Source organism: Endozoicomonas sp. ALE010 (assembly GCF_049310165.1).
Classification (GTDB): domain Bacteria; phylum Pseudomonadota; class Gammaproteobacteria; order Pseudomonadales; family Endozoicomonadaceae; genus Endozoicomonas.
This window is the reverse complement of sequence record NZ_JBLYNV010000037.1, coordinates 1-54,392: the sequence shown is the minus strand read 5'-3', so window position 1 is coordinate 54,392 and position 54,392 is coordinate 1. Positions and strand designations below refer to the sequence as shown.

36 protein-coding genes are annotated in these 54,392 nt (G+C 50.8%); 9 read left to right on the top strand and 27 right to left on the bottom strand.

Annotated elements, in window-relative coordinates; translation table 11 throughout:
- Positions 1-358 precede the first annotated feature (358 nt).
- The 7 genes from ACO6UY_RS15395 to ACO6UY_RS15365 form a co-directional block, all read right to left on the bottom strand.
- Positions 359-898: a hypothetical protein gene (locus ACO6UY_RS15395; RefSeq protein WP_422490526.1), complete on the bottom strand. Its 540-nt coding sequence runs from the start codon at positions 896-898 to the stop codon at positions 359-361.
- Positions 898-1,422 carry an OmpA family protein gene (locus ACO6UY_RS15390; protein WP_422490524.1) on the bottom strand — a complete coding sequence of 175 codons (525 nt, stop codon included), beginning with the start codon at positions 1,420-1,422 and terminating at the stop codon, positions 898-900. The genes ACO6UY_RS15395 and ACO6UY_RS15390 overlap by 1 nt, the downstream gene beginning before the upstream one ends.
- The gene (locus ACO6UY_RS15385) at positions 1,419-1,871 is read right to left on the bottom strand and encodes a hypothetical protein (protein WP_422490523.1); all 453 of its coding nucleotides are present in this window, start codon (positions 1,869-1,871) and stop codon (positions 1,419-1,421) included. The genes ACO6UY_RS15390 and ACO6UY_RS15385 overlap by 4 nt, the downstream gene beginning before the upstream one ends.
- 64 nt (positions 1,872-1,935) lie before the next feature.
- Positions 1,936-2,421 (bottom strand): hypothetical protein, encoded by a 486-nt coding sequence (locus ACO6UY_RS15380; RefSeq protein WP_422490522.1) that lies wholly within the window; start codon positions 2,419-2,421, stop codon positions 1,936-1,938.
- Positions 2,422-2,807: 386 nt separating this feature from the next.
- A complete protein-coding gene (locus ACO6UY_RS15375) occupies positions 2,808-3,056 on the bottom strand; it encodes a hypothetical protein (RefSeq protein ID WP_422490521.1) in 249 nt (82 codons plus the stop codon).
- Positions 3,057-3,076: 20 nt separating this feature from the next.
- Positions 3,077-3,433 carry a hypothetical protein gene (locus ACO6UY_RS15370; protein WP_422490520.1) on the bottom strand — a complete coding sequence of 119 codons (357 nt, stop codon included), beginning with the start codon at positions 3,431-3,433 and terminating at the stop codon, positions 3,077-3,079.
- 267 nt (positions 3,434-3,700) lie between these two features.
- Positions 3,701-4,276, bottom strand: coding sequence for a hypothetical protein (locus tag ACO6UY_RS15365; protein WP_422490518.1), 576 nt, complete (start codon positions 4,274-4,276; stop codon positions 3,701-3,703).
- A 310-nt stretch (positions 4,277-4,586) separates the two neighbouring features.
- Between ACO6UY_RS15365 and ACO6UY_RS15360 the strand changes: the two genes are divergently transcribed.
- Positions 4,587-5,579, top strand: coding sequence for an IS30 family transposase (locus ACO6UY_RS15360; RefSeq protein WP_422490516.1), 993 nt, complete (start codon positions 4,587-4,589; stop codon positions 5,577-5,579).
- Positions 5,580-5,772: 193 nt separating this feature from the next.
- On the top strand, positions 5,773-7,068 hold the full coding sequence (locus ACO6UY_RS15355) for an OmpP1/FadL family transporter (RefSeq protein WP_422490514.1): 1,296 nt from the start codon (positions 5,773-5,775) through the stop codon (positions 7,066-7,068).
- Positions 7,069-7,330: 262 nt separating this feature from the next.
- Here ACO6UY_RS15355 and ACO6UY_RS15350 read toward each other — a convergent pair whose 3' ends face one another.
- From ACO6UY_RS15350 to ACO6UY_RS15335, 4 genes are all read right to left on the bottom strand, one after another.
- A complete protein-coding gene (locus tag ACO6UY_RS15350; RefSeq protein WP_269675964.1) occupies positions 7,331-8,161 on the bottom strand; it encodes an amino acid ABC transporter ATP-binding protein in 831 nt (276 codons plus the stop codon).
- A gap of 22 nt (positions 8,162-8,183) precedes the next feature.
- Positions 8,184-9,272 (bottom strand): amino acid ABC transporter permease, encoded by a 1,089-nt coding sequence (locus tag ACO6UY_RS15345; RefSeq protein WP_422460429.1) that lies wholly within the window; start codon positions 9,270-9,272, stop codon positions 8,184-8,186.
- A gap of 14 nt (positions 9,273-9,286) precedes the next feature.
- Positions 9,287-10,456, bottom strand: a complete 1,170-nt coding sequence (locus ACO6UY_RS15340) for an amino acid ABC transporter permease (protein WP_422450551.1) — start codon at positions 10,454-10,456, stop codon at positions 9,287-9,289.
- A gap of 182 nt (positions 10,457-10,638) precedes the next feature.
- Positions 10,639-11,664 (bottom strand): amino acid ABC transporter substrate-binding protein, encoded by a 1,026-nt coding sequence (locus ACO6UY_RS15335; RefSeq protein WP_422450012.1) that lies wholly within the window; start codon positions 11,662-11,664, stop codon positions 10,639-10,641.
- Between the two features lie 303 nt (positions 11,665-11,967).
- Here ACO6UY_RS15335 and folE point away from each other — a divergent pair, with 303 nt between their 5' ends.
- Positions 11,968-12,519, top strand: coding sequence for a GTP cyclohydrolase I FolE (gene folE / locus ACO6UY_RS15330; RefSeq protein ID WP_101745113.1), 552 nt, complete (start codon positions 11,968-11,970; stop codon positions 12,517-12,519).
- Between the two features lie 59 nt (positions 12,520-12,578).
- Here the strand turns inward: folE and tdh are convergent, their stop codons facing one another.
- The gene (gene tdh, locus ACO6UY_RS15325; RefSeq protein WP_422450550.1) at positions 12,579-13,604 is read right to left on the bottom strand and encodes an L-threonine 3-dehydrogenase; all 1,026 of its coding nucleotides are present in this window, start codon (positions 13,602-13,604) and stop codon (positions 12,579-12,581) included.
- A 53-nt stretch (positions 13,605-13,657) separates the two neighbouring features.
- The gene (locus tag ACO6UY_RS15320) at positions 13,658-14,866 is read right to left on the bottom strand and encodes a glycine C-acetyltransferase (RefSeq protein WP_422450011.1); all 1,209 of its coding nucleotides are present in this window, start codon (positions 14,864-14,866) and stop codon (positions 13,658-13,660) included.
- A gap of 463 nt (positions 14,867-15,329) precedes the next feature.
- On the opposite strand from ACO6UY_RS15320, the gene ACO6UY_RS15315 reads away from it, so the two are divergent.
- Positions 15,330-15,839 carry a hypothetical protein gene (locus tag ACO6UY_RS15315; RefSeq protein ID WP_422450010.1) on the top strand — a complete coding sequence of 170 codons (510 nt, stop codon included), beginning with the start codon at positions 15,330-15,332 and terminating at the stop codon, positions 15,837-15,839.
- Between the two features lie 269 nt (positions 15,840-16,108).
- On the opposite strand, the gene cysN is transcribed toward ACO6UY_RS15315, so the two are convergent.
- The 4 genes from cysN to ACO6UY_RS15295 all read right to left on the bottom strand — a co-directional run bounded on the left by cysN (position 16,109) and on the right by ACO6UY_RS15295 (position 21,251).
- A complete protein-coding gene (gene cysN, locus ACO6UY_RS15310) occupies positions 16,109-17,704 on the bottom strand; it encodes a sulfate adenylyltransferase subunit CysN (protein WP_422450009.1) in 1,596 nt (531 codons plus the stop codon).
- Positions 17,704-18,612 (bottom strand): sulfate adenylyltransferase subunit CysD, encoded by a 909-nt coding sequence (gene cysD / locus ACO6UY_RS15305; protein WP_422466652.1) that lies wholly within the window; start codon positions 18,610-18,612, stop codon positions 17,704-17,706. Before cysD ends, cysN begins: the two co-directional genes overlap by 1 nt.
- Before the next feature lie 272 nt (positions 18,613-18,884).
- On the bottom strand, positions 18,885-20,201 hold the full coding sequence (locus ACO6UY_RS15300; RefSeq protein ID WP_422460399.1) for an anaerobic C4-dicarboxylate transporter family protein: 1,317 nt from the start codon (positions 20,199-20,201) through the stop codon (positions 18,885-18,887).
- 261 nt (positions 20,202-20,462) lie between these two features.
- Complete coding sequence (locus tag ACO6UY_RS15295; protein WP_422460400.1) at positions 20,463-21,251, bottom strand: Nif3-like dinuclear metal center hexameric protein; 789 nt, start codon at positions 21,249-21,251, stop codon at positions 20,463-20,465.
- Between the two features lie 92 nt (positions 21,252-21,343).
- Between ACO6UY_RS15295 and ACO6UY_RS15290 the strand changes: the two genes are divergently transcribed.
- Entirely contained in the window at positions 21,344-22,453 is a 1,110-nt protein-coding gene (locus ACO6UY_RS15290; RefSeq protein ID WP_422490513.1) for a S1C family serine protease, read from the top strand.
- Between the two features lie 203 nt (positions 22,454-22,656).
- Here ACO6UY_RS15290 and ACO6UY_RS15285 read toward each other — a convergent pair whose 3' ends face one another.
- From ACO6UY_RS15285 to gcvA, 7 genes are all read right to left on the bottom strand, one after another.
- The gene (locus tag ACO6UY_RS15285; protein ID WP_422490511.1) at positions 22,657-23,475 is read right to left on the bottom strand and encodes a hypothetical protein; all 819 of its coding nucleotides are present in this window, start codon (positions 23,473-23,475) and stop codon (positions 22,657-22,659) included.
- Positions 23,476-23,600: 125 nt separating this feature from the next.
- A complete protein-coding gene (locus ACO6UY_RS15280) occupies positions 23,601-24,884 on the bottom strand; it encodes an ankyrin repeat domain-containing protein (protein ID WP_422490509.1) in 1,284 nt (427 codons plus the stop codon).
- Positions 24,885-24,888: 4 nt separating this feature from the next.
- A complete protein-coding gene (locus ACO6UY_RS15275; protein WP_422490507.1) occupies positions 24,889-27,372 on the bottom strand; it encodes an ankyrin repeat domain-containing protein in 2,484 nt (827 codons plus the stop codon).
- 4 nt (positions 27,373-27,376) lie between these two features.
- The gene (locus tag ACO6UY_RS15270; RefSeq protein WP_422490505.1) at positions 27,377-29,980 is read right to left on the bottom strand and encodes an ankyrin repeat domain-containing protein; all 2,604 of its coding nucleotides are present in this window, start codon (positions 29,978-29,980) and stop codon (positions 27,377-27,379) included.
- A gap of 4 nt (positions 29,981-29,984) precedes the next feature.
- Positions 29,985-32,306, bottom strand: coding sequence for an ankyrin repeat domain-containing protein (locus tag ACO6UY_RS15265; protein ID WP_422490504.1), 2,322 nt, complete (start codon positions 32,304-32,306; stop codon positions 29,985-29,987).
- Between the two features lie 343 nt (positions 32,307-32,649).
- Complete coding sequence (locus ACO6UY_RS15260) at positions 32,650-35,148, bottom strand: CoA transferase (RefSeq protein WP_422449999.1); 2,499 nt, start codon at positions 35,146-35,148, stop codon at positions 32,650-32,652.
- Positions 35,149-35,387: 239 nt separating this feature from the next.
- Positions 35,388-36,293 carry a transcriptional regulator GcvA gene (gene gcvA / locus ACO6UY_RS15255; protein WP_422460415.1) on the bottom strand — a complete coding sequence of 302 codons (906 nt, stop codon included), beginning with the start codon at positions 36,291-36,293 and terminating at the stop codon, positions 35,388-35,390.
- Between the two features lie 855 nt (positions 36,294-37,148).
- On the opposite strand from gcvA, the gene ACO6UY_RS15250 reads away from it, so the two are divergent.
- The 4 genes from ACO6UY_RS15250 to ACO6UY_RS15235 all read left to right on the top strand — a co-directional run bounded on the left by ACO6UY_RS15250 (position 37,149) and on the right by ACO6UY_RS15235 (position 42,767).
- Positions 37,149-38,801 (top strand): BCCT family transporter, encoded by a 1,653-nt coding sequence (locus tag ACO6UY_RS15250; RefSeq protein ID WP_422449997.1) that lies wholly within the window; start codon positions 37,149-37,151, stop codon positions 38,799-38,801.
- A gap of 216 nt (positions 38,802-39,017) precedes the next feature.
- Positions 39,018-40,514: a CoA-acylating methylmalonate-semialdehyde dehydrogenase gene (locus ACO6UY_RS15245; RefSeq protein ID WP_422449996.1), complete on the top strand. Its 1,497-nt coding sequence runs from the start codon at positions 39,018-39,020 to the stop codon at positions 40,512-40,514.
- 228 nt (positions 40,515-40,742) lie between these two features.
- On the top strand, positions 40,743-41,654 hold the full coding sequence (locus tag ACO6UY_RS15240; protein ID WP_422490502.1) for a BadF/BadG/BcrA/BcrD ATPase family protein: 912 nt from the start codon (positions 40,743-40,745) through the stop codon (positions 41,652-41,654).
- A gap of 138 nt (positions 41,655-41,792) precedes the next feature.
- A complete protein-coding gene (locus tag ACO6UY_RS15235; RefSeq protein WP_422460419.1) occupies positions 41,793-42,767 on the top strand; it encodes a hypothetical protein in 975 nt (324 codons plus the stop codon).
- Between the two features lie 375 nt (positions 42,768-43,142).
- Here the strand turns inward: ACO6UY_RS15235 and hisD are convergent, their stop codons facing one another.
- The 3 genes from hisD to ACO6UY_RS15220 all read right to left on the bottom strand — a co-directional run bounded on the left by hisD (position 43,143) and on the right by ACO6UY_RS15220 (position 54,321).
- Entirely contained in the window at positions 43,143-44,471 is a 1,329-nt protein-coding gene (hisD, locus tag ACO6UY_RS15230) for a histidinol dehydrogenase (protein ID WP_422490501.1), read from the bottom strand.
- Positions 44,468-45,124, bottom strand: coding sequence for an ATP phosphoribosyltransferase (gene hisG / locus ACO6UY_RS15225; protein WP_422449992.1), 657 nt, complete (start codon positions 45,122-45,124; stop codon positions 44,468-44,470). Before hisG ends, hisD begins: the two co-directional genes overlap by 4 nt.
- A 518-nt stretch (positions 45,125-45,642) precedes the next feature.
- The gene (locus ACO6UY_RS15220; protein ID WP_422490500.1) at positions 45,643-54,321 is read right to left on the bottom strand and encodes a hypothetical protein; all 8,679 of its coding nucleotides are present in this window, start codon (positions 54,319-54,321) and stop codon (positions 45,643-45,645) included.
- Positions 54,322-54,392: the final 71 nt, after the last annotated feature.

Here is a 54,392-nt window from a genome sequence, read left to right as displayed (position 1 = left end):
ACCTGACCAGGGTGGATCATTGTCAATACCCACCTGATAACCCAGGCCAGTCCAGAGAATTTGCAACTCTCTGGACTGAACCGGCGGCTCAGCATGAGCCAACGCACCTGATACGGACAACAGCAAGCACAGGGCAATTTTCCTCATCCGATTCTGGCTCCTACGGAGGCCAGCAAGGGCACCCCGAAAAGCACAAGAACCCCAAGCAGACCTTGCCAGGAATGCAGCCTGCGAACAGATTTTTTATAGTTGCACTTTGAAAACAGCCAGCACAACAGCCAAACCAGCAGATAGCTGATTAACAGCCGGCCTGCCAGATTACCCAAAACATAAGCATCCATGGTTACTACTCCGAAGTTCAGGGTTGATAGATCAGCTTAATTTCTGTCTCTCCAGGCTCACTGAACAGATCATCACTAGCTGTAGCAGGCTCCAGCCTGACATGAGGAATCGAGAGTATCTCTTTTGTTGATTCGATACGGGCAATATCTTTCCCTTTGGCCCTGGCTTTATCTACAAACAGGACTTCACCATCGCCCGCCGTGAATTTCATATACGTTGATGGCAGTTTATGTCGGTACCATTTCACCAAGTCGTTAAATGGCATGCTGGTTTGATAGACAGCGGATGGCAGCGCATCGGGGCCAAAGAAGGCGGGCGCTTTGGTCAGGTGGGTTTCTAACCTTGCGTCAGCTGGCCTGGGAAGGGTAATCACCGATTCACTGGCTTCGGGCTGAACGTGCTCCAACATTTGTTGCAATTCTTTTGGCATCATACTGATGGCCTGAAGCTCTTCGGCGCTTAGCGATTCATTAGAGTAATCTCTGGCACTGGCAGTTACGGTTACTACCATGGCCAAAGCACCAATCATTGCACGATACGTTCTTTTCTTATTCATTACTGCTCTCCCTTGAGCATGGGTTTGATTCGAAGTTCTACCCGGCGATTTAGGCGAAGCCCTTCTTCCGTCTCATTGCGAACAATGGGTGATTGTTCCCCCATTGCCCTGATATTCAGTTGTGACTGATCAATCCCGTAGGCTGCCACCAATAACTGGCTGACGTTCTTTGCCCTTCGTGCGGACAACTCATTATTGAATGTGGCATCACCGGTGCTATCTGCATGGCCTGTAATCTCTATGGCCTGTCCGGGATGATCGTCCAGATAACGAGCCAGTTTCATCAACTCGTCCGGATTTTTATTGATAACTATGTCAGAACCGGTTGCAAACTGAAAGGGTGCAGGGTCTTTCAGCAAGTGTCTGGCAATCTGCATTGCTTTGCCGCTGTCTGGCCTTGTTTGAACAATATCAACAATGCTGCGAGGTATATAACCAATGTCGTTCACATAGGCAGCAACCAGCCAGTAACCACCATTACTGGAAGGGGTGCGGCACAAAATGTAGTGCTGAGTTTCATTCATCCCGATAATGTCTGAAGACAGGTACAGTGACCAGCCTGCAGTATCACCACACGCACTGCCCTGGCATTGATAAACAGTCTCAAAATCAGCGTCTTCCACCCTCTTTTGATATGATCGATGACTGAATACGCCATATCTTCTTTCTGATAGTCGTGCACCAGCCTTCGCCATTCGCCGGATACTCTCAACGATGAGCTGAGATCATACCCCTCCTGCTCTTCATCAGACACGTCATCACGATAAATCACTGGCCCGGAAATCGCCTCGTAGTCAACAAACACTTTGTATTCATCACCAAAAGTCATTGCTCCTGCCAATGGCTTAAAGGGAATATTGTCAACTCCCCCGCCTATGCCCCCACCCTGTGCCACTGAAGTTATACACAGGGCAATCGTAGCCACTCCGCAATACTTCAACAATATTGAAACCACAGGTTTGTTTCTAAACATAAAGACTCCTTTCTACTTCCATGCTTACTGATTTTTATTAGAGAATACTGGTTACAGCGGGTTCTCATCTCAGGTTCTTACATCTTTTCCCGTTGTAGAGGTCGCCCTCACACCGAACCGGTGTTTGCATTCGAACAACGGAGTGACCAGTAACCGGAATAAATGGATTATCCCCCGGGTCAATTGCTCCTCTGCGCTCGCAGGCCAACCAGTGCTTCTGGCTAAGCCCACCAGTCAGTCTCATGGTTTGCTGAATCATTCTATTGGCAATAGGAACAATCAGTTCAATGCAGGCATGAGTTTCAATTTTTAGCAGGTTCACATCCTGAAGATTAACCGCATGGCCGCCTTTTACTCTAGAAACACCACTATTTCTGACGTTCAAGTTATCATTAGGTATTTGTCGTATTTTTTTCCTGGCCTCTCGAAATTTACCGGCGTGGGGGCATGCTCTTCCCTTGCAGGGCTCAAGGACTGTCGTTGGCTTAGAAAAATTGTCGAACATCGCTTCTGTGGGTGAAACGATTTCCAGGCTATAGCCCAATGGCACTGACTTAAGCTCACTTCTCTTGGTATTTCTTGAGTCTGCGTGCCTGCGACCTTGAATGCTGGAGCCTTTTATACAGTTTTGGACGTTTCTTAACGGCTCTTGGCTCCGACCGACCGGGTCGATTTCCAACAATATGCCGTCCTATGATGTCCAACATATTAATGATTTTCTGTTCCAGCCAGTCACCCGATGCTCCCAGCAACGTCTGAAGGAATGACACCAGCATTTCAGATACGGCGCAATGATCTCTGTCCGGGGATACTCCTCAGCATCCAATAAAGTGGTGATGATGGTGCGACGTTTGTTCTTGACAGCACGGATTACCAGCTCTGCAGGCATCTGATCATAAAGCTCCTGACTCATCCACTCAGGTCGGACTGGTCTTGTTAATTTGAATAATCCATCCTTGCTACCCAGCTTTTGATCGCATTTCCGGAAATCAATATGGCGGGCACCTTTTTTCTCGAAAACCAAGTCAGCCTGGCTTGTAACAACAAAGCCAACAGGAAGCAGTTCTCAAAATTCGCATCACCTAACAGGATGTCGCCATCCTGCAGATGGGAGAACAATTTCCTGAGCAAAGCTTGTTCTCCGGTTTCTTTCCCTTCGTAGGCAGCCACAGCAAAATCAAGCAATGCGCCACTGCCAAGACATATCAAAACAAGAATTCTGAGAATCGGGAAACCAAGCCCTTTTTTTGAGTGCCAGGCTGAGGATATTCTTTCTGATTTTTCTCGGTGTCAGGCATCAACAATCTTGAACCATCAGTAAGCAGTACACGACGTTGATGCCATAGCCATGATTCTGGTGAGGCGTGATCAAGGCTATTGCCAGATTTGCGCAGCAAACCTCTTAGGGATGCTTCACTCAACCGTTGCCTCGCTTTGCAATATGCGCTGGTGTCAGTGTTGGGCACTTTCTTCTTGTTGCCCCTGACGACCAGGTCTCTCGCTTCATCAATGAGGGCGTGGCGACATGATTTGGTGTCACTGGCCACCTGTCGCATGAACAAGGTTAATGTTTTGATGGGTGGAAAATCCCTTACCCTGCAGCCGGGGTAACAATTCTGAAAAGAGTTAAGGTCATCAGAGGTAAGGATTGATGAAAATTCATCACTTTCAGTCTGTGCAAATTGGTGAAGGCATTCATTTGCGAGGGACAGAAACTCTTGGCTACACTTGTTCATGGCTTGCTCGGAAGGGAAATATTTAGGTTTGTGACTTTTTATAGTCGCTTCTTTCCGAGTAAGCCTTGAATTATCAAGGGCTGAGGCCTTAAGTCAGTGCCATTGGACCATACTCCCCATTTTATCCGGATCAAAAACAATCAATGGCTTCGACTCAGGATACAGGCAAGCTATATACACATTAGTGACATTTCCCGCCAGAAATGCAGGCATTGCCATAAATGCATTAACTCTTGAAGAAAAATCCACACGCTGCTCAGCTGTTTCAAAAGGCAACCCTGAAAAACCTTTTTCCCACTGCTTGAGTATGTCCATCTCTTTGTGTCTATAGCGTTCAATCACGCTACCACATTGAGCTTTTTCTTCTACATAATCGCTGGTCGATAACTCCGACAGCACAGAATCAATTTCTCTCAGTTGGTGTGAGAAAGCCTCTAAAAATCTTGATTTATAATCTTTCGATGGCGCTATATGCTCAAGAATCTCTTCCTCTGTAGCATGGATGGATGGCGCATATTCATCATCCGAAGTAGAGCTTTCAATAACATCCATAAACTCATTTAATCTTCCCTCCAAACGATCAGACAGATGCCTTTCATAGCTTTCAATATCTGAAGCTAGCACCTGAAGAGAGAATAACACTGAAAAAAAAGCGATAAATCTAGACATAAAAATGCTCACCGGAAGGCAAAGCTAATAAGCTGCCAGTTCAAAACCAGCAGCTACCTATACTTCTTATACATTTTTTCATTTGTGACTCCTTTCGCCATAATCAAATATTTTATGTTGAACACCTGTCAACTATATTTGATTTATATATTCCAACTTTTTTGGTGAATACCGACTTACATAATTCCTGAATTCGTATCATAAATGCATAACCTCTGTAACCAGAGGGTTGCCACTGAATTGCCTTTGAAATGAATCAGAACTCAGGGGTACTCTGTTAAGCAACCAAACCAAACAGAGGACGCCACGGATGGCCTTTAAGCACCTGAGCTCTGAAGAGAGACATTATATCGAAATTGAACTGAAAAATGGGACCTCCCAGAACAAAATGGCAAAAAAACTTGGACGTTCACAGAGTTCTCTTTCACGAGAGTTAGGGAGAAACAAGGGGCTGCGTGGTTACAGGCACCAGCAGGCACATCGTATGGCCCAAAAGCGACACAAGGAAAAAAACAAGGCTGTTAAGCTGACAGAAGATATTAAACGACGAATTTCTAATGATATTTGTTCAGACTGGAGTCCTGGGCAAGTGGCGGGAAGGCTTAAAAAGGAAGGAGAGATCAAGCTACACCACGAAACGATTTATCAGTTTATCGCAGATGATAAGCGTAACGGTGGCAGCCTCTATAAGCACTTGCGACACCAGAAAAAGACATACCGGAAAAGATATGGCTCAGCCCATAACCGAACCGGCATACCTAACCGGGTTGGTATTGAAGAACGTCCAGCAGTAGCCAACAACAGAGAACGTGTCGGTGACTGGGAGGCTGACACCATAATAGGTAAAAACCATAAAGGGGCCATCGCAACATTGGATGAACGGAAGACCAAGCTTCGCCTTGCTGTTCCTCTGCCTGGTAAGAAGGCAAAAGCGGTTAAACAGGCGATGATCGGCGCGCTCAAGCCCCTGAAAAAGTTCGTCAAAACCATCACTTACGACAATGGTAAGGAGTTTGTTCAGCATGAGGAGATTGCCAAAGCTTTGAAATGTGACAGTTACTTTGCTGCACCATATCACTCCTGGGAGAGAGGTCAGAATGAGAACGCTAATGGCCTGCTCAGGCAGTACTTCCCCAAGTCTATGGAACTTAATAACGTCACAGAAAAAGAAGTCATGATAGCGGTCGATAAGCTGAACAGTAGGCCCAGAAAATGTCTTGGTTACAAGACTCCTTATGAGGCATTCAAGGAGTTAACCGGAATAGATGCAAGAAAAATCATGGGTTATGCATTTATGACTTGAATTCAGGTTGAAAAACTCTTTTAGAAACAAAACATAACAGAAAATTTTTTAAAATCTGAATAATATTCCTTTCAGTTTTATTCGGCACATTTTCTGCGTGCTTCTTTCTTAGCGGTATCATCCACTGACGGTCGATTTCAGGAAGTGACTGGTCAGAGTACTGCTCAATAGACTTTTGTGGAGTTTCATGTCTATGGTTTCGCGCCAAGGCCGTTTATTTGTTCTTTCCTCTCTGGCTTTTGCCGTATTCACCGGTAATGCCGTTGCAGGTGGCTTTGAAAAAGCGACCATGTGGGACGCGAAATACGCGGCCCTTGCGGGTGCCGCTGTTTCTTCCGTTAATACCTCCAGCGCCGTTTTCTACAACCCGGCGGGTCTGGCTCGTATTGAGGGCAATGATTTTGCCCTGAATGCCTCTCCTACCTTTGTTCAGACCAACGGTCCTGCTGAAGGCGATAAATCCTATGTGAAAGGTGAGAGAAACTTTGTTCCAAATGCCGGTATAACCGGAGCTTTTCGCCTGAATGAAAAGTTTGTTATGGGTTATGGTTTCTACGGTGCCGGTGGTGCTTCTGCCAGTTATGAAGATGTTACTGTCGGTAGTGTTGTACCGATCATGGGTAACATGGTTGATCTGCGCATGACTGGCGAGTATTCAACCGATATCAAGATAATGGAAGCTGGCCTGGCACTGGCTTATCAGATCAATGACAACTGGTCTATCGGGGGCACCTATCGTCTAACTTATGCCCGGGCTGATATCAATCTGGCTTCAAAGGTCGGTCCTGCTGGTGCGCTTGTGGGCTACAATGACCTTTCCGGCTTTAACACATTTGGTGTGCGTCTTGGCGCGATGTATCGCTCCGATGATAACCGCTGGGGCTGGGGCCTGAATTACCGCTCTGACGTTAATATAGAAGCAGACGGCAAAGCTAGCTTTGAATTGGGCCCTATAGATCGCCCGATTTATGCAGGCAGAGACGCTACCGCTAAAACAGCATTACCAACCCAGATTTCCACAGGTGTAGACTACAGTCTGAATGATGACTGGAAGCTGTTTGGTGAAGTTACCTGGTCGCAGTACAGCTCTATTGAAGCGATCAAGTTTGTCAGCAGTGAAGGAAATCTGGCTGTAGACAGCATTAATACTAACTGGAATGACCAGTGGAACTTCCGCTTTGCTACTGAGTACACCGGCATGGACAACTGGGCGTTGAGAGCAGGTTATATTTATACAACAGCCGTGACCCCAGAAGAATACGCCGCACCAACCTTCTCCACTCCTGCTGGTGCTCATACCTTTACCATGGGTGCAGGTACCACCTTGATGGACGACAAATTGGCACTTGATATGGGAGCAGAATATAACTTAGCTAAAAATGATACGGTAAAAGGAGGTGGTGACCTGACCGCTACTTCAAAAGCCAGCTCTGGCAAATACGACACCAATGCCTGGGCACTGCACGCCACTCTGCGCTACAAGTTCTAATTTTGATTGCCAAGTGACATAAAATACCGGCGTGAGCCATTCATGCCGGTATTTTTTTATTAACCCAAAACCGTTTTGAGTTCCCTGGTACATCATTTCGATGAGTACAATCTCCGTTCACCCTGAGCGGAGTCGAAGGGTGATTGGCACGATCTATCAGAGTCCGGAGTTTCCGCCTTTAGGCCCTATGGGTCCTTCGACAAGCTCAGGACGAACGGAGTGCGGAGACACGACAACCCGTCAAACTCATTGAAACAATGTACTAGTGATTCAACACCTGCCCAAGAAACCTGCGGGTTCGCTCTGAACGTGGGTTGCTGAAAAACGCTTCCGGCGGAGCCTGTTCAATAATCTGGCCTTCATCCATAAAGATCACCCGGTCAGCCACCGTCCGGGCAAAGCCCATTTCATGGGTAACACAGAGCATGGTCATCCCTTCCTGCGCCAGCTCGACCATAACCTCCAGCACTTCTTTAATCATCTCCGGATCAAGGGCAGAGGTGGGCTCATCAAACAGCATGACTTCCGGATTCATACACAGGCTTCGGGCAATCGCCACCCGCTGCTGCTGGCCACCAGACAGTTGTCCGGGATATTTATTGGCCTGATCCGGAATCCTCACCCGCTCCAGGTATTCCATGGCCACCTTCTCCGCTGCCTTTTTTGACTGTTTACGGACCCAGATAGGTGCCAGTGTACAGTTCTCCAGAATGGTCAGATGTGGAAACAGATTAAACTGCTGGAATACCATTCCCACTTCACGACGGATGGTTTCTATATTTTTCAGGTCATTGGTCAGTCGGGTGCCATCCACCACAATGCTGCCTTCCTGATGCTCCTCAAGGCAATTAATGCAGCGGATCAATGTCGACTTACCGGAGCCGGAAGGCCCACAGATAACGATCTTCTCCCCCTTCTTAACGTTCAGGTTAATATCTCGCAGCACATGAAATTGACCATACCATTTATTCAGGCCACTGATCTCAATCAGGCTGGCCTGCTCAACAGCGGCTTCACGCTGAATCGTCACCTCTGGCTGGCCACTTTTCGGTAATGGCTTTTGCAGACGAGGCTCGTCAAGATAATCACTCATACCATTGGCATCCCTGATTTCATTATCGCTGTAATTGTTGTTCCAATCGCTGGCTGTACTTTGATATGCCAAAACAGAAGACCCAGAAAACCAGCCCGGCAAATAGATAGCCCTCTATGGAGTTACCCAACCAGGCGGGGTCATTCAGCCCGGCCTGAATAATGGCCAGCAGATCAAACAAGCCGATAACCAGTACCAGACTGGTGTCTTTAAACAGGGCAATAAAGGTATTTACCACCCCGGGAATAACCAGTCTCATGGCCTGGGGCAGGATAATCATAATCATCCCCTGCCAGTAACTCAGGCCAAGACTGTTGAACGCTTCAAACTGCCCTTTGGGGATCGCTTGCAACCCTCCTCGCACCACTTCCGCCATATAGGCCGCCTGAAACAGAATAATGCCGATCAGCGCCCGCAGCAGTTTATCGAACACCACCTCTTCCGGCACAAACAGTGGCAGCATGACCGAGGCCATAAAGAGCACAGTGATCAGGGGAACACCGCGCCAGAGTTCAATATATCCGGTACATAAAGACCGTATGACCGGCATATTGGAACGACGGCCAAGGGCCAGCAGCACACCGAATGGCAAAGAGGCGATCATCCCGCACAGTGCCAGCAACAGTGTCAGCATCACCCCACCCCACTGATGGGTCTCCACCTTCTCAAGCCCCAACAGGTCGCCATAAAGCAAAAACCAGGAAACCACCGGCATCAGTACCAGGCTGTAGCCCAACACCCACTTTTTACCGGGTGTCACTTTAAACGACAGCCAGGCAATCAACAGGGCCAGTTGAGCAAAAAAGAGATCTGCCCGCCACTGCTGTTCTTCCGGATAAAACCCGTAAATAAACTGATCAAGCCTTGCGGTGATAAAAGCCCAGCAGGCCCCTTCACTGCTGCAGGCAGTGCTGTCGGTGCCAAACCAGGTAGCCTCAATAAATGCCCACTGCACCAGCGGTGGTACCAATAAATACAGACCGTAAGCAATCAGCAGCGTGGTCAGCGCACTCAGCGGGTTGGCAAACAGATTATTTTTTACCCATGCCAGTACACCGACGGCTGTTGCCGGTGGCTCACGGGCAGGAATCATGTTGCTATCGTAACTGATCATTTCTCTCAACCTTACCGCTCGATAAGCGCCACACGTCTGTTATAGATATTCATCAGCAGGGATACACTCAAACTGATGGTGAGATAAACGGCCATGGTCATGGCAATTACTTCCACCGCCTGCCCGGTTTGGTTCAGGGTTGTGCCGGCAAAGACACTGACCAGGTCCGGATAACCTATCGCTGTCGCCAGTGAAGAGTTTTTGGCCAGATTCAGATATTGATTGGTCAATGGTGGAATAATCACCTTCATCGCCTGGGGAATCACCACCAGGGTCAACACTTTCCCTGGCTTTAGCCCCAGTGACGCGGCAGCCTCTTTCTGCCCTTTCTGGACAGACTCAATACCGGCTCTTACCACCTCGGCAATAAAGGCAGCGGTATAAATGGTCAGGGCCAGTAACAATGCGCCCAGCTCAGGAATGATGGCAATACCACCACGGAAGTTAAAACCTTTCAGCGCTGGCGTATCCAGAACCAACGATGCACCAGAAAAGTGCCAGATAAGCGCAGGAATGCCTATTAATAGTGCAGCCATATACCAGGGCGCACCGGAAATGCCCTTACCGGTTGCCACTCTTCTCTGCCGGTTTCTGGCCCTTAGCAATAACGCCAGACCAATGGCCACCAGGCAACTGACCAGAACCGGCAGCAGCCCCTGCTCAATAATAGGTTTGGGCAGAAAAAGACCACGCAGATTTAAAAAAATGGTATCGCCGAGGGCATAACTTTGCCGGGGATGGGGTAACGCCGCCAGAACGGCGAAATACCAGAAAAAGATTTGCAGCAGTAATGGAATATTGCGAAAGGTTTCAATAAACACCGATGCCATTCTGGCCAGCAGCCAGTTAGACGACAGTCTGGCAACACCCACCAGAAAACCCAACAGGGTGGCGAAGAAGATGCCTAATCCGGACACCAGCAGGGTATTGAGTATGCCCACAACAAAGGTGCGGCCGTAGCTGTGGGATTCGTCATAGGCCACCAGCGATTGAATAATGCCAAAGCCCGCTTCCTGGGAAAGAAAATCGAATCCGGTGCTGATGCCCCGATGCTCCAGGTTGTTCATGGTGTTATTGATCACCCAGACACCGAGCATCACCACCAACAGCACCACAATTCCCTGCATCAACAGCGGTCTGAAGGAGGCATCACGCCATAGCCTCAGCATCTCTTTCAACATCTTCTCCAAAAAGGAGGGTCTTGCATTTTTTTTATGGGATACGTGCTCAGGATCACTCACGACCTAACTCCCTTTTTCTTATCTTGTTCCCGCGCTTCAGAAGTTCTGCAGAAATGCAGGACTGTCCATACTCCCGCTCTCACGCGTTGCGTGCAAGCGGGGTATATGTCATAACGATTGAATTAACGGAAGGGAGGAGCGTAGAGGATACCGCCTTCGTTCCAGAGAGCGTTCAGGCCACGATCGATCTGAAGCGGTGATTCTGCACCTACATTACGCTCAAAGATCTCCTCATAGTTGCCCACCTGCTCGATAATCCGCAGAGACCAGTCATCATCCAGGGCAAGACCTTTACCTTTAGGGCCGTCAATACCCAACAAACGACGTACATTGGGATCAGAAGAGGCTTTTTGCGCGTTGATATTGCCCGAGTTCAGGCCCAGCTCTTCACCATTAATCATGGCGGCCAGGCTCCACTTGACAATATTAAACCACTGGTCGTCGCCCTGACGCACTACGGGACCGAGCGGCTCTTTTGAAATCACTTCTGGCAGAACCACTGCGGAATCAGGCTTGGACAGACGAACTCTCAAGGCATAAAGCTGAGATTGGTCAGAAGTCAGGACATCACAACGCCCCGCATCAAAGCCCTTTGCCGTACTGTCAGAGGTATCAAAGACCACGGGCTGATACTCCATATTATTAGCCCGGAAATAATCGGCAAGATTCAGCTCACTGGTGGTACCGGACTGGATACAGATAGAAGCACCATCCAACTCTTTGGCACTTTTCACACCCAGGTCTTTCTTCACCATAAAGCCCTGGCCGTCGTAGTAAGAGACGCCGGTGAAGTTCAGGCCCAGGGAGGCATCACGGGTCAGGGTCCAGGTGGTATTTCTGGAGAGCACATCAATCTCTCCTGATTGCAGAGCGGTAAAACGCTCTTTAGCGGTAAGCGGTACAAACTTGACCTTGCCAGCATCTTTCAACGTCGCTGCAGCAACGGCACGACAGACATCAACATCCAGCCCACTCCACTGCCCTTTATCATCCGGGTTACTGAAGCCCGGAAGGCCGGTGCTGACACCACAGGCCACATAACCTTTTTCCTTTACCGACTCCAGCGTTGCCGAAGCGCTGGCGACCGGTGCCAAACCCGCTGCCGCCAATGCGCCCAGCGCAGCGACTGTTTTCAGACTTTTCAGCATGAGATCTTTCCTTTGGTGTTGTTATTATTTTCAGCACGGGATGTCCGGCACAGGTTAATCCTGCTCAACCACCTGACAATTGCAACCGCGCTTTGGCTCATGGTTTTTCAACCATACCTGCAAGCAAAAACACTAGCAACTGTTATGCCGTTCATGTTTGTCCTGGCCATCCCTTCTTCTTGTTCAAATTGCTCAGCCTGTACCAAACCTTGCAAAGAAAGTCGTTCAGCTGCTTTCCGGGTTATGTATTAATTGTGTTAAACTGCCGTCCACTTCGATAACCATGCAGTGATAATTCTTCCAATGTCTCAAAGAATCAGCGAACACTACAAGGCCATTATTGAGTCCGTCGGTGAAGATATTCATCGGGAAGGCCTTAGAGATACGCCGCTTCGCGCTGCCAAAGCAATGCAATACCTGACCAGAGGCTATAGCCAGACACTGGAAGAGATCGTTAATGGTGCGGTGTTTGAATCCGACATCAGCGAAATGGTCGTGATCAAAGACATTGAGCTGTACTCAATGTGTGAGCATCATCTGCTGCCCTTTATTGGCAAGTGTCATATTGGCTATGTACCCAATGGTAAGGTGCTCGGCCTATCCAAATTTGCCCGCATTGTGGATATGTTCGCCCGCCGCCTGCAGATTCAGGAAAACATGACCAAACAGATTGCCGATGCCATTATGGAAGTCACCGACGCCAAAGGGGTTGCCGTGGTGATTGAGGCGCAACATATGTGCATGATGATGCGCGGTGTGGAAAAACAGAACTCATCCATGACCTCTTCGGTCATGCGTGGCCTGATGAAAGATAATCAGCCAACCCGGGAAGAGTTTCTGCGTTTTATTCGGTGACAAACCTGATCATTGACAACAAAAAAGCCAGCATTTGCTGGCTTTTTTGTTGCCTGGATTCAACACCAGTCCAGAATCACTTTCCCAGATTGTCCGGACCCCATGATTTCAAAACCTTTGTCAAAATCATCAACCGGGAAGCGGTGCGTAATGATTGGAGAAATATCCAAACCAGACTGCAACATGCTGGTCATCTTGTACCAGGTCTCAAACATCTCGCGACCATAAATACCTTTGATCACCAGACCTTTGAAGATCACCTGGTTCCAGTCAATCACCGTGTCACTGGCTGGAATGCCCAGCAGTGCAATCTTGCCACCGTAGTTCATATTTTCCAGCATCTGCTTAAATGCACGACCATTGCCGGACATTTCAAGGCCCACATCAAAGCCTTCAACCATGCCCAGCTCAGCCATCACGTCCGGCAGACCGGTATTGGCAACATTCACGGCGCGGGTCGCACCCATTTTACGGGCCAGGTCCAGACGGTATTCGTTGACATCGGTAATCACCACATTGCGGGCACCGACATGCCGACAGATGGCTGCCGCCATAATGCCGATGGGGCCGGCACCGGTGATCAGTACATCTTCTCCCACCAGGTCAAAAGAGAGTGCGGTGTGCACCGCATTACCAAACGGGTCAAAAATTGCGGCCAGGTCATCACTGATATCATCAGGAATCGGGAAGGCATTAACCGCCGGAATCACCAGGTATTCGGCAAACGCACCATCACGATTGACGCCAACACCCACAGTAAAGTTGCAGAGATGACGGCGGCCAGCACGGCAGTTACGACAGTGGCCACAGGTAATATGGCCTTCACCGGAAACCCGCTGACCGACCTCAAAGCCACGCACACCGTCACCCATGTCAACGATTTCGCCGACAAATTCATGGCCAACGTGCATACCCACCGGAATGGTGTTCTGCGACCACTCATCCCAGTGATAGATATGCATGTCAGTACCACAAATGGCGGTTTTGCGGATTTTGATCAGTACATCGTTGTAACCCACTTCTGGCATGGGGCGGTCTTCCATCCAGATTCCGGGTTCTGCTTTGCTTTTTGCTAATGTCTTCACAGTGTCAGTTTTCTCAATGGGCTTGCTATTCAATAGCAAGCCTTGTGTGTGAATCAGTGGATAACGCCCAACTCTCGACCAACCCTGGCGAAAGCGGCAATGGCTTTGTCCAGGTGCTCTCTGCTGTGGGCAGCGGACATCTGGGTACGAATTCTCGCCTGCCCTTTTGGCACTACCGGGAAGGAGAAACCAACCACGTAAATCCCTTCTTCCAGCATACGGTCGGCAAACTGGCCAGCCAGTGACGCATCACCCAGCATCACCGGTACAATCGGATGATCGGCTCCGGCCAGGGTAAAGCCCAGCCTGGTCATTTCAGCGCGGAAATAGTCGGCATTATCACGTACCTTCCGGCGCAGCTCTGCGCCTTCAGCCAGCATCTCAAACACTTTGATCGAAGCGGCAGCAATGCTCGGTGACAGCGTGTTGGAGAAGAGGTATGGACGGGAACGATTACGCAACCAGTCAATCACTTCCTTTTTACCGGAGGTGTAACCGCCGGAAGCACCACCCAGTGCTTTACCCAGGGTACCGGTGAGAATATCCACACGTCCCATAACATCACAGAACTCAGGAGTACCAACCCCTTTCTCACCAATAAAACCGGTGGCATGACAGTCATCCACCATCACCAGCGCACCGTATTTATCGGCCAGATCGCAGATGCCTTTCAGGTTGGCGATAACCCCATCCATGGAGAATACGCCATCGGTAGCAATCAGTCTGGTTTTGGCACCGGCAGCCTCGGCCGCCTGCAGTTGCGCTTCCAGATCGGCCATATCGTTATTGGCATAGCGGAAACGTTTGGCTTTGGACAGGCGCACACCATCAATAATACTGGCATGGTTGAGCGCATCACTGATAATGGCGTCATCCGGCCCCAGGATGGTTTCAAACAGGCCACCATTGGCATCAAAACAGGAAGGATAGAGAATGGTATCTTCCATGCCCAGGAACCGGGAGATATGAGCTTCCAGATCTTTATGAACGGTTTGGGTACCGCAGATAAAGCGCACGGAAGCCATGCCAAAGCCATATTGATCAAGCCCCTGTTTACCCGCTTCAATCAGCTCCGGTGCATTGGCCAGGCCCAGGTAGTTATTGGCACAGAAGTTAAGCACTTCATCACCGCTCTCACCATTGGAGAGTACTTTGATTTCAGCCTGTTGCTGGGAGCTGATCACCCGTTCACTTTTATAAAGCCCTTCCTGTTTGAGCTCATCCAGCTGCCGGCGCAGCCCTTGATAAAAATCGGCCTTCATTTCGACTCCTGTTCTCGGTAATTTCCAGCATCCCGCCTTTGAGCATCTGCCAGGGGCACAGTTTTCCTGGGAGGCTGTCAGGCCAATGGGGATGTCTTTCTGTCATCAATCAGATCATTGTAGATGATTGGCCTAATAGTGGATCAGCGAGGATTCCCATTGAACCGGCATTTGTACCTATTATCAGGGCTTTTGCCCATTCACCTGATGAATCCGGTGGGTCACTGCTGACCTCTGGTTAAGTGGTTGAAGCAGCGCAGAATTCCAGGGAGAAATCAAAGGCTGCCTGAGAACACCGTACGCAATCAAGGCCGCCATGGCGGCAGTCAATGGTTGGCTGACCGGTCAAAAAAGGCATCCTTCAACAGCATTTCATTGAACCTTTTGGGAAAACAAGGGGTCTAATAAAAATTCAAAAACAAATGGTAACTGATGAACTTCATCACACGGAGTTTCTTGCCACATGGATAATGTACATTCGGCCAGCAGTTGTTTTCTGTGCCGTGGCGCTCGGGCTCCTGATCGCAACGCTGATATGGTCAAATGCGCCCGGGGGCACGCATTCCACCGTAGCTGCCTGATTCAGCGGGATTGCTTCCGGCGTTGCCCCCAGACTGACTGCAACGCCCACATTCCCTGCTTTGTCAAACCACTGGCTGACCGCCTGGCTCGATCATTACTGCCTTATTTGGGCCTGGACGAGCTACTTGATAGAGTGGTCAGGACCGACACCGAGCATACTGGCGTTTCCCCGGAATTTGCCCGGCAATTCGTTTCAGAGTCGGAGATTTTATCGGAGTACCTCCGGCAAATGCTGCCCGAATCGATGAGCTCTGTAACCTTTAGACTGGTGGCTATAATCGCGACCTCCTTAATTACCAATTACCTGTTGCCACCGCTACCAGACTTTTTCGGTTCCCGGGATAATTCTGCCAGTCCTCCCATGGAGGAGGTGTTAGTGCCGAGGGATTAGCGCAGAAAAGCTTTAATACCCGTACACCCCGTTCATCCTGAGCGGAGTCGAAGGGTGCTTGGCACAATCTATCAGAGTTCGGAGTTTCCGCCTTTAGGCCCTTTGGGTCCTTCGACAGGCTCAGGACGAACGGAGTACGGAGGCACGACAATCCGTCAAACTCATTGAAACTATGTACTAATGCATGGTTTCAATGGGTTTGTTGCCGTTCTAACACAGTAGATTTTGATAGGCCTCTCTGTCAGGTGAAGAGAGGCCTGAGGAAAGGTTTATGGAAGAGTCAGAGAGGCCACAATGGTATCCACCACCGAGTCTACAGAAGCATTATCCGCCACCTCATCTTCCGAGGTAATCAAGACGGCCACTTCAGCCTTGAGTAACGCATCTGCCTTGGCAGCCCACTGTTCATCATCACTGCCAATCACCAATGGATAAAACCCACGATCAAACAGCTGTCGTTCAATAATTTTGGCGTGCTGTCCGGCAACTTTGAATACACCGCCTTTCTGACCCAGGCGCTGTTGCCGATGGACTCTGGAGAGTGAATCCTGCCGAGTACGCTCACTGACTCCCCGTACCATACCGGCAGCAACCGTGGCGTTACTGAGCCGGTCAATAACAATAAAGGCACCGGTCTGGCGGTTACGCTGGTAGCTGTCCACAGGTACCGCCCTGGTCAGCCTGAGCTGGCACAGGCCAATTTCATTCAGTGCCAGCTGCTCTGCCGGGTGATGGGCCAGGGAGTTCACATCAACCCGGTGATCAACCCCGGCAAAACTGCCCGGAACCTTGTCGGCAGAAAACTTGATCTGATACTGCCTGCCGGGGCTCATGGGCTGTTCCGCCATCCACACCAGATCCACATCCAGATCAGCAGCCACCTGAACACTGCTGTCCCGGCGCACCAGCATATCACCACGGCTGATATCAATTTCATCGGTCAGGGTCAGGGTAACCGCCTGACCCGCATGGGCTTCTGGCAGATCACCATCCCAGGTCACAATGCGGGCAATGGTGCTCACCTGACCCGAGGGTAGTACCTTGATCTGATCGCCGGGCTTAATCTTGCCTGAAGCCAGCGTTCCTGAAAAACCACGAAAATCCAGGTTAGGGCGATTCACATATTGAATCGGGAAGCGGAAGTCATTCAGGTTACGGTCCCGGGCGATCTCGACATTTTCCAACACGTCCATCAGCGTACTGTCACGATACCAGGACATCCGTTCGCTGCGGTGTACCACATTGTCGCCCTCCAGCGCCGACATGGGCACAAACTGGATATCACCCAATTGCAACGGTTCTGCAAAATCAAGGTATTGGTTACGAATCTCTTCAAACCGAGCCTTGCTGAAATCCACCAGATCCATCTTATTGATGGCCACGACAATATGCTTTATGCCCAGCAAGCTGGCTATGTAGGTATGCCGCCGGGTCTGGGTCAGCACACCCTGACGGGCATCAATCAAAATAATCGCCAGATCACAGGTGGAAGCACCGGTGGCCATATTTCGGGTGTACTGCTCATGCCCGGGCGTATCGGCAATGATGTACTTACGTTTTTCGGTGGAAAAATAGCGGTAGGCCACATCAATGGTAATGCCCTGCTCACGTTCTGCCTGCAGACCATCCACCAGCAGCGCCAGATCCAGTTTTTCCCCCTGGGTACCTACTCGTTTACTGTCGTTTTCTACGGCAGCCAGCTGATCTTCATAAATCATGCTGGTGTCGTGTAAAAGACGGCCAATCAGGGTGCTTTTACCATCATCAACACTGCCACAGGTGAGAAAACGCAGCATCTCTTTCTGTTCATGACGGTTCAGGTACTCTTCGATATCGGTGGCAATAAGTTCAGATTGGTGTGACATCAGAAATACCCTTCCTGCTTTTTCTTTTCCATGGAGCCGGCACTGTCATGGTCGATCACCCGGCCCTGTCGCTCAGAGGTTCTGGTCAGGAGCATCTCCTGAATCACGTCGGTCAGTGTATCGGCTTCAGATTCTACGGCACCGGTCAGCGGGTAGCATCCCAGGGTTCTGAAGCGTACTTTTCGCAACTGGGGTTGTTCACCGGGTTGCAACGGCATCCGCTCATCGTCCACCATAATCAGGTTGCCATCACGCTCCACCACCGGGCGTTCTTTGGCAAGATACAGTGGCACAATAGGGATCTTTTCCAGGTGGATATACTGCCAGATATCGAGCTCCGTCCAGTTTGACAGCGGGAACACGCGAATACTCTCGCCCTTCTCAACCTGGCTATTGTAGATGTTCCAAAGTTCCGGTCTCTGGTTTTTCGGATCCCAGCGATGATTTTTGTCGCGAAAAGAGTAAACCCGCTCTTTCGCCCTGGATTTTTCTTCATCCCGACGGGCACCACCAAACGCAGCATCAAAGCCGTATTTATCCAATGCCTGCTTGAGTGCCTGGGTTTTCATCACATCGGTATGTTTTGCGCTGCCATGGGTAAATGGCCCGACGCCCTGCGCCAGACCTTCCGGATTGGTATGCACCAGCAGCTCAAGACCCAGTCTTTGTGCCAGCTGATCCCGGAACTCAATCATTTCCCGGAATTTCCAGGTGGTATCTACGTGTAATAAAGGAAAGGGCGGTTTACCCGGGTAAAAAGCTTTCATGGCCAGATGCAGCATCACGGCAGAATCTTTGCCAATAGAGTAAAGCATGACAGGGTTTTCAAACTCAGCAGCCACTTCCCGGATGATATGGATGCTTTCCGCTTCCAGCTGTTTTAGATGATTGAAGTCTTGATCCGACATGCATTTCGACCTAAAGCGAAGTTATTGTTGTGCTCTAAGTAAAATACTATCAGTGAAAATAGAATAATAAATTCAAAATCTATATTGTTTTTATATATAAATATATCGCTTGCTGATTCTCCCTGAATTCAGTGGCGAACCCGTCAGCTAAACGCTTAACCCACAGTCGATACTCAAAGATGGTTCGGCGTATCAGGGCATCCGGATACGCCGGGCCTGCAACAAAACGTCAGCAGGCCCTTAAACTCCGCTCTATCAATGCGCCATTATCTTTACAGCACAATACTGCTGAACACAAAACCGGCAATCACAGAGAACACAATCGCCATCAGTCCTGGCAGCATAAAACTGTGGTTGAACACATACTTGCCAATGCGGGTCGTGCCAGTGCTGTCAAAGTCGATAGAGGCAATGATCGGACCGTAGTTAGGTACAAAGAAGTAACCGTTAACCGCCGGGAACATAGCGACCAGAGAGGCTACTGGCAAACCAAGAGCCACACCCAGAGGCATCAGTGTCGACGTAGTCGCGCCCTGGCTGTTAACCATCACAGAGAGAATAAACAGTGCGATGGCAAATGCCCATGGAGCACTGTGAACCAGATCAGAGATACCGCCTTTGAGCAGCACATCGTGGGCAGCGAAAAAGCTGTCCCCCAGCCAGGCAATACCGAAGATAGCAATAATTGCACGCATACCGGAGAGGAATACATCACCACGGCTTGCTTCACCAACATCAGCTTTACCCAGCCATACAATCAGTGCGGATACCACCAGCATGATGATTTCAATGGTGTGCGCCATGGACATGGCAGAGCCATTGAACTGAGGACGTATAGCAGGAATAGCCCCCATCACCACCACCATAACGGCACCTGACAGGAACAGCAGAACGGAGGTCTTCGCACCTGGCTTCAGTTCAGCAACAGAAACCGTGGTGGTTTCTTCCATCTTGCGTCGAAACTCCGGGTCTTGCATACGGCGCTGAAATTCAGGGTCATCCTTCAGCTCTTTACCCAGCTTATTGGTCACCAGAGCAGCGAGGAACAGGCCAACCATCGTTGCTGGAATCGTGGTGCCCAGAATCTGTCCCAGGGTAATGTCATACTTTGTCGACATAATAGTCAGCATGGCAACGGTGGCAGCCGCAATCGGGCTGGCCACAATACCCACCTGAGAAGCGATTACCGCGATGGACATAGGACGCTCCGGGCGAACACCCGTACGGCGGGCAACTTCGGCAATAACCGGCAGCACAGAGTAAGCGACGTGACCGGTACCGGCAAACATGGTGAAAAAGTAAGTCACCGCCGGTGCAATAAAGGTAATACGCTTTGGATTTCTTCTGAGAATACGTTCAGCCACCTGTACCAGGTAGTCCATACCACCGGCCGCCTGCATACAGGCGGCAGAAGAAATCACAGCCAGAATCATCAGCATTACATCAATCGGAGGGGAGGTCGGCTGAATACCGAACACAAAAGAGAGAATGGCAAGACCCACCCCCCCCATTAAACCAAGACCAATCCCCCCGATACGTGCACCCACCAGGATGCACAGAATCACAATGGCCAACTGTAGCCAGATCATAATTACCCCCCAACAACACGACGGTGCTGTCCAAAACGACAAGACAAAACTGCCTCGTGCTGTGGCCACTCAGGCTTAACAGCGAGGCAGAAGAAAAAGCGAGGACAAGTGTACGAGAGTTATTTTTTATACAGATTGACTTACAGCAACAATTTCAACGGCGTTTAAATAATTAATGAATGTGCTATTTCAACTGTAATCAAAGAAGAACAAGCCACCTGTTTTTTCTAACAACACGGCACAAAATTAATAAAAGAAAATTTATACCGGAGAATCGATATCAACAAACTCATGCTCAATGCCTGTTTCCTCATGCAGCCAGCGAGCCAGTGCCTGAACCCCATAACGTTCGGTAGCATGATGACCGGCGCTGATATAGTGAATGCCATTTTCCCTGGCAAAATGCACCGTTGACTCCGAAATCTCACCGCTGACAAAAGCATCCACCCCCAGGTTCAGGGCCTTATCAATCATGCTTTGAGCGGCCCCGGTACACCAGGCGATGGTATTTACGGGGTGGTTTCCTCCGGCAATCACCAGTGGATCACGTCCCAGCTTGCCGGAAATTTCCTGGCTCAACTCATCCAGCGACAGTTTTCGCCCTGTTGTGCCCCAGTTACCCACCGGCAATTTGGCTCCCGGCTCCATGCCACCCACGACATCCCACCCCATCAAGCGGGCAAGCTCTGCGTTATTGCCAAACACCGGATGGGCATCCAATGGCAAATGATAGGCCACCAGGCTGATATGGTTGGCCAGCAGCGTTTCGATGCGCCGACGTTTGCTGCCGGTAATCACTGCGTCTTCACCACGCCAGAAATAGCCATGATGAACCAGAATGGCATCGGCCTTCCGTTCAATGGCCTGGTCAATCAGCGCCTGACAGGCCGTGACCCCCGTGACTATTTTCTTTATTGGCGACTCCGCTGCCGGGCTGGCATCGACCTGAATACCATTTGGGCAGTAATCTTTAAACAGACCAGGCTGTAACTCCTGATCCAGTAATGCCACCATTTCTTTTAAGGTCATATCTTGTGATGTCGGCACCATTGGTTCTCTCCATCCTTACATCGCTGTATATTAAGAATCGTATTTTGTTGGTCTCATTATAATCACATAACGGCAATTCCCATGGGCTGCGAATGAAAAAACTGCTTAAGTCGGTGGGCTTACCCATCCTGATCGGGCTATTCACCGCGATCACAGTACTGCTGATCAAGCCTGAGTTCGGTGGTATTTCAGAAAAATCCCGCAACCGCTTTATTGAACAATCCTCCAGAGTGTTCAATGTCACCGGGCAGGTTTCCTACAGTGATGCCGTGAAAAAGGCTGCACCGGCTGTGGTCAGTATCTCTACCAACAGCCTGTCACAGCGTGGTGACAGCAACCTGCCCCTGCCCCAGAGAACCCATGCCCGCAGCACCCCGGAAGGTTCCGGCGTTATTGTTGATCCTGAAGGTTATATCCTGACCAACCACCATGTGATTCAAAATGCGGCCAGGCTGATGATTACCCTGCGCGATGGCCGGGAAGTCAAAGCCCGCATTATTGGCACCGACCCGGAAAGTGATCTTGCCGTGTTGAAAGTCAACCTGAAGGATTTGCCCTATCTGGACCTGGTAGACTCTGGCAGCGCAGAAATTGGTGATGTAGTGCTGGCCATTGGCAACCCATTCGGACTGGGACAGACGGTGACCATGGGCATTATCAGCGCCACCGGCCGGAATGACCTGCAACTGAATACCTATGAAGACTTTATCCAGACCGATGCCGCCATCAATATCGGCAACTCCGGTGGTGCCCTGGTCAATGCCTATGGTGATCTGATTGGCATCAGTACACTATTGTTTTCCCGTGGTGGGGGCAGTGAAGGGGTTGGCTTTGTGATTCCCTCCAATATGGCCCGCTTTGTTATGGATTCCATCATTAAATATGGCCGGGTGATTCGGGGCTGGCTGGGTATTGAATCACAGCCACTGAGCTCGGCACTGGCAGAAGCCTATGGCGTCAGCACAAAAGTTGGCATTTTAATTACCGGGGTTTATGAAGGCGGCCCTGCCGACCAGGCAGGCTTGCGACGTGGCGATATTCTTACCGGCATCAATGGCCAGAGCACCCGGGATGGCCGCAAGGTAATGAATATGGTGGCCCGTATTCCACCGGGCCAACAGATGACCATGCAGGTGTTGAGGGATGGCGAAGCAATTGAGTTAACCGCACAGGCAACGACAAGGCCAACTATTGTTAACTGAATGCAATGCACTCGTGCATGGTTTCAATGAGTTTGACGTGTACAATCTCCGTTCACCCTGAGCGGAGTCGAAGGGTGCTTGGCACGATCTATCAGAGTCCGGAGTTTCCGCCCTTCGATGCTTCGACAAGCTCAGCACTCAGGACGAACGGAGTGCGGAGGCATGACAACCCGTCAAACTCATTGAAACCATGTACCAGGAGCCTAATTATTATGAAAATTCGAGCCACCCATGAAATTAGCCATATTGCCAGAGGGGCGAACATCCTGACCATTGGGGCCATCGTTTGAAAAAGGGTCAACGTTTTGCATTCGACAGCATCCCTGAGCCCCGGATTGTGGCTTGGTCTGGTCTTTTTTGGAATAGATAGCCTTATAATACGATGTCAGGTTAATCCCATGGGCGTACACAGGTTTCTTACTATCCAGTGTTCTGTACTTCACCTCACTCGAACCCAATCTTCTGGTACGGATCTCAAGCGTTGAATTGCTAATCACTTCAAGGGGGTGATTCTGGTGTTCGGAGCAAAAAACATATTCCAGGCGTTGCTGCTTAAAACCCGGTTTTAATGGCACATAAGGGTCTTTTGGTTTACATCCCTCGCCTGGAGTGACTGGGTAAAAGGTTGTGATAACGGCATAATGACCTTCTGATACTTTGGATGCATCTGCTTTAAATGCTGCTCCTGCTTTTGAGCCAAGCTTACTTGCTACTAATTCCGCTTCCTTGCTGGGATTATGAACAGAAAAGAGGCGGACGTAGCAGTCACAATCTGTAATCTTGACCAATTTTCCATCACGCGAAAAACTTTCAATCTGGGATACGTTTGGGGTTTTATCTGCGTGTGTTAAATAGAGGTCATTTTGCGTGAAGACAGTCAGGGTGCGAGTTTTACCGACGCCTGTCAAAACAAATGACCTGGTATCTTTTGGATTTAATGGAGAATTACGGATGAGCTTGAGAAATTCATTATGTGTTGTACCAATGGAAATGGTTGGCATGCTGCCACTGCTTGCGTTCATAATAATATCTCCCTGATTGGGAACCGTTAAAAGAATTCGTTCTACGCCAACAATCCAGTTAGCTGTTTAAATATAAGACTTCCAATTCAGGCAAAAGTTCAAACATCATCCTTGAAAAACACCGGTTAAATTTTCAGCGGGTGGTAGACAAAAGCTTTTAAGGAATCCTTCAGTGGCAGACAGTCAGAGTCTGTTGACAGCACTTCTGCCAATAATATCCGATTTTGCACCAGGCGTTGACGAATACAGGTTCGGGCACAGGCTTGCAGCGATCCGGGTTGATAAACGGGTATATGATTACGCAGGGAATCGATGATTTCGGGGTCAGCTCTTCCAGCTTCAGCACTCTTCAGAGCTGTCCAGCCCAGCTGGTTACGCACACCGGGATCGGCACCATTATCCACCAGAATCCTGACCAATTCCGGGCTTTGATTTGCTATCCCCAGATGCAGCGGGGTATCGCCATCTTCACCACGGGCATTGGGGTCAGCGCCGTTAGCCAGTAAGAGCTTGAGCAGCTGGACAGCGCAGCCATCATCTCTGTTTACCACAAAATTCAGCGTGGTCTGGCCAGAATTGCTGCAAGTATTGGGGTCAGCACCGTTAGCCAGCATCAGCCTGACTTCAGCAACAGGACGCAGTTTTTCTACCAGACAGTTCAACGTGGTTCGGCCAGAGCTGTTGCACAGGTCGGGATCGGGGTTGGCACCGTGATTCAACAGGGTATGGACAATATCGATGTGTTGTTTGGATACTGCCTTGTAAAGTGGGTTCAAGGTCCAGACGCCAAACGTGTCGGGGTTGGCACTGTGAGCCAGCAACTGGTCAACTATTTTGCTCGCCCCTTGTTCCGCCGCTTTATTAAGTGGGGTAAAACCGAACTGGTCTGGAATATCGGGGTCAGCACCGTGCTCCAACAGAGTACTTACGGCCGAAAGATTGCCACAGATAACGGCACATTGCAGCGGGGTACGGTTCAGTGCAGTCACGGCATTAAGGTCGGCACCGTGATTCAGCAGGCAATTCAGGAGCAGCGCAGTCTGATCGTTGCTGTTCCTTGTAGCAAAATGCAACGCAGTAAAGTGGCCGCTGTCACAGGTTTTCGGGTCTGCTCCCCGGTCCAGCAAGGCTTTGACCCTATCATAATTGCCATGCCAGGCAGCATCCAGCAGCTGGTCGTTAAGGGCTGGCGGGTCATTATATTTGACGACTGATGTCGTTTTGTCGTCCATCGATAACGGTACTCTTCGGGTACTTGCCGAAGCGGCGGCAAATCCCGAATTGTGGTCTGCTGAGGTGCCCGGCTGCTGCAGAGACAGCAAAGGCGTTGCAGGTAAACTGCCGGTCGGTTCCTCTGGCTGGTCGCTGCCAATCCAGGGATACAGACATTGTCTGATACTTGCGAACATTTCGTTAAAACGTCAGTGGGTTGGACACAAATTTTTTCAACGGATTTGGCAACGGCAAACGTTGAGTTACCAGTGACAGCGGTTTTGCCCGGTTTTTTTTCAGAGTCATTTGTGGCTGCACCCGGGTTGCACGCATACAGTTTCGGGCACAAACTTTCGTCACCCCGGGTTTAAAGGGCTCACGCAGGGCATCAATGATGTGCACAGGTGCCCCTGTAGCGAGGGCAGCCTCCAGGCCGGTCTGGCCTGACGGGTTGCGAATATCAGGATTGGCACCATGGGCCAGCAGCATGTCAACACAGGTTGAGTTGCTTTTCTTTATCGCCAGATGCAGAGGGGTTTCGCCCTTTTGGCTCGCCTTGTCGGGATTGGCACCATGAGCCAGCAAATCATCAACCATGTTGGTGCGCCCGTTAAAGATTGCATGATCCAGCGCGGTACTACCGTCATTATCAGGAATATTGGGATCGGCACCTTCGCCCAGTAGGATGTTAACGGTCAAAAGTGAAAATACGCCACCAATGACAGCATTGCACAGCGGGGTGTGTCCCATACTATTACGGGCATTAATATCGGCACCGTGATCCAGCAGGCACTTCAGGAGCATGACGATCTGATTGTCTGGTTTCGATCCGGCCCAGTGCAGCGCCGTCCAGTGAGCGAGGTCATGGACTTGCGGATCAGCCTCGTGATCCAGCAAGGCCTTGCAGACATCATAACTGCCTTTTTTGGCAGCCATAAGCAGAGGTATGAACTCTTCATTCGTCAACGGATCGATAGTGGCGACATTGGGGTCAATCCCTCTGTCCAGCAGTGTCTTGAGACATTCGTGCACTCTGTAGGAGTCCCTGAACCAGAAAAGCGGGTAGCGGCCTTGCTGGTCACAGAGGTTGGGATTGATTCCCTGCTCCTCCAGCAGGTTCAGCAGATCGTAGAGGGCTGACAGATCACCTTTCTTTCCTTTCCTGATTGCTACTGCCAGTTGATCACCCAAATCACCCAAATCGAGGTCAGACGTCGATGGATGTATGTTCCCGTTACCCGGGGAAGCCAGCGTACGTGCTGAAATATTTCCTTCGCTGGCAACGGGTTGCAAAAGAGAAGGTACTGGCTGTGCGTGCCAACCCTCGGCCGTTGCCGCCGAATTGGCCGTGTCATCCGGGGATAAACAGGGTCTGATGTTTGCGTACGTTTCGTTAAGAGCCAGCGGTTTGGACACAAATTTTGTCAAAGGATCTGACAACGACAGGCGTTGAGATTTTATCGACAGCGGTTTTGTCCGAGTTTTTTTCAGGATCATCCGGGGCCGCAGCAGGGTTGCACGAATACAGTTTCGAGTACAAATCTGCAGCGACAAGGGTCTAAAGGGCTCACGCAGGGTATCAATGATGCCAGGAGGTGAACCTTTAACCAAGGCAAACTCCAGGGCGGTCTGGCCAGACGAATTGCGAATATTGGGATTGGCACCATGGGCCAGCAGCATATCAACACAGGTTGAGTTGCTTTTCTTTATCGCCAGATGCAGCGGGGTATAGCCCTTTTTGCTCGCCTTGTCAGGGTTGGCGCCGTATTCAAGGAGCATATCCACAATGTCGTCTGTGTATTGCCTGCGTAATGCCACGCAAAGTGAGTTGCTCACCCCGTAGCTGTGAATACTGCCTGGCGTATCAGGATTGGCACCATGAGCCAGCAAGTCGTCGACAATGTTATCGCACCTGTTAAAGACTGCATGGTCCAGCGCGGTTTTACCATCTATATCAGGAATATTGGGATCGGCACCTTCGCCCAGCAGGATGTTAACAGTCAGAAGTTCCCTGTGAAGGACGGCAATGCACAGCGGGGTGTCCCCAACATCATTACGGGCATTAATATCGATACCGTGATCCAGCAGACACTTCACGAGCATGACGCTCTGTTCGCTTACATGCCGTGCGGCAAAGTGCAGCGCCGTCCAATTAGCGCCGTCACGGGCTTGCGGATCCGCTCCGTGGTCCAGCAAGGCCTTGCTGATCTCATAACTGCCCTGTTCGGCAGCCAGAAGCAGAGGTATGCAATTTTTATTAGACAACCGGTCGATAGTGGCGAAATTGGGGTCAATCCCCCTGGTCAGCAGGGTCTTGAGGACATTTGACACTCCGCTGTATTGGTAACTGATCCAATAGAGCGGGTGGCGGCCTTGCTGGTCGCAGAGATTAGGGTCAATCCCCCGTTCCTCCAGCAGATTCAGCAGGTTGTCTACGGCTTTGTGGTCACCCTCCCTGGTGGCTGCTACCAGTTGATTGCCCAAATCAACCAAATTGAGACCAGACGTCGATGGATGCATGCTCCCATTGCCCGGGGAAACACCCCCACGTGCTGAACTATTCTCTGCACTGGCAACGGGTTGCTGGAGAGAAGGTACTGGCTGTGCGTGGGAACCCTCGGCCGTTTCCTCCGGATTGCCAGTGTCATCCCGGGAAGATGAACATTGTCTGATGCTTGAGAACATTTCGTTAAAACGTCAGTGGGTTAGAAACAAATTTTTTCAACGTATTTGGCAACGGTAAACGTTGAGTTACCAGTGACAGCGGTTTTGCCCGAGTTTTTTTCAGAGTCATCTGCGGCTGCACCCGGGTTGCAAGAATACAGTTTCGGGCACAAACTTTCGTCGCCCCGGGTTTAAAGGGCTCACGCAGGGCATCAATGATGCGAGGAGGTGAACCTTTAACTAAGGCAGCCTGCAGAGCGGTCTGGCCTGACTGGTTGCAAATATTGGGATTGGCACCATGGGCCAGCAGCATGTCAACACAGATTGAGTTGCTTTTCTCTATCGCCAGATGCAGCGGGGTATCGCCCTTTTTGCTCGCCTTGTTGGGATTGGTACCGTAAGCAAGGAGCATATCCACAATGTCGTCTGTGTATTGCTTACTTAATGCCATGCAAAGTGAGTTACTCCACCCGCAGCTGGAGGTGTCGCCGGGCGTATCAGGATTGGCACCGTGAGCCAGCAAATCGTCAACCATGTTGGTGCGCTCGTTAAAAACGGCATGGTCCAGCGCGGTACTACCCTCATTATCAGGAATATTGGGATCGGCACCTTCGCCCAGCAGAGTGTTAACGGCCAAAAGTGAAAGTGAAAATACGTCACCAATGACGGCATTGCACAGCGGGGTGCGTCCCATACTATTACGGGCATTAATATCAACACCGTGATCCAGCAGGCACTTCAGGAGCATGACGGTCTGATAGCCTGGTTCCGATGTGGCCCAGTGCAGCGCCGTCCAATTAGCGAGGTCATGGACTTGCGGGTCAGCCCCGTGATCCAGCAAGGCCTTGCAGACCTCATAACTGCCTTTTTTGGCAGCCAGAAGCAGAGGTATGTTCGCTTCATCAGTCAACGGATCGATAGTGGCGATATTGGGGTCAATCCCTCTGTCCAGCAGTGTCTTGAGACATTTGTGCACTCTGTATGAGTCCCTGAACCAAAAAAGCGGGTAGCGGCCTTGCTGGTCGCAGAGATTGGGATTGATTCCCTGCTCCTCCAGCAGGTTCAGCAGGTCGTTGAGGGCTGACAGATCACCTTTCCTACCTTCCCTGATTGCTGCAGCCAGTCGATCGCCCAAATCAACCAAATCGAGATCAGACGTCGATGGATGTATGCTCCCGTTACCCGGGGAAGCCACCGCATGTGCTGAAATATTTTCTGCGCTGACAACAGGTTGCTGGAGAGCAGGTACTGGCTGTGCGTGGGCCCCCCTGGCCGTTTCCTCCGGATTAGCACTGTCATCCCGGGGAGATAAACATTGTCTGATGCTGGAGTGCATTTCGTTAAAAGTCAGTGGGTTGGACACAAATTTTGTCAAAGGATCGGCCAACGGCAGGTGTTGATATTCTATTGACAGCGGTTTTGCCCGAGTTTTTTTCAGGGTCATCCGGGGCCGCATCAGGGTTGCACGAATACAGTTTCGGGTACAAATCTGCAGCGACAAGGGTTTAATGGGCTCACGCAGGGCATCAATGATGCGAGGAGGTGAACCTTTAACTAAGGCAGCCTGCAGAGCGGTCTGGCCTGACTGGTTGCAAATATTGGGATTGGCACCATGGGCCAGCAGCATGTCAACACAGATTGAGTTGCTTTTCTCTATCGCCAGATGCAGCGGGGTATCGCCCTTTTTGCTCGCCTTGTTGGGATTGGCACCGTAAGCAAGGAGCATATCCACAATGTCGTCTGTGTATTGCTTACTTAATGCTATGCACAGTGCGCTGCTCCACCCGTAGCTGTGGATGTCGCCGGGCGTATCAGGATTGGCACCGTGAGCCAGCAAGTCGTCGACCATGTTGGTGTACCCTTTAGAGACTGCATAGTCTAGCGCGGTACTACCGTCATTATCAGGAATATTGGGATCGGCACCTTCGCTCAGCAGGGTGTTAACGACCGGAAGTTCGCCGCGAAGGATGGCAGTGCACAGCGGGGTGTGTCCCCGATTATTACGGGCATTAATATCGACACCGTGATCCAGCAGGCACTTCAGGAGCATGACGCTTTGTATCTTGTATTCCCATGTGGCCCAGTGCAGCGCCGTCCAATTTGCGCCATCACGGGCTTGCGGATCAGCTCCGTATTCCAGCAAGACCTTGCTGACCTCATAACTGCCTCTTTGGGCGGCACAAAGTAGAGGTATGTTCTCTTTTCTATTCCACCGATCAATGTTGCAGAGATTGGGGTTCGCCCCCCTGTCCAGCAGGGTCTTGAGTATTCTGTCAGCTTTGCCCACGCCACTGGCCCAATAGAGTGGGTAGAGGCCTTGCCGGTCGCAGAGATCGGGGTCAATCCCCAGATCCTGCACCAGATTCAGCAGGTTATTGACGGCTGGCAGGTCTTGTTCCAGGATTGCCAGTGCCAGTTGATTGCCCAAGCCACGCAAATCGACATCAGACGTCAGTGGATGTAAGCTCCCGTTGCCGGGGGATGCCACCGCTCGTGCTGAAATATTTTCTGCACTGGCAACCGGTTGCTGGAGAGAAGGTACTGGCTGTGCGTGGGAACCCTCGGCTGTTTCCTCCGAATTGGCATTGTCATCCCGGGAAGATGAACATTGTCTGATGCTTGAGAACATTTCGTTAAAACGTCAGTGGGTTAGAAACAAATTTTTTCAACGTATTTGGCAACGGCAAACGTTGAGTTACCAGTGACAGCGGTTTTGCCCGAGTTTTTTTCAGAGTCATCTGCGGCTGCACCCGGGTTGCAAGAATACAGTTTCGGGCACAAACTTTCGTCGCCCCGGGTTTAAAGGGCTCACGCAGGGCATCAGTGATGTGTACAGATGCCCCTGTAGCGAGGGCAGCCTCCAGGGCGGTCTGGCCTGACTGGTTGCGAATATCAGGATTGGCACCATGAGCCAGCAAGTCGTCGACCATGTTGGCGCACCTGTTAAAGACCGCATAGTCCAGTGCGGTTTTACCATCTTTATCAGGAATATTGGGATCGGCACCTTCGCCCAGCAGGATGTTAACGTTCATAAGCTCCTTACGAAGGACCGCAATGCACAGCGGGGTCTGCCCATCATGATTACGGGCATTAATATCGGCACCATGATCCAGCAGGCACTTCACGAGCATGACTTTCTGTTCGCTAAATCGCCGTGCGGCAAAGTGCAGCACCGTCCACCCACAGTCATGGGCTTGCAGATCAGCTCCGTGATCCAGCAAGGCCTTGCTGATCACATAACTGCCATTTTCAGCGGCCAGAAGCAGAGGTATGTACGCTCTATTAGTCAATGGGTCGAAAGTGGCGAAATTGGGGTCAACCCCCCTGGCCAGCAGGGTCTTGATGACATTTGCCACTCTGTTGAATCGGTCACTGATACCATAGAGCGGGTGGTGGCCTTGCCGGTCACAGAGATTGGGGTCAATCCCCCGCTCCTCCAGCAGGTCCAGCAGGTTGTCCACGATTTCCCGGTCACCATCACTGGTTGCTGCTACCAGTTGATCAACCAAATCAAGATCAGACGTCGATGGATGCATGCTCCCGTTGCCTGGGGAAGCAACCCCATGTGCTGAAATATTTTCTGCGCTGGCAAAAGGTTGCTGGAGAGAAGTTACTGGCTGTGTGTGGGGATCCCCGGCCGTTTCCTCCGGATTGGCGGCGTCAGGTGAACATTGTCTGATGCTTGAGTCCATTTCTGTCAAAGGATCTGCTGACGGCAGGTGTTGAGATTCTTTTGACAGCGGTTTTATCCGGTTTTTTTTCTGGGTCATCCGGGGCCGCATCAGGGTTGCACGAATACAGCGTCGGGCACAAAACTGCAGCGACCCCGGTTTAAAGGGCTCACGCAGGGCATCAATGATGCGCGGAGGTGACCCTGTAACGAGGGCAGCCTCTAGGGCGGTCTGGCCTGACTGGTTGCGAATATTGGGATTGGCACCATGGGCCAGCAGCTTGTCAACACCGGTTGCGTTGCTTTTCTCTATCGCCAGATGCAGCGGGGTATCGCCCTCTTTGCTCGCCCTGTTGGGGTTGGCACCGTAAGCAAGGAGCATATCCACAATGTCGTCTCTGTATTGCTTACTTAATGCCATGCACAGTGCGTTGCTTCTCCCATCGCTGTCGATGCCGCCGGGCGTATCAGGATTGGCACCATGAGCCAGCAAGTCGTCAACCATATTGGTGCTCATGCCCAAGACTGCACTGTCTAGCGCGGTACGACCGTAATTATCAGGAATATTGGGATCGGCACCTTCGCTCAGCAGGATGTTAACGGCCAGAAGAGTGTCACGAATGACGGCATTGAGCAGCGGGGTGCGTCCCATACTATTACGGGCATTAATATCAGCACCGTGATCCAGCAGGCACTTCATGAGCATGATGCTCTGTTTGCCGAAGTTCCGTGTGGCCCAGTGCAGTGCCGTCCAATCAGAGCCGTCACGGGCTTGCGGATCAGCTCCGTATTCCAGCAAGACCTTGCTGACCTCATAACTGCCGCTTTCGGCGGCACAAAGCAGAGGTATGTTCTTTCTTCCATTCCACGGGTCAATGTTGCAGAGATTGGGGTTCGTTCCCCTGTCCAGCAGGGTCTTGAGAATTCTGTCAGCGCTGCCCCAGCGACTGGCCCAATAAAGCGGATAGTAGCCTTGCCGGTCGCAGAGATTGGGGTCAATCCCCAGATCCTGCACCAGGTTCAGCAGGTCGTTGACGGCTGCCAGATCTCGCTTCCTGATTGCCGCTGCCAGTTGATCGCCCAGGCCCCGCAAATCGAAATCAGACGTCAGTGGACGTAAGATCCCGTTATCTGGGGAAGCCACCCCACGTGCTGAACTATTTTCTGCGCTGGCAACAGGTTGCTGGATAGCAGGCGATGGCTGTGCATTGGAACTCCCGGTCCCTTCCTCCGGATTATCAGTATCATCCCAGGGTAATAAACACTGTCTGATATCTGGGCTCATGTCTGTCCGTCGCTGGAAAGTCCCAAAGGGGGAGGTTGATACCTGCCTTTTCGTTACTGAATCCAGGAGCCTGTCCGAGAATAGACTGCCCTACTGCGGTGGCAGCAAATTGGTCTAAAAAGTCGGAAATTTTTAGCAAATAGAACCACTATTCACTAAAAATTTCCGACTTTTTATCCTCAATTTTCTGCCATCCTCGCTACGGGCGCTATTCTCGGACAGGCTCCTAGCGTTTCATCATTTTAAGAGACAAATGACGAATAGAGGCTAGTTCAAAAGGCCCGTTGTGCAAGCCTGTTGCCTGTGTTTTGTTCTGGTGACAATACCGGGCAAGCGTTCATGCTTAACTCGGCAAGTACTCTTTCCCCCAGCCAGTACCGATAACTTTGTCGTTTAGCATGGTGGCAATTTGTTCATCGGTATAGCCAAGACCCGCAACAATCTCAGTAGTCGAACGGCCTAATCGCTCGGTTGGTGTTTGCGCAATAATCTGTGCCCGTGAAGGCCTGATTGAGTAGTGATCAATAATAGTCACTGCGTGTCCACTGGGGTGATCGCGGTAGCTGGAAAACGCATAACTGCCAAGGTCAATTCCCACTTTGCCATCGGCAGGGCGAGTGTAACGCTCCCGAAGCTCGGCGATCCCCACTGAGCGCACCGCTGCAATATCCTGTTCCCGCAGCGCCTGCGCCCAATGATCGGCACTTTCCCGGGAGAGAACCTCGGTCAAAAAGGCCTTCTTATTTTTTGCTTCACTAATGCCAGCAAGGCCCGGAACGCGTTCCAGCTTGATCAACTCCTGCTCGCTGGCATCAATAAATAAATTGCCGTCTTTCGTTGTGTAAAAATGCGATAAATCGTGATTACCCAGGGCTTCTCGCCCGGATGCTTCATCAAACGGAGCACGCCCCTGATAATCATAGGCAAATTTAATTTGTGCCAGATTGGTTGCCGCAGATAACGAAGTACACGCCCGGCTATGCCGCCCGGTGTGCATTTTGTGATAAAGACTTAAGGCCATCCCCAAACCGCCCACAAAACCACAATTAACATCCAAAGTGCCCAGGTGTGCGTGCTCTTCTGGCGTTTGTGGTCCACCAAAACGACTCATAATGCCGCTATTTGCCTGAATAATGTCGTCGTAGCCTATGTAGTCTGTTTTGGGTCCACGGGTTGGTCCTCCCAGGCAGTCTAAACGACAGAATAACACGCCCGGATTAACGGCCTGTAAGCTGGCTTCGTCAAGCCCCAGAGGCGCTATCTGGCGCTCGGGGGCATTAATTAACACCAGGTCAACGGATCGAATTAGCTGGTGAAAAATATCCCGTCCCTGTTCAGTATTGATATCAACCAACGCACTCTTTTTGCCAATATTGGCTTGAAAACTGTACACGGTGCCAATCAGTGGATCATACAATGGTGTCACCGGATCCAATTTGATCACCTCGGCACCAAAGCGACTTAAAAAGGCAGCAGAATGGGGGCCGGCAATGACATTGGTTAAGTCGAGTATTTTCACCCCTGCCAACCAGGCCTGGCGGTTGTCCGGTGCCGCAACCGCGCCAGTGGGCCGGGGCGTTGCTTTAACCTCTGAAAGCTCAGCCAGTGCTGCCTCAAAATCAACCGTGACTCTGGCCCTTGGCTGTAACATTTGTTCGGCCGATTCTTCCAGCCAGACCATAGGCCCCGGTTGTTTCATCATTCCGTATTCAGGATCATCCACTTCAACGATCAATCCCGCCTGCGCACAGTGGTCACTGTTCACCCATTCCTGAGTGGTGCGATGCGGTGCCCCCGGAATTTGCCCTTCACCAAAGATAACCCCCCACTCTTCTGAGGTTTTGGTTAAAAACACCCGCTTCATTTTGGCCGAGATAATATCAGCCCACTTCTTCGGCAGTGGATAAACGCCAATGGAGGTTTCGTCATCCCACTCATCAACCGGTAAATGCAGATTGTGCACCTCAGGTAAGCCTTCGGCCAACAACTCATCATATAAGCCCGTCACCTGTAAACAGCGTTTGGCATGATTGCGATGGGATGGACAAACGACGTAGAAAAAGCGACCGTCTTTGCATTGGTAAGTGCGATAAAAGGGATCCAGATACTCTTGTAAATCGTCGTAGCTAACATCCATCGGCAGATTGTTTTCCTTGCGATGGCTGATTTCATGCTCGCGCATGGTCAGGTAGCGTTTGGGCAAATCTTCAATAACGATGGAGTTGTACGACAACCCTTCCATTAAGGCAGCGACAATCGGCACTTCAATATGATCACCAACACCGAGTTTTTCCCGGGCGAACAGTGCCATCACCACCGAGCTGGCCGCCAGCGTTGTCGCATAGGCTGAGCACAATGACAAAGGAGAAAAACTGGGATCCACGCCCATCAACACCCGGTTAAAGCCCATATCGGTGAAAGCACCAGAGTTAGCGGCAACAATAGCCTCTGTTGCTTTCCACTGACTGCGCAATTGATCATTACTGGCGTAGCCCGGCATGGAAATTGTGATCAGCTCAGGACGTGCTTGCCGCAACTGCGCAAAATCAATTCCCAGGCGCTTTAAGACTCCGGGACGAAAACTTTCCAAAACAATATCGGCGTGATCAATTAAGGTTAACGCCTGTACCAGACCCTGATCGGATTTCAGATCAATAGTTACCGTGGTTTTGTTCCGATTCAAAACAGCATTGGCAGGGCTCTGCCATTGTGGCCCGGTTGGTGGATCAATATGAATCACCGTTGCCCCCAGGTCAGCCAGAATCATGGCGACTGCAGGCCCGGCTATTTGCTGGCCAAAATCAATAACCCGAATACCGATTAATGGTAGATTTGCTTTCATACTCAATGTGTTTTCTCACTCTATTTAATTAGTAGTTCTGACTTTCAATCTCCAGCGTAAAAACGTGAAAAGTAATAATTTTGTTTATCATAAAAGTCGTTATTAATTAATTAGCCCATTTGAAAACTGAGTAGTTACCTTTCAAATTTATTAAACACTGACATAGTAAACGCTTGACAAAAAGTGACCAGCAATAAAAACATTACCTTTGATCTTAATTTTTTTATAGCAGCCAGACATCATGTTTTGACCGGTTGAGCCTCACTGAGTAACCAGGTACGAAATGCCTCGATATCCTGATGTTTAACATTAGAGCTGGGGTAAACGAGATAAAAAGCTTCATCGGTTGGAATTTTAGTTTTAAACGGGGTAACCAACTTACCCGAATCAATAAGATCCTTTACCAGGCTGGTGCGACCAAGCGCAATACCCTCCCCCAATACCGCCAACTCCAATGCCGATACCAACGTGTCCATATAAAAGCCCTGGCAGGTCTTCATATCCTTATAATTGGCCTGGCAGAGCCAGTGCCCCCAACCTTCTTCATAGCCCATCACGTGCAGCAACAAATGCTCAGAGAGATCAAAGGTGTCTTCATCAATCGGGTATTTTGCCAGGTAGTCGGGACTGCACACAGGAAAGAGCTCATCCCAGGTTAACCGGTCGCTGGTCATCCCCTGCCAATGACCCTTGCCGTAACGAATTTCCAGATCGCTGTCCTGGCTGCTTTCCCGCTCAACTTCATTCACCCAGATATTGCTGGTCAAACGCAGGTTAGTATCCGGGTATTGCCTTCTAAAATTTTTCAGCCTCGGCGCTAACCACTTAATAAAAAACACCATATTCACTTTAATGGTCAGCAGGCTCGTTCGACCATGGCCAAAGATCTCTTCCGTAGCAACGGTCAGGCGTTCAACAGAATCGTGGACAGCGGGTAGATAGGCAGCCCCGGCATCGGTCAGCTCCAGTCCCCTTGGCAACCGGCGAAACAATAAACAACCCAACTGGCTCTCCAGCCCCTTGACCTGCTGGCTCACGGCAGCCTGAGTCAGGTTTAACTCGTTAGCCGCATGAGTAAAACTCAGGTGCCGGGCGGAGGCCTCAAACGCCCTGATCCAGTTTAAGGGCGGCAGTCGTTTTTTCATAAGAACACCGTATAAGTGCCTGAGCATTTGAAATCATATTGCAAACTGACCAGATCAAAGGGAAGTTAACGACTTAAACAAATGTTTAATTATTATTTCAAGATTTTTAGCTTTGTTTTTAAGTAGCTGGCCATATGGAATCACATATTTCTGGCTACTTGGGCAGGTGCTATGCGAGGCACAACGGAGGGAGCATAGCCGTAGCTATGTGACCGGAGTTGTAACGAAGCAGAGTGCCTGAACAAGGAGTCAGAAATATATGATTTCATATGGTTAGCTACTTAATATTACATAACTTAATAAACAGCACTTACAAATTATTTTATACCTTTGCCATAAGTTTTATTGATTGTCTTCAAACCGAAAGCTGCTCAAAATCATGCCATGTCGTAAAAGTCGCTAGTACGCAAAAACAGGTACATGAGGAAATATTACTTCCTGTCGTCTAACCTGATCTCTATGTTTATATCACTTCCCGAAGACTTACCATCCAGCCTGCCTGAGTATATTGCTCAACGGCAGGACCAGAATGTTCAGCTGCATGAGCGGTTGCCCGGCAACAGGCCCGGATTGAACAACTCGATAACGCTCCCAACCACCATGCCCTCCTGTTTGTGCAGAAGAGGTGATTGCGCATGAAGACATTCCCGAGGGATCCACCCGTTACGGTCGGGAGCCCAGCTCCGATCAGGCGATGGAAATTAAGGTTAAGACCATTCAAAAGCAGTCAGGAAAGAACGGTTCAGTGTTCCGGATGACCCGACCTTACCCCTGCACAATAACCCTTGCGCCAGTCAGTGCAGGCGTTTTTGAGTACTTACCCGTGCGTCCAGGTTTACCGAGCGGAGCGATACTATGAACAGCCCGAAATCAGGAACCGGTATTTTCGCCAATACCCATCCCGTGATGAGCAGAGGCTCGGCGATCGTCATTGTCGCCTTTGTCCTTTTTACGATCATTGCCCCGGCATATGCTAATAGCCTCTATGAAGCCGCCAAGCGCTTTATCGCCACAAGTCTGGCCTGGTATTACACTCTCCTGATGAGCTTCTTTTTACTCCTGGCCATATACACAGCGTTCAGTCGCTTTGGCCGCATTAAGTTAGGCCATGACCACGACAAACCCGAATACGGCTTCTTTTCCTGGTTCTCGATGCTGTTCAGTGCAGGTATTGGTATCGGCATCCTGTTCTGGAGTATTGCCGAGCCAATTTACCACTTGCAAAGCAATCCTTTTATTGCCGAAGGGCAGACAAAAACCGTGGCAGCCGCACAGGTAGCGATGCGCTTCAGTATCTTTCACTGGGGCTTACACGGTTGGGCACTATTTGCGATTACGGGTATGGCATTAGCTTATTTCACCTACCGCAAAGGCCTGCCATTATCGATCCGCTCTGGCTTGTACCCGACCTTTGGCAACAAAATATACGGCCCGATTGGCCACATGGCGGACTTGCTGGCGGTTTTCGGTACTGTATTTGGTATCGCCACCTCGTTAGGACTTGGCGCACAGCAGATGAACGCAGGTATTAGCTATCTGTCTGGTATCAATATCAGCCCGGCCAACCAGGTGATCATTATTACGCTCATTACCGGATTGGCAACGCTCTCAACGTTAAGAGGCCTGGACAAAGGCCTGAAAAAAGTCAGCGAATTAAACATGCGCCTTACCGCATTAATGCTCACCTTCTTTATTGTTCTGGGGCCAACTGCTTATTTACTGGGAGCCTTTGTCACTAACCTGGGTGATTACATGACACATGCCGTCGGGCTCGGTTTTTGGGTTGACCCGGATCCCAAAAGCCAATGGCAGAGTTGTTGGACCCTGTTTTATTGGGGCTGGTGGATCGCCTGGGCACCCTTTGTCGGCATTTTTATTGCCCGTATCTCTAAAGGCCGTACCGTCAAAGAGTTTATTCTGGGAGTCTTGATCGCCCCAACGTTACTGGCAACCTTTTGGATCACTGCGTTTGGTAATACGGCTATTTTTATTGAACTCTTTGGTTCAGGCGGGGTCACAGAGGCCATAAATAAAGACATTACTACGGCTTTGTTTGTCACCATGGAGTTAATGGACCTTGGTACGGTTGTTGTGGGAATCGGTGCCATTATCTGCATAGTCATGCTGGTGACTTACTTTATCACTTCTGCTGACTCGGCAACCCTGGTTATTTGTACGTTAGTATCTATGGGAGAACAAAAACCTCCACCCAAGTTGCGGATGTTCTGGGGCTTACTCATTGGTGCGGTTGCCGGTGTATTATTAATTGCCGGAGGCTTAAAAGCGTTACAAACTGCCTCTATTGTTGCGGCACTGCCCTATTCAATTGTGCTGGCGCTTACTACCTGGGGCTTGTATAAGGCTTTTCGCGAGGAACCCAATATTGACATGCCATACTCAGTCACCCCTGGCGATACTCCACTGCCACCGGAATACGGTCAAAGCTATGCGCTCAAGCGCAGTAAGCAGGAAACAGCGGAGTGTCTGGCGACTAATCAAAATGTTTAGTGCATCATTTCGATGAGTTTGATGTGTACAATCTCCGTTTGCCCGACAATGGCAGAACAAGCCCTGGCCTCAGGCTCACCGGGCAATAACCCAAGAGTACCAAGCGCAGAAGAACTCGTGAGCATGTACCAGGCACTATGGGATTAGCACAATGCTCAAGCACTCATAAATCAACTGTGCCTGAGTGCTAAAAATATCAGCCCCGGGAGGACATCAATGAATACCATTGGTCATTTTATCAACGGTGAAATGGTCTACGATAATGAACGCACCCAGGCAGTGTATAACCCCGCAACAGGCCAGGCAGAAAAACAAGTCGCGCTGGCTTCCGTCGCTACCGTTGAAGAAGCGATCACCAGGGCTGAAGCCGCTTATCCAGCATGGCGCAATACCCCAGCAATAAAGCGCGCCCGTGTCATGTTCAAGTTTAAAGAATTACTGGAACAAAACGCTGAAAAAATTTGCCAGCTTATTGGTCAGGAGCACGGCAAAATTTCACACGACGCTGCGGGTGAATTACAACGCGGTATTGAAAATGTCGAATACGCCTGTGGTATCCCTGAATTGTTAAAAGGTGAACACAGCAAAAACGTTGGCCCGAATATCGACGCCTGGAGTGAATTCCAGCCACTGGGCGTGGTCGCGGGTATCACCCCGTTTAACTTCCCGGTTATGGTGCCACTGTGGATGTTCCCAATGGCCATTGCCTGTGGCAACTGCTTTGTTCTAAAACCGTCTGAGCGCGATCCCGGTGCCACCATGCTGATCGCTGAACTATTACAGCAGGCGGGATTACCTGACGGCGTTCTGAATGTGGTGAACGGTGATAAAGTTGCGGTGGACACTTTACTAAACGACGCGCGTATTAAAGCGGTCAGTTTTGTTGGCTCAACCCCCATTGCCGAATACATCTACCAAACCGCCAATAACAATGGCAAGCGATGCCAGGCGCTTGGCGCTGCCAAAAACCACGCCATTGTGATGCCAGATGCCGATATGGATAACGCCGTAAACCAGTTACTCGGTGCCGCCTTTGGCTCCTCTGGTCAGCGCTGTATGGCGCTATCCGTGGCAGTAGCGGTTGGCGATCAGACCGCCGATGCATTAGTGGCAAAAATGGCTGAGGCCATGAAAAGCCTGAAAGTTGGTGCCTGCACCGATAGCAGCAACGACTTTGGCCCGGTTATTACCGGTGCTCATCGCGACAAGGTGGTCAGCTACATCAGTCATGCCGAAAGCCAGGGGGCAAGCATCGTCGTTGATGGCCGCACCCCGAACGTCGATGGCTACCCCGATGGCTTCTTTGTTGGCGGCACCCTGATTGACCGGGTAACACCGGAAATGACCAGCTACCAGGAAGAAATCTTTGGTCCGGTACTGCAAGTTGTCCGCGTTAACACCATGCAAGAAGCGATGGACTTGATCGATGCCCACGAATACGGCAACGGTACCTGTATTTTTACCCGCGACGGCGAAGCAGCCCGTTACTTTTCTGATCACATCCAGGTGGGCATGGTCGGCATTAACATACCGCTACCAGTACCTGTTGCTTACCACAGCTTTGGTGGCTGGAAGCGCTCGCTGTTTGGTGACTTGCACGCCTACGGCCCTGACTCCGTGCGTTTTTACACCAGGCGCAAGACCATTACTCAACGCTGGCCTTCTGCCGGTATCCGCGAAGGTGCTCAATTCTCGATGCCAACAATGAAGTAATAGATAAGTAGTTAACCAAATGAAATCATATATTTCTGACTAAGTTGTCAGTCACTCTGCGGCGTTGCAACTCCGGTTACATAGCTACGGCTATGCTCCCTACGTTGCGCCTTGCATAGCAACTGCCCACTTAGCCAGAAATATACGATTCCATTTGGCCAACTACTTAGCACGCCCGGGCAGTATGGGTGTTACCCTATTCGATCACCGTTGCCCGCAGGAGCAAATATGGCATCCGCACTCTTAACCAACAGTGCTGTAAACACGACTGACCACAAACTGCCACTCCTTCTCGGTGTAGACGGCGGTGGCACTTCATGCCGGGCACGTATCGCCGATCTTGACGGCAATATCCTGGGGGAAGGATTCTCAGGCAGCGCAAACCCCCGGACCGGGCTTGATTCAGCCTACAATACCATCATGCAGGCCACCCGTGCAGCGATGGCTCAAGCGGGCCTGGAAGAGAACGACTTCGGACGTATGTATGCCGGTCTTGGCCTGGCCGGTGTCAATCAGCAGAAAGAACGTGATCTGGTTCTGGGTTGGGGCTTTCCGTTTGCCGGTATTTTCCTGGAAACCGACGCATTCGCCGCTTGCATGGGTGCCTTTAATGGCAGGGATGGCGCGATCCTGATCCTGGGCACGGGCTCCTGTGGTGCCAGCCTGATTGATGGTGAAGTGAAAACCCTTGGCGGCTGGGGCTTTCCAATCTCGGATCATGGCAGTGGTGCCAGCCTGGGCCTTGCGGCGATTCGTTACTCCCTGCTGGCCCACGAAGGCATGAAAGAACAGACACCGTTAAGCCTGGCCATCATGGCAACGTTTGACCACAGTCCTGAACAGGCCGTTGCCTGGCAGGACAGCGCACTCCCCAGAGACTACGGATCTTACGGACCGCTGGTGATTGAACATTTAAGCAAGGGCGATCAACTGGCGGAACAGTTAATTCGGGAAAGCGCTGAAGATGCCGCCATGATGATCCGGGTACTTTATCAGCGTGGCGCTAACCAGTGCGCATTGGTTGGAGGGCTGAGTGAGTTCGTTATGCCCTGGCTGCCAGAAGATGTCGCTGCCATTGCCACCTTGCCACAGGGTGATGCCATGCACGGTGCTCTGTTGATGGCTATGAAACTCTTCTGAAAAACGTTCGGCTTCCATCGGGAAGCCGAATACTCTGGGAACTTAATTTTAGAAAAAAGGTCAGAATTAACACAAAGGGTCAAGAACCATTAATCAAAATGGATCTTGTGTTTTTTTTCAAAATAATGGTTTCAGACTATGCAGAGTGTAAATAGTGGTGATGTTTCAAAAATCACTTACAATCCTCCCCACCAGGAAAACAAAAATCAAAAAATTGATAATATTGATAATAAAGTTTCGCAGAGGGAAAGTGAAACTAACAATCCCATTACTCACAGAACATGTAATACAGCAGGGGATGTAGCTGCATCAAGTTCTGTACAGGCTGCCAGGGCCCTGCCCGATTTGCCATCAATCCACCTGACAAAAAAATTTTACCGGCCCTTAGATAAAAAACCTCTTGAGTTTGGCTGTGAACAACTTATTACACACCGAGACTTCAGGGAATTACTTTCCAAAAATATGAATGTTTATGCAGTACTGACAGATGATTCTCGGGGTGAAGGAGCTGTCAACATTATGGCTATCGGGAAACCAAAATTCAAAGTAAACGAACTGAAGAAAAACTTCTATACAACTGCTTTTCAATATATCCCAACATTAAAAGAAACACCTTGCAGTTCTGATATGATTGGTTTTTTACTTCGTACACCTCGTTGGATTGTCCATCATTTCTACGGGAATCTGAAAATAAAGTCCGCTAATTCCGGGATAATGAATCCGATTGAACAGTCAATCTTTCAAAAATTAAAACCAAAATATGAGGCGGGAGGTATTCACACTCATTTTATTGTTACTCACAAAGATTACCTGAAGGATATCTCTCCACAGGAAGCAAGATTTATTTTTGAGCAAATCTTTGACGAATCTTTCGAAGAGTTAAAAACAATGAAAGAAGATTCAGATCCCGTTGTTAATAATCTGAACCCAAAAGCAACAATTGACGACCTTCCAGAAATCATACGCATTTATGAAGATAAAAACTCTCTGAAAAGGTATAACCCTTGGTGTTTAAATTATCTTGATAAAGCATTACTCAGTAAGGTTAAATGGTTACCTGAATCCGCGAGTACACAACACACAGGGCAGAACTTTTCCTGTAAAATTCTTTGAGGCTCTTTTCGAATTCCAGACTGCTATGCAACCAGCATTTTGACTAAGGGCTGAAGCCTCTTGGGATATTCCCCTGTGAGGCCTTAGCCACAAGCGTAGAAGTGACCACCCCCCCCTCCATCGTATTAACATGCACGGGTTTGGTAAATACCGTCTTTGTCATCATTACGAGCATATTCACCTATGAAATATCCGGGCTTGGCGACCCCGTAGCGAGGGCGGCAGAAAATTGAGGATAAAAATTCGGTTTTGTGAGGTGAATAGCGGGGCTATTTGCCGAACAAAAGCGGATTTTTAGACCAATTTGCTGTCGCCACACGACTGCATGGATGCAGGAGCTAGAGCAACGCAGGAGCAGTTGCCGTGTAGGGCAGTCTATTCTCGGACAGCCTCGTGGTTAATACGATACTCTGCAGAACGTGCGTGTGCCGTCAGCGATTCCCCCCTGGCCAGAACAGAAGCCACTTTCCCCATTTCCGACGCGCCGTCAGCAGAAAACTGAATCACGGAAGAGCGTTTCTGGAAGTCATACACCCCCAAAGGTGAAGAGAAGCGTGCGGTTCCTGATGTGGGCAATACATGGTTCGGGCCTGCACAGTAATCACCCAGGGCTTCTGCCGTATATCGGCCCATAAAAATAGCACCGGCATGGCGTATCTCTGGCAGCCAGCTTTCGGGCTCTTCAACGGATAGCTCAAGGTGTTCCGGTGCGATGCGATTTATCAGTTCACAGGCCGCCGCCAGGTCAGGTACGGCAATCAGGGCTCCGCGCTTATTAAGCGACGCTGCGATAATATCCTGCCGTTCCATGGTTGGCAGCAATCGGTTCATGCTCTCCTGCACCTGCGCCAGAAAAGCCCGGTCCGGTGAGATCAGAATTGCCTGGGCATCTTCATCGTGTTCCGCCTGGGAGAACAGGTCCATGGCGATCCAGTCGGGGTTACTGTGGCCATCACAAACCACCAGTATTTCTGACGGACCGGCAATCATATCGATACCCACCTGACCAAACACTTCCCGCTTGGCGGTAGCGACATAAATATTGCCGGGACCGACAATCTTGTCCACCTTCGGGATCGTTTCCGTGCCATAGGCCAGTGCCGCCACCGCCTGGGCACCACCGATGGTAAATACACGACTGACCCCGGCAACAGCGGCCGCCGCCAGTACCAGTTCATTCAGCTCACCGTCTGGTGCGGGAACCACCATCACCACCTCAGGCACCCCGGCAACCGAGGCTGGTATGGCATTCATTAGTACCGATGAAGGATAGGATGCACGGCCACCGGGCACGTAAAGTCCCACTCGATCCATCGGGGTCACCTGCTGGCCAAGCAATGTGCCGTCGCTCTCGCGGTAATTCCAGGAGCTTTGCTGTTGATGCTGATGGTAGTCACGAATCCGCTTTGCGGCGGTTTCCAGCGCTGCCCGCTGCTCAGGCTGAATGCTGTTGAGCGCCTGGTGCAAACGCTCAGCATCGAGAGTCAGCTCATCCATACTGGAGACCTGACGTCGATCAAAACGACAGGTGCAGGCCATCACAGCCTGATCTTTCTGGCTGCGCACCTGAGCAATAATTTCTTTCACCTGCTGCAGGACACTGTCGTTTGAAACAGACTCCCAGGCCAACAGGGCATCAAGCTGAGATGAAAACGCCGGACTGCTGAAATCCAGCTGAACCGGGGTTACGACTTCCGACGTCATGCTGGTTCCTCAACTGCATTGGTTTCTGCAATGGTTCTGGACAGTTGATCCAGTAACTGACCAATCATTTTGTACTTCACTTTCATGGATGCCCTGTTGACCACCATTCTGGAACTGATTTCAGCAATCAGCTCCTGAGGCTCCAGGCCATTGGCCCGCAGGGTGTTCCCGGTATCCACCACATCAATAATGATATCCGCCAGGCCAACCAGCGGAGCCAGTTCCATGGAGCCATAGAGTTTAATGATATCCGCCTGAATTCCCTGAGAGGCATAGTACTGCTTGGCAATATTGACAAATTTCGTCGCCACCTTAAGTCGGCCAGAAGATGGTACTGCGCCAACCTTCCCCGCCGTCATCAATTTGCACCGGGCAATGTTCAAATCCAGCGGTTCATATAACTCAGAGGAGCCGTGTTCCATCAGCACATCCTTGCCAGCAACGCCCATATCGGCGGCACCGTACTCAACATAGGTTGGCACATCGCTGGCGCGGACAATCAGCAGGTTTACATGGGGATGCGTGGTACCAATCACCAGTTTGCGACTTTTATCCGGATCCTCCGCAGGCTCAATACCCGCAGTTTTCAACAGAGGGAGAGTCTCTTTCAGGATGCGCCCCTTGGACAGCGCGATAGTGATCTGGCTCGACATACTTCTCTCAGGCTTCCTTACTTATCATGCGTTGTTAAAATGGTGAAGGTAGAAGAACTGCACAGTTAAGAATTAATGAATTGTTATTTACAGGTACCCTTTTTCCAGAGAGTATCACTGGTCTGGATAATAACATAGATATAGGGAAAGGTACGTAGAAAGGCACTAATACAAAGCTGGCATGTGTTGTTTACATGGGCCTGCTCTTCCTGGAAGCATACTAGGGCCTGTTGACGTTTCGTTGCGTGCTCAGCGTATCAGGGCGCTCCTATGACGAGGCGCGGCATTGCAGGAAGGCTGGTTGCCTTTCAAAATGCCGCAACGAAGTCATAGGGGCGCCCTGATACGCCCGAAGGGTGGCTCAGAAAGGCGCCATCTGCTTTGTCAGACTTGCTTGGCGTAGAATAACTACGCGCTGCACAAGTCTTTCGCGCATCTGACGCCTTTCTGAGCCAGACTGCGCGTCCCGCTGAGCACGCAACGAAACGTCAACAGGCCCTGGCTATTTATCTACTCGGTCAGCCTCCCAGGGCCGGAAAGTCCTCCGAAAGCTTCGGATTTGCCGGGGCATTAAGCCGACGTTTTGACCTGTCCATCTCTTTTATACGACCAACAGGCAATACACCCTGCGAAGAGTGCGGCAACGGATTTGCCCGGGAATTGACCGGCAAATCCTGCTTTACAGGAGCCCCTGTTCCGAACATCTTATTGGCAAAATCAAAGTCCCGGGCCATCATCAACCGGATGTCATCGGGCACATCCATGTCACCGACCAGCTTACGTACCGTCCCTACCACCTCTTCAGTAAACTTTTGTTCGGGCTGTTTTTCAGTGCCGGGACTGTAGATACTGCCATCAGGATTACTCTGACTGTTCTGCCAGAATTCCTGCAAGCGCTGGAATTGATAACTCTGGTAAATCGGCTCCAGCACTTTGCCATCCTCCGGGTTAGCCAGCCAGGAGCTGGTGGGTGTGGTAGAGATCAGATGCAACAGGTAGGGCTGTCCCGCTGATTCAGTGGTAACTCCGGATCTGTTCACCAGTTGCACCGCTCTTTCCGGAAGTGCTTCCACCAGGTTGGCAACCAGGAATAACAGACGGGACAGATCCTGCGGTCCAGTTGCATTTCCCTTCACACGATTAACCAGCAAAACCAGACTTTCCAATGGAATCTTCCTGGCCAGAATGGAGTGTGACGGAGCATTACCCAGCCGGAATTCTTTGACCACCTGATCAATGACCTTACCAAGCAGGATAAGATGATATTTTGGATTTTCATCGATTGATACCGTCCGCAGCGCACTCAGCAGCTCTTCATGGGTATCACTGTGAATGGACAAAGGACAGGGGTTAAATAAGCCATTAATAAATCGCAGGGCATTAAATGACCCAATTCCCCTTTCACCTTCCAAGGCAGGTGTATAGGGAGCGCCTTTGAACGACATCGGTATTGCAACAGGTACGGTGAAAAATTGCAGAATGCGATTGGCCGTTTTGGCTAACCAGCGGGTAATCGGGTTTGACCTTTCTTCAGAGAATAGCGTTAACTTTAACTTGATAACCGCCTTGCCATCATCTGCCAAAGTGAGTCCGGGATTGTAGGCCTTAAGCGTATTTTTAAACATGGCTTTACATACCTTACCGAAACGGCCGGCATGAACACGGATTGATTCAATATCATCCAGAGTTCCTGTGGTATTGTTAATAGCAACTTTGGCATCGACTTTAATAGGCCCGCCAATCAGCCACCCGGCAAAACGACTCAACCGGTCGGGCTTCAGCAGTGTTGTTACATCAGCGTAGCCATTGCGATGTCGGTCAAGGTGAATATCCGCCTCGACATGATCAACCAGGCCATGGCCTGCCAGATTCACTTTTACTGATTCAATGGTTGGATGTCCATCCTGCGGCCCGGCACTGATATCGATGTAAGGTCTTGGAGCATACTTATGTATGTTAAGAGAGAGTTTCAGGTTGCTAAGGCCAAAACTGAGAATATCTTCTCCGGGGCCGTCCAGAATATTGTCGTGAAACTCACCCGTAATTTGATCAACATTGAAATCAATATGATCTGGTGTAAATGTCTCCAGCAGACTCCTGGCTAAATCGGCAGGGCTCATCGCAGGGGCAGCTGCTAATAGAGCGGCTTTGTACAACTTGCTTTTTTCCGGTAATTGATAGGAAATGGTGACTCCGGTCACTTCGATATCAACATCAACCTGATTTTCATTCTCAAATATCAGATCCATTTTGCGAATCTGAATAGAGCCATCCTTCATTTTCGTCAGGTAAGCCTGAATATTCTTAAACACCCGACCATCAATGATGACCCGGTCAATCTTCACCGGTTCATTGAGGTTTCCGCCCAAACTCTCATAGGTTTCCGTCGTCTGCATCAGGAAACATAAAATTTTCGGGAGCTCCCTGGCCACACAGCTTTTTGGTTGAACCTGCAAAACGCCAGACGTAATCTTACCCGGATCAAAGCGGTGGGCAAAAGCTGCCGCCAGTTCTGCTGCCAACTTATTGAAGTCAATGTCCTGTGCTTTATTTCGTGCCAGCAGTAATGCTTTATCCTGAACCGCCTGACGTACGGAAGGCATAACCTCCTCCACGGTTTTATCAATCAGGGGATTCACCAGAGATGAGATGTCGGCACCATGATCCCGGACCCAACCAGAACACCAGTTACCCGTGTAAGTCATAGCCCGGGTCAACACCTGATCAATAATGGGGGTCAGGTAAGGCGTCATATCATCAACTGCACGTTTACATTCTGTCTCTCCCTCTTTTCCAGCAACCTGCTTTGCCACAGCATCGACAACAACCCGGGTAACCGTTGTGCGAATCTGGTCGGTAAATACTCCAACGAAATGGTGTAAATTAGCGTCGTTACTCAACCAGAGAGCAATATTTTGAATAATATCCGCCTGAGCCTGCCTGAGTGTTTCGGCCATCGCCTTCTTTATTGGCTCGATAACCTCTAACTCAACCCCTTGTTGATGACGGATAATCCATTCCCCCCCATTAGCCATCATATGCGTTAACATTTTATCAATGGCTTTATGCAGCTCCGGTGTCGCTGCCAGGGCATTGGCTTTGATCCATTTTTCCATGCTTTCCCGGATAAAACCCTGGCCATGATTCAGGGCCTTATCGATAGCACCATCAATATGCGGCATTAATAATGCCTCCAGGTCCATTGGTGCTGGAGCTCCGACATTCACATTCTTCAAAAGCGCCTCAATTGCGCTCTGGATGCCGTCTGCATTGTTATAAACGGCAGTAGCCATACCCTCAATCGCATCGGCAACCGCCTGGCCTAAATAATTAGCCGTAAGACTTTGCACATGGAGGTTGACGGCTTCGGTAATGCCAGCCGCATTGCCATCGGATGGTTCTGCAAGCGTCCCGATACCGTATTCAGTCCCGGCACTCACCGCTTCCTTAACCATTCGCTGAACATGGGGAAGAACGATTGGGAAAATAGACATTCTGGAGCTATCTGCGTCGTTCCCGGATTTCAACCGCAGATTGTCTGCCCATGCCTTACGACGGAAGATATCAGCGCCTTGAGTAATCACTTCCGTAATGCCCTTGCTCAGGTCGGGTATCAGGTCATCCATCACTTGAGACTGACGAGAGTGGCCGTCTTTCTCAGTGGCTGTATTCACCCCTTGAGCAGGTGCTATTGTTTCAGCAGCCCTGCGCAGGGTAGCGACTACGTCACCCTTATCCTGCTGACTATCGTTGACCGCAGAGCGCAGAGTCGCCAGCCGATCATGCAGGATGGATTCCAGCTCCGGGGCCGCCTGTTGCATCATTGCCCGAACATGGACTTCCACATCGTGCCGGAGCACCGTTCTATGCTGACGTATCCAGCCTGACAGTTGATCCACACCGTAACCGGCCAGTTGTTCCAGTACCTGTCCCCTGTTGAGTTGATTCTGCAGGAAAGGAAGCACTGCATCCCTGAGAGTCCGGGACTGTGATGTCTGCTGTACGCTCTCTGCGACCAGGCCGGAAGTACCCGTCACTGTCGGTACAACCAGGCCATTCAATCTGCGCACAAGAATATCCAGCAATTTCTGCCGGTTCGGCTGCTGTTCTGTCGTGGTATCTTCTTTAGCCAGCCAGCCAAGCACACCGTCAATGACCGCCTGCTGGGTCACCACCGCCTGCTCGGTAATGGCATCAATCACCCTGGGGACGACCACCTCATTATCAGCAAACAGACCGGTTGCCAGTACGTCCAGCCACCTGGTGCCATCAGCGATCCCCTGCAATGTCAGGTCACTGGCCATTGCTTTCACACTGTCGTAAGGCAGACCTTCCAGAACCGCTTCCAGCTGGTCTGCACCGCTGTGCAGCATCTCGGCCAGGCCTGTTTTCAGCATGTCATCAACTTCGGTGCCAATAGTCGTACGTTGACCCGAAGCTACCTGCCCGACAGTTTGCGGCTTCTGTGTCGAAGCGGGCAAATGCACTTTATCCGGGCTAGCCGGTACCAGTGCTTGTTCAGCTGCCTTCTTTACGTCACTCACAGTTTGTTGTTGCCAGGCAGCAGACAACAGCTTTTCGGTGATACTTTCGACAACGTTTGTCGTAAGGAATGGTGATACGACGCCGGTCAGTTTAGCGATGCTATCCCCGGACAGCACAACACCGTTGCTCTGGTGGTTGCCAGACGGCATGCCATGGTGTTTGGCAACAAACCCGGCACCTTCTTGAACGGCGACCTTGATAACCTTGCCAAAGCTGTCAGACAGAATTGACCTGGCCACTTCCAGTTGTTTTGTTTCATCGATGGTCAGCTTGATTAAATCGCCGACCATTTCGCCGGCCTGCTCTGCTGCGGCCTGACGGGCATCATGCCAGTGGTTCTGCTGTTTTTGATGGTTAGTTGTCGTTTTCTTCACACTGGTGACAGCAACATCTCCGGCCCTTTCCTTTGGCTTCTGCGCTTTTGCCGCCTGGCGCAGGTCAGCCACTACGTCGTGCTTATTCTCTGAACGCTTTCTCATTGCGGCGGCCAGTGCTTGCAGTCTTGCGTGCAGGAGCCCTTCCAGTTCCGGTAGGGCTTTGTCCATGCTTGCCCGGGTCAGTGCTTTTACATCCCCTGCCAGGTCGTCCTTATGCTTGCTGACACTGTTTACCAGCGCATCCACTCCGTAAGCGGCCAGCCGTTCCAGTACGTGGCCTTTCTGAACCTGGTCCTGTACGAACGGCATCACGGCGTTTCTGAGTGCGGTGGATTCTAATGCCTGATTTCCAAGTGCTGCTGCTTCGCCCGTCACGCCGGTCAGCAGTGGTTCTACCAGAGTATTCCCACGGCGAACCAGAATCTCCTTTACGACTTCCAGGTTTTGCTGTCCCGTTGCCTGATCCTCGGTTGATAACCAGCCAAGCCCGTGAGTCGCCAGGGTCTGCACCAGCGACTCTGCCTGTTCGGTTAACTTATCAACTACCCTGGACACGACCCGGGCATCACCGGCAAACAGGCCATTCACCAGCTCACCTACCCATGCAGCACCGTCGTGTATCCCTTGCCGGGTCAATTCCCCAAGCACGGCTTCGGCAGTAATGTATGGGTGTTTTTGCAGAAGTGATTCCACCTGATCGGCCACCGCGTTGACCATCTCGGCAAGCCCTTCGCCCAGCATTCGGTCTATTTTGCGGGCTATCATCTTGGCTGAGTCTGCTGTTTCCTCCCCGGCAGTGATCTCGGTAACGGCTGCTGTTTTCCAGTCTCCGGATTGCAAACGGTCACTCAGCAGTTCAACCATTAATTCAACCGTGGCTGTGGTCAGAAACGCCGGTAATTGTTCGGTCAGCGCCGTGCCGCCCTCTAAGGCATTTACGTCGTCGCATTGTTCACCGTTCTGCCTCGCGACAAACAGTGCCCCTTCTTTGACGAAAAGCTCCATAACCTCACGAATACTGTCCTCAAGGATCGGCTTGACCACTTCCAACTGACCACTTTGTGTAATGACCAGGTCGACGGCTTCATCAGCCAGGTTACCCAGCTCCTCTGCAACAGCCTGACGGGCATCATGCCAGTGATCCTGTTGATTTTGATGGTCCGCTGTCGTTTGCTTATTATCGCTGCCGGGCTTTTCCTCTGGCTTCTGAGCTTTTGCCGCCAGGCGCAAGTCAGCCACAACGTCACGCTTATCCTCTGGCACCTTTTTCATTGCGGCGGCCAAGGCTTGTAACCTTGTGTGCAGGAGCCCTTCAAGTTCCGGTAGGGCTTTGTCCATGCTTGCACGAGTCAGTGCTTTTACATCCTCTGCAAGGTCGTCCTTATGCTTGCTGACACTGTTTACCAGCGCATCGACTCCGTAAGCGGCCAGCCGTTCCAGTACGTGACCTTTCTGAACCTGGTCCTGTACGAACGGCATCACGGCGTTTCTGAGCGCGGTGGATTCTGATGCCTGATTTCCGAGCGCCGCTGCTTCGCCCGTCACGCCGGTCAGCAGTGGTTCTACCAGAGTATTCCCACGGCGAACCAGGATCTCCTTTACGACTTCCAGGTTTTGCTGTCCCGTTGCCTGATCCTCGGTTGATAACCAACCAAGCCCGTGAGTCGCCAGGGTCTGCACCAGCGACTCTGCCTGTTCGGTTAACTTATCAACTACCCTGGACACGACCCGGGCATCACCGTCAAACAGGCCGTTCACCAGCTCACCCACCCAGACGGCACCGTCGTGTATCCCTTGCCGGGTCAATTCCCCAAGCACCGCTTCGGCAGTAATGTATGGGTGTTTTTGCAGAAGTGATTCCACCTGATCGGCCACCGCGTTGACCATCTCGGCAAGCCCTTCGCCCAGCATTCGGTCTATTTCGCGGGCTATCATCTTGGCTGAGTCTGCGGTTTCCTCCCCGGCAGTGATCTCGGTAACCGTTGCTGTTTTCAAGTCTCCGGATTGCAAACGGTCACTCAGCAGTTCAACCATTAATTCAACCGTGGCTGTGGTCAGAAACGCCGGTAATTGTGCAGTCAGTGCTGTGCCGCCCTCTAAGGCATTCACGTCGTCACATTGTTCACCGTTCTGCCTCGCGGTAAACAGCGCCCCTTCTTTGACGACAAGGTTCATAACCTCACGGATACTGTCCTCAAGGATCGGCTTGACCGCTTCCAACTGACCACTCTGTGTAATGACCAGGTCGACGGCTTCATCAGCCAGATTACCCAACTGATCAGCAACGGCCTGACGGGCATCATGCCAGTGATCCTGTTGATTTTGATGGTCCGCTGTCGTTTTCTTATTACCGCTGCCGGGCTTTTCCTCTGGCTTCTGAGCTTTCGCCGCCTGGCGCAGGTCAGCCACAACGCCTTGCTTATCGTCTGCCCCCTTTTCCATCGCAGTACTTAGGGCTTGCAACCGTCTATGGAGAAGCTGTTCCAGTTCCGGTAGGGCTTTGTCCATGCTTGCCCGGGTCAGTGCTTTTACATCCCCTGCCAGGTCGTCCTTATGCTTGCTGACACTGTTTACCAGCGCATCCACTCCGTAAGCGGCCAGCCGTTCCAGTACGTGGCCTTTCTGAACTTGGTCCTGTACGAACGGCATCACGGCGTTTCTGAGTGCGGTGGATTCTAATGCCTGATTTCCAAGTGCTGCTGCTTCGCCCGTCACGCCGGTCAGCAGTGGTTCTACCAGAGTATTCCCACGGCGAACCAGAATCTCCTTTACGACTTCCAGGTTTTGCTGCCCCGTTGCCTGATCCACAGTTGATAACCAGCCAAGCCCGTGAGTTGCCAGGGTCTGCACCAGCGACTCCGCCTGTTCGGTTAACTTATCAACTACCCTGGACACGACCAGGGCATCACCGGCAAACAGACCGTGCACCAGCTCACCTACCCATGCAGCACCGTCGTGCATCCCTTGCTGGGTCAATTCCCCAAGCACCGCTTCGGCAGTAGTGTATGGGTGTTTTTGCAGAAGTGATTCCACCTGATCGGCCACCGCGTTGACCATACCGGCAAGCCCTTCGCCCAGCATTCGGTCAACTTCGCGGGCTATCATCGTGGCTGAGCCTGTGGTTTCCTCCCCAGCAGTGATCTCGGTAACAGTTGCTGTTTTCCAGTCCCCGGATTGCAAACGGTCACTCAGCAGTTCAACCATTAATTCAACAGAGGCTGTGGTCAGAAACGTCGGTAATTGTTCGGTCAGCGCCGTGCTGCCCTCTAAGGCATTCACGTCGTCACATTGCTCACCGTTCTGCCTCGCGACAAACAGTGCCCCTTCTTTGACGACAAGATCCATAACCTCACGGATACTGCCCACCAGAATCGGCTTGACCGCCTCCAACTGACCACTTTTTTTAATGACCAGGTCGATGGTTTCATCAGCCAGGTTACCCAACTGATCAGCAACGGCCTGACGGGCATCCTGCCAATGATCCTGTTGATTTTGCTGATCAGTTGTCGTTTTTTTATCACCGCTACCGGGCTTTTCCTCTGGCTTCTGCGCTTTTGCCACCTGGCGCAGGTCAGCCACAACACCGTGCATATCGTCTGCCCCCTTTTCCATCGCAGTACTCAGGGCTTGCAACCGTCTATGGAGAAGCTGTTCCAGTTCCGGTAGGGCTTTGTCCATGCTTGCCCGGGTCAGTGCTTTTACATCCTCTGCAAGGTTGTCCTTATGCTGGCTGACACTGTTTACCAGCGCATCGACTCCGTAAGCGGCCAGCCGTTCCAGTACGTGACCTTTCTGAACCTGGTCCTGTACGAACGGCATCACGGCGTTTCTGAGCGCGGTGGATTCTGATGCCTGATTTCCGAGTGCCGCTGCTTCGCCCGTCACGCCGGTCAGCAGTGGTTCTACCAGGGTATTTCCACGGCGAACCAGGATCTCCTTTACGACTTCCAGGTTCTGCTGCCCCGTTGCCTGATCCACGGTTGATAACCAGCCAAGCCCGTGATTCGCCAGGGTCTGCACCAGCGACTCTGCCTGCTCGGTTAACTTATCAATTACCCTGGACACAACCCGGGCATCACCGGCAAACAGGCCATTCACCAGCTCACCTACCCATGCAGCACCGTCGTGTATCCCTTTCTGGGTCAATTCCCCAAGCACGGCTTCGGCAGTAATGTATGGGTGTTTTTGCAGAAGTGATTCCACCTGATCGGCCACCGCGTTGACCATACCGGCAAGCCCTTCGCCCAGCATTCGTTCAACTTCGCGGGCTATCATCGTGGCTGAGCCTGTGGTTTCCTCCCCAGCAGTGATCTCGGTAACAGTTGCTGTTTTCCAGTCCCCGGATT

What these genes read in the sequence shown, in the direction of transcription:
- ACO6UY_RS15335 (WP_422450012.1), bottom strand. Translation starts at nt 11,664, where the DNA reads ATGCTGAAAAGTCTGAAAACAGTCGCTGCGCTGGGCGCATTGGCGGCA.
- ACO6UY_RS15320 (WP_422450011.1), bottom strand. Translation starts at nt 14,866, where the DNA reads ATGAAGGCCGATTTTTATCAAGGGCTGCGCCGGCAGCTGGATGAGCTC.
- ACO6UY_RS15275 (WP_422490507.1), bottom strand. Translation starts at nt 27,372, where the DNA reads ATGTTCTCAAGCATCAGACAATGTTCATCTTCCCGGGATGACACTGGC.
- ACO6UY_RS15235 (WP_422460419.1), top strand. Translation starts at nt 41,793, where the DNA reads ATGCAGAGTGTAAATAGTGGTGATGTTTCAAAAATCACTTACAATCCT.
- ACO6UY_RS15265 (WP_422490504.1), bottom strand. Translation starts at nt 32,306, where the DNA reads ATGAGCCCAGATATCAGACAGTGTTTATTACCCTGGGATGATACTGAT.
- ACO6UY_RS15315 (WP_422450010.1), top strand. Translation starts at nt 15,330, where the DNA reads ATGGATAATGTACATTCGGCCAGCAGTTGTTTTCTGTGCCGTGGCGCT.
- ACO6UY_RS15240 (WP_422490502.1), top strand. Translation starts at nt 40,743, where the DNA reads ATGGCATCCGCACTCTTAACCAACAGTGCTGTAAACACGACTGACCAC.
- ACO6UY_RS15355 (WP_422490514.1), top strand. Translation starts at nt 5,773, where the DNA reads ATGGTTTCGCGCCAAGGCCGTTTATTTGTTCTTTCCTCTCTGGCTTTT.
- cysD (WP_422466652.1), bottom strand. Translation starts at nt 18,612, where the DNA reads ATGTCGGATCAAGACTTCAATCATCTAAAACAGCTGGAAGCGGAAAGC.
- folE (WP_101745113.1), top strand. Translation starts at nt 11,968, where the DNA reads ATGTCTCAAAGAATCAGCGAACACTACAAGGCCATTATTGAGTCCGTC.
- ACO6UY_RS15395 (WP_422490526.1), bottom strand. Translation starts at nt 898, where the DNA reads ATGAATAAGAAAAGAACGTATCGTGCAATGATTGGTGCTTTGGCCATG.
- ACO6UY_RS15260 (WP_422449999.1), bottom strand. Translation starts at nt 35,148, where the DNA reads ATGAAAGCAAATCTACCATTAATCGGTATTCGGGTTATTGATTTTGGC.
- hisG (WP_422449992.1), bottom strand. Translation starts at nt 45,124, where the DNA reads ATGTCGAGCCAGATCACTATCGCGCTGTCCAAGGGGCGCATCCTGAAA.
- ACO6UY_RS15350 (WP_269675964.1), bottom strand. Translation starts at nt 8,161, where the DNA reads ATGAGTGATTATCTTGACGAGCCTCGTCTGCAAAAGCCATTACCGAAA.
- ACO6UY_RS15280 (WP_422490509.1), bottom strand. Translation starts at nt 24,884, where the DNA reads ATGTTCGCAAGTATCAGACAATGTCTGTATCCCTGGATTGGCAGCGAC.
- gcvA (WP_422460415.1), bottom strand. Translation starts at nt 36,293, where the DNA reads ATGAAAAAACGACTGCCGCCCTTAAACTGGATCAGGGCGTTTGAGGCC.
- ACO6UY_RS15250 (WP_422449997.1), top strand. Translation starts at nt 37,149, where the DNA reads ATGAACAGCCCGAAATCAGGAACCGGTATTTTCGCCAATACCCATCCC.
- ACO6UY_RS15340 (WP_422450551.1), bottom strand. Translation starts at nt 10,456, where the DNA reads ATGTTGAAAGAGATGCTGAGGCTATGGCGTGATGCCTCCTTCAGACCG.
- ACO6UY_RS15245 (WP_422449996.1), top strand. Translation starts at nt 39,018, where the DNA reads ATGAATACCATTGGTCATTTTATCAACGGTGAAATGGTCTACGATAAT.
- ACO6UY_RS15360 (WP_422490516.1), top strand. Translation starts at nt 4,587, where the DNA reads ATGGCCTTTAAGCACCTGAGCTCTGAAGAGAGACATTATATCGAAATT.
- ACO6UY_RS15300 (WP_422460399.1), bottom strand. Translation starts at nt 20,201, where the DNA reads ATGATCTGGCTACAGTTGGCCATTGTGATTCTGTGCATCCTGGTGGGT.
- cysN (WP_422450009.1), bottom strand. Translation starts at nt 17,704, where the DNA reads ATGTCACACCAATCTGAACTTATTGCCACCGATATCGAAGAGTACCTG.
- ACO6UY_RS15385 (WP_422490523.1), bottom strand. Translation starts at nt 1,871, where the DNA reads ATGTTTAGAAACAAACCTGTGGTTTCAATATTGTTGAAGTATTGCGGA.
- ACO6UY_RS15295 (WP_422460400.1), bottom strand. Translation starts at nt 21,251, where the DNA reads ATGGTGCCGACATCACAAGATATGACCTTAAAAGAAATGGTGGCATTA.
- ACO6UY_RS15220 (WP_422490500.1), bottom strand. Translation starts at nt 54,321, where the DNA reads ATGATAGCCCGCGAAGTTGAACGAATGCTGGGCGAAGGGCTTGCCGGT.
- hisD (WP_422490501.1), bottom strand. Translation starts at nt 44,471, where the DNA reads ATGACGTCGGAAGTCGTAACCCCGGTTCAGCTGGATTTCAGCAGTCCG.
- ACO6UY_RS15290 (WP_422490513.1), top strand. Translation starts at nt 21,344, where the DNA reads ATGAAAAAACTGCTTAAGTCGGTGGGCTTACCCATCCTGATCGGGCTA.
- ACO6UY_RS15390 (WP_422490524.1), bottom strand. Translation starts at nt 1,422, where the DNA reads ATGAATGAAACTCAGCACTACATTTTGTGCCGCACCCCTTCCAGTAAT.
- ACO6UY_RS15270 (WP_422490505.1), bottom strand. Translation starts at nt 29,980, where the DNA reads ATGTTCTCAAGCATCAGACAATGTTCATCTTCCCGGGATGACAATGCC.
- ACO6UY_RS15285 (WP_422490511.1), bottom strand. Translation starts at nt 23,475, where the DNA reads ATGAACGCAAGCAGTGGCAGCATGCCAACCATTTCCATTGGTACAACA.
- ACO6UY_RS15365 (WP_422490518.1), bottom strand. Translation starts at nt 4,276, where the DNA reads ATGTCTAGATTTATCGCTTTTTTTTCAGTGTTATTCTCTCTTCAGGTG.